This is a genomic window from Chitinophaga pinensis DSM 2588 (assembly GCF_000024005.1).
GTDB lineage: Bacteria > Bacteroidota > Bacteroidia > Chitinophagales > Chitinophagaceae > Chitinophaga > Chitinophaga pinensis.
Genome location: NC_013132.1, coordinates 3114115 through 3171785, shown reverse-complemented (window position 1 = coordinate 3171785; position 57671 = coordinate 3114115). Strand labels below are relative to the sequence as shown.

40 protein-coding genes, 1 tRNA gene and 1 pseudogene (1 of these 42 running past the window's edge) are annotated in these 57671 nt (G+C 42.8%); 22 read left to right on the top strand and 20 right to left on the bottom strand.

The features are described 5' to 3' along the window. The first annotated feature begins 12 nt into the window (after positions 1-12). The 6 genes from CPIN_RS12910 (at position 13) to CPIN_RS12885 (ending at position 10233) form a co-directional block, all read left to right on the top strand. Entirely contained in the window at positions 13-1971 is a 1959-nt protein-coding gene (locus CPIN_RS12910) for a T9SS type B sorting domain-containing protein (RefSeq protein ID WP_012790246.1), read from the top strand. Between the two features lie 476 nt (positions 1972-2447). Further along, positions 2448-3131, top strand: coding sequence for a response regulator transcription factor (locus CPIN_RS12905; protein WP_012790245.1), 684 nt, complete (start codon positions 2448-2450; stop codon positions 3129-3131). After that, positions 3128-4462 carry a sensor histidine kinase gene (locus tag CPIN_RS12900; protein WP_012790244.1) on the top strand — a complete coding sequence of 445 codons (1335 nt, stop codon included), beginning with the start codon at positions 3128-3130 and terminating at the stop codon, positions 4460-4462. The genes CPIN_RS12905 and CPIN_RS12900 overlap by 4 nt, the downstream gene beginning before the upstream one ends. Positions 4463-4492: 30 nt before the next feature. Continuing rightward, positions 4493-5893: a TolC family protein gene (locus CPIN_RS12895; protein ID WP_012790243.1), complete on the top strand. Its 1401-nt coding sequence runs from the start codon at positions 4493-4495 to the stop codon at positions 5891-5893. 4 nt (positions 5894-5897) lie between these two features. Then, a complete protein-coding gene (locus CPIN_RS12890) occupies positions 5898-9116 on the top strand; it encodes an efflux RND transporter permease subunit (protein WP_012790242.1) in 3219 nt (1072 codons plus the stop codon). Between the two features lies 1 nt (position 9117). Then, entirely contained in the window at positions 9118-10233 is a 1116-nt protein-coding gene (locus tag CPIN_RS12885; RefSeq protein ID WP_044218539.1) for an efflux RND transporter periplasmic adaptor subunit, read from the top strand. A 76-nt stretch (positions 10234-10309) separates the two neighbouring features. Here CPIN_RS12885 and CPIN_RS12880 read toward each other — a convergent pair whose 3' ends face one another. From CPIN_RS12880 to CPIN_RS12860, 4 genes are all read right to left on the bottom strand, one after another. Continuing rightward, positions 10310-11764, bottom strand: coding sequence for a T9SS type A sorting domain-containing protein (locus CPIN_RS12880; RefSeq protein ID WP_012790240.1), 1455 nt, complete (start codon positions 11762-11764; stop codon positions 10310-10312). 162 nt (positions 11765-11926) lie between these two features. Further along, a complete protein-coding gene (locus tag CPIN_RS38955) occupies positions 11927-15232 on the bottom strand; it encodes a glycosyl hydrolase family 18 protein (RefSeq protein WP_052306793.1) in 3306 nt (1101 codons plus the stop codon). 393 nt (positions 15233-15625) lie between these two features. Continuing rightward, positions 15626-16459 carry a CvfB family protein gene (locus CPIN_RS12865; RefSeq protein ID WP_012790238.1) on the bottom strand — a complete coding sequence of 278 codons (834 nt, stop codon included), beginning with the start codon at positions 16457-16459 and terminating at the stop codon, positions 15626-15628. A 28-nt stretch (positions 16460-16487) separates the two neighbouring features. After that, the gene (locus CPIN_RS12860) at positions 16488-16994 is read right to left on the bottom strand and encodes a YdeI/OmpD-associated family protein (RefSeq protein ID WP_012790237.1); all 507 of its coding nucleotides are present in this window, start codon (positions 16992-16994) and stop codon (positions 16488-16490) included. A gap of 63 nt (positions 16995-17057) precedes the next feature. Between CPIN_RS12860 and CPIN_RS12855 the strand changes: the two genes are divergently transcribed. Beyond that, positions 17058-17567 carry a GNAT family N-acetyltransferase gene (locus tag CPIN_RS12855; protein ID WP_012790236.1) on the top strand — a complete coding sequence of 170 codons (510 nt, stop codon included), beginning with the start codon at positions 17058-17060 and terminating at the stop codon, positions 17565-17567. Here CPIN_RS12855 and glgX read toward each other — a convergent pair. Both glgX and CPIN_RS12845 read right to left on the bottom strand, forming a co-directional pair. Beyond that, positions 17564-19696, bottom strand: coding sequence for a glycogen debranching protein GlgX (gene glgX, locus CPIN_RS12850; protein WP_012790235.1), 2133 nt, complete (start codon positions 19694-19696; stop codon positions 17564-17566). The two genes, CPIN_RS12855 and glgX, sit on opposite strands and share 4 nt — an antisense overlap. A gap of 77 nt (positions 19697-19773) precedes the next feature. Beyond that, a complete protein-coding gene (locus CPIN_RS12845) occupies positions 19774-21588 on the bottom strand; it encodes a glycoside hydrolase family 13 protein (RefSeq protein WP_012790234.1) in 1815 nt (604 codons plus the stop codon). Between the two features lie 208 nt (positions 21589-21796). Here CPIN_RS12845 and treZ point away from each other — a divergent pair, with 208 nt between their 5' ends. The 3 genes from treZ to CPIN_RS12830 all read left to right on the top strand — a co-directional run bounded on the left by treZ (position 21797) and on the right by CPIN_RS12830 (position 26389). Beyond that, positions 21797-23629, top strand: coding sequence for a malto-oligosyltrehalose trehalohydrolase (gene treZ, locus CPIN_RS12840; protein WP_012790233.1), 1833 nt, complete (start codon positions 21797-21799; stop codon positions 23627-23629). Then, entirely contained in the window at positions 23616-26243 is a 2628-nt protein-coding gene (gene treY / locus CPIN_RS12835) for a malto-oligosyltrehalose synthase (protein WP_012790232.1), read from the top strand. Before treZ ends, treY begins: the two co-directional genes overlap by 14 nt. Positions 26244-26305: 62 nt before the next feature. After that, positions 26306-26389 (top strand) — tRNA-Leu (locus tag CPIN_RS12830). Positions 26390-26927: 538 nt separating this feature from the next. Here the strand turns inward: CPIN_RS12830 and CPIN_RS39325 are convergent. From CPIN_RS39325 to CPIN_RS12810, 3 genes and pseudogenes are all read right to left on the bottom strand, one after another. Then, positions 26928-27917: pseudogene (locus CPIN_RS39325) on the bottom strand (recombinase family protein); the annotation flags it as partial. Further along, a complete protein-coding gene (locus CPIN_RS12825) occupies positions 27859-28116 on the bottom strand; it encodes a hypothetical protein (protein ID WP_012790230.1) in 258 nt (85 codons plus the stop codon). The pseudogene CPIN_RS39325 and the gene CPIN_RS12825, both read right to left, overlap by 59 nt. A gap of 1876 nt (positions 28117-29992) precedes the next feature. Next, positions 29993-30934, bottom strand: coding sequence for a histidine kinase (locus CPIN_RS12810; RefSeq protein ID WP_012790227.1), 942 nt, complete (start codon positions 30932-30934; stop codon positions 29993-29995). 470 nt (positions 30935-31404) lie between these two features. On the opposite strand from CPIN_RS12810, the gene CPIN_RS12805 reads away from it, so the two are divergent. Beyond that, positions 31405-31635 (top strand): hypothetical protein, encoded by a 231-nt coding sequence (locus CPIN_RS12805; RefSeq protein WP_012790226.1) that lies wholly within the window; start codon positions 31405-31407, stop codon positions 31633-31635. A gap of 322 nt (positions 31636-31957) precedes the next feature. Here CPIN_RS12805 and CPIN_RS12800 read toward each other — a convergent pair whose 3' ends face one another. The 7 genes from CPIN_RS12800 to CPIN_RS12770 all read right to left on the bottom strand — a co-directional run bounded on the left by CPIN_RS12800 (position 31958) and on the right by CPIN_RS12770 (position 42611). Then, a complete protein-coding gene (locus tag CPIN_RS12800; RefSeq protein WP_012790225.1) occupies positions 31958-33274 on the bottom strand; it encodes a hypothetical protein in 1317 nt (438 codons plus the stop codon). Between the two features lie 66 nt (positions 33275-33340). Then, positions 33341-35731, bottom strand: coding sequence for an ATP-binding protein (locus CPIN_RS12795; protein WP_012790224.1), 2391 nt, complete (start codon positions 35729-35731; stop codon positions 33341-33343). 10 nt (positions 35732-35741) lie between these two features. Next, a complete protein-coding gene (locus CPIN_RS12790) occupies positions 35742-39449 on the bottom strand; it encodes an ORC-CDC6 family AAA ATPase (protein ID WP_012790223.1) in 3708 nt (1235 codons plus the stop codon). After that, positions 39436-40650: a hypothetical protein gene (locus tag CPIN_RS12785; protein WP_044218532.1), complete on the bottom strand. Its 1215-nt coding sequence runs from the start codon at positions 40648-40650 to the stop codon at positions 39436-39438. Before CPIN_RS12785 ends, CPIN_RS12790 begins: the two co-directional genes overlap by 14 nt. Continuing rightward, positions 40647-41912 (bottom strand): DNA cytosine methyltransferase, encoded by a 1266-nt coding sequence (locus tag CPIN_RS12780; RefSeq protein WP_148230561.1) that lies wholly within the window; start codon positions 41910-41912, stop codon positions 40647-40649. Before CPIN_RS12780 ends, CPIN_RS12785 begins: the two co-directional genes overlap by 4 nt. Continuing rightward, positions 41905-42327 (bottom strand): very short patch repair endonuclease, encoded by a 423-nt coding sequence (locus CPIN_RS12775; RefSeq protein WP_012790220.1) that lies wholly within the window; start codon positions 42325-42327, stop codon positions 41905-41907. The genes CPIN_RS12780 and CPIN_RS12775 overlap by 8 nt, the downstream gene beginning before the upstream one ends. Beyond that, complete coding sequence (locus CPIN_RS12770; protein ID WP_245552109.1) at positions 42327-42611, bottom strand: helix-turn-helix transcriptional regulator; 285 nt, start codon at positions 42609-42611, stop codon at positions 42327-42329. The genes CPIN_RS12775 and CPIN_RS12770 overlap by 1 nt, the downstream gene beginning before the upstream one ends. 449 nt (positions 42612-43060) lie before the next feature. Here CPIN_RS12770 and CPIN_RS12765 point away from each other — a divergent pair, with 449 nt between their 5' ends. Beyond that, a complete protein-coding gene (locus CPIN_RS12765; RefSeq protein WP_012790217.1) occupies positions 43061-43714 on the top strand; it encodes a hypothetical protein in 654 nt (217 codons plus the stop codon). A gap of 696 nt (positions 43715-44410) precedes the next feature. Here CPIN_RS12765 and CPIN_RS12760 read toward each other — a convergent pair. Further along, a protein-coding gene (locus CPIN_RS12760; protein ID WP_411914121.1) for an IS3 family transposase occupies positions 44411-45585 on the bottom strand; the annotation gives its coding sequence in 2 pieces (ribosomal slippage) (positions 44411-45315 and positions 45315-45585; 1176 coding nt in all). Positions 45586-45813: 228 nt separating this feature from the next. Here CPIN_RS12760 and CPIN_RS12750 point away from each other — a divergent pair. Next, positions 45814-46602 (top strand): hypothetical protein, encoded by a 789-nt coding sequence (locus CPIN_RS12750; RefSeq protein ID WP_012790214.1) that lies wholly within the window; start codon positions 45814-45816, stop codon positions 46600-46602. Then, positions 46583-47080, top strand: coding sequence for a hypothetical protein (locus CPIN_RS12745; RefSeq protein WP_012790213.1), 498 nt, complete (start codon positions 46583-46585; stop codon positions 47078-47080). Before CPIN_RS12750 ends, CPIN_RS12745 begins: the two co-directional genes overlap by 20 nt. A 276-nt stretch (positions 47081-47356) precedes the next feature. Here the strand turns inward: CPIN_RS12745 and CPIN_RS12740 are convergent, their stop codons facing one another. Together CPIN_RS12740 and CPIN_RS39170 are read right to left on the bottom strand one after the other, a co-directional pair. Beyond that, positions 47357-48385 (bottom strand): reverse transcriptase domain-containing protein, encoded by a 1029-nt coding sequence (locus CPIN_RS12740; RefSeq protein ID WP_222838200.1) that lies wholly within the window; start codon positions 48383-48385, stop codon positions 47357-47359. Beyond that, a complete protein-coding gene (locus tag CPIN_RS39170) occupies positions 48342-48659 on the bottom strand; it encodes a hypothetical protein (protein WP_222838161.1) in 318 nt (105 codons plus the stop codon). Before CPIN_RS39170 ends, CPIN_RS12740 begins: the two co-directional genes overlap by 44 nt. An 828-nt stretch (positions 48660-49487) precedes the next feature. On the opposite strand from CPIN_RS39170, the gene CPIN_RS12735 reads away from it, so the two are divergent. The 7 genes from CPIN_RS12735 (at position 49488) to CPIN_RS12700 (ending at position 55727) form a co-directional block, all read left to right on the top strand. Continuing rightward, the gene (locus CPIN_RS12735; protein WP_012790212.1) at positions 49488-49961 is read left to right on the top strand and encodes a hypothetical protein; all 474 of its coding nucleotides are present in this window, start codon (positions 49488-49490) and stop codon (positions 49959-49961) included. A 1024-nt stretch (positions 49962-50985) separates the two neighbouring features. Further along, positions 50986-51696, top strand: coding sequence for a COG1470 family protein (locus tag CPIN_RS12725; protein ID WP_187294761.1), 711 nt, complete (start codon positions 50986-50988; stop codon positions 51694-51696). A gap of 45 nt (positions 51697-51741) precedes the next feature. Next, positions 51742-52764, top strand: a complete 1023-nt coding sequence (locus CPIN_RS12720) for an ABC transporter ATP-binding protein (RefSeq protein ID WP_012790209.1) — start codon at positions 51742-51744, stop codon at positions 52762-52764. Then, positions 52712-53743, top strand: a complete 1032-nt coding sequence (locus CPIN_RS12715) for an ABC transporter permease (RefSeq protein WP_148230558.1) — start codon at positions 52712-52714, stop codon at positions 53741-53743. The genes CPIN_RS12720 and CPIN_RS12715 overlap by 53 nt, the downstream gene beginning before the upstream one ends. Positions 53744-54056: 313 nt before the next feature. Beyond that, on the top strand, positions 54057-54374 hold the full coding sequence (locus CPIN_RS12710; RefSeq protein ID WP_012790207.1) for a transposase: 318 nt from the start codon (positions 54057-54059) through the stop codon (positions 54372-54374). Further along, positions 54359-55231, top strand: coding sequence for an IS3 family transposase (locus CPIN_RS12705; RefSeq protein WP_148230557.1), 873 nt, complete (start codon positions 54359-54361; stop codon positions 55229-55231). The genes CPIN_RS12710 and CPIN_RS12705 overlap by 16 nt, the downstream gene beginning before the upstream one ends. A 103-nt stretch (positions 55232-55334) precedes the next feature. Further along, positions 55335-55727, top strand: a complete 393-nt coding sequence (locus CPIN_RS12700; RefSeq protein ID WP_012790205.1) for an Imm1 family immunity protein — start codon at positions 55335-55337, stop codon at positions 55725-55727. Positions 55728-56104: 377 nt separating this feature from the next. Here CPIN_RS12700 and CPIN_RS12690 read toward each other — a convergent pair whose 3' ends face one another. Continuing rightward, the gene (locus CPIN_RS12690) at positions 56105-57196 is read right to left on the bottom strand and encodes a M78 family metallopeptidase domain-containing protein (protein WP_245552108.1); all 1092 of its coding nucleotides are present in this window, start codon (positions 57194-57196) and stop codon (positions 56105-56107) included. Between the two features lie 455 nt (positions 57197-57651). Here CPIN_RS12690 and CPIN_RS12685 point away from each other — a divergent pair, with 455 nt between their 5' ends. Beyond that, positions 57652-57671, top strand: partial view of a serine/threonine protein kinase gene (locus CPIN_RS12685; protein ID WP_012790202.1) — the beginning only. The gene runs 1324 nt beyond the window's last position; only the first 20 of its 1344 coding nucleotides appear in the window; it begins with the start codon at positions 57652-57654; its stop codon lies off the right edge, out of view.

Below are 57671 nucleotides of genomic sequence, written 5' to 3'. Positions count from 1 at the left end.
AATACCAATTGAATGAAACGTGTTCTAATTGTTGCCTCCATGCTGGTCATATGTGCCTGCCGGCTATATGCACAAACCTATACGCCTATAGCTGTAACGGGTTACAACAATGATGGTGTTGCAGAAGCAGGCATAAACGCTACCGCCGTGACCAGTACAGGTCTGGATATCCAGGAAAAGATCCTGTATACTTTTGATTTTGCCGCGCTTAATAACCTGGATGCGGGTATACCCAATGACGGTCTCTTCTCCACAGGCTTACGTACCTACCAGATGGCCGCTTACACCGGTAATAACGTATTGTACATGTCTAAAAACGGAAACGTTAACCTGACGACCGGTTTAGACACCCTGACATTTGTTACACCCGGCGCTTACAGTAAGATCAGTTTTCTCTGTTATTCTACAGAGCAAAGCAGTACAGTGTCTATTACGTTTAATTATACAGACGGTACGCATTCCGTTCCTGATACATCCACGATCCTCGACTGGTTTGGTGGTACCAATCCTGTTTTTGACAGCTATGGCCGTATCAAAAGACAGGCGGCTGGTCCTTACAGTGTGGAAGGTCTCAGCTCGAATGACCCGCGTATTTATTGTATCGATATAGCTCCTGCCTGTGCAAACCAGGCAAAGGACATTGCATCTGTTTCCATTAATTATGTGCAGAGCGGCGATCCCGGTAATACGTCAAGAGCCGTGTTCCTGGCAGTATCCGGACAGGCATATGTACCGATTGCTGTGACGACTGATGTAACCAAAGCCACCTGTGGCAATAGTGATGGTGTTGTGCAGGCAACAGCCAGCGGCGGTTCTTTCCCGCTGAGCTATTCCTGGAATACCACGCCGGTACAGACAACAGAAACCGCTACCGGTGTAGCAGCGGGTACCTATACCCTGACAGTGACCGATGCGAATGGTTGTCCGGCGGATTTCACCGCAGACGTAAGTGAAGAATCCATGATCCTCCTGAAGGCATTGGCTAAACCAGGTGATATCTGCACGGGTACTGACACGAAGATCTGGGCGATTCCAACAGGCGGACGGATGCAGTCCTATACATGGGAACCAGGGGCCAGGACAGACTCCAGTTTCACCATTTCACCAGATACCACGACGACTTTCAAACTGACGGGTGTTGATGAAAATGGATGTAAAGTGATAGACAGCATCAAGATAACCGTCACCCAAAAACCGGCTGCGCCGTTGGTAACACCGGTGACGCTTTGTCCGGATAGTACGGCCACATTAAATATCACCAATGCCAGCACACCATTTACTTACAACTGGTACACCTTCCCTTCAGGAGGCAGCGTACAAGGCACCGGCGCAACATATGAGACGCCGGCTATCACGACAGAAACAACTTTGTATGTGGAAGCGGTGAATGGCCCATGTGCCAGTGACAGAACAGCGGTGACAGTCACTCCGTTTGACAGGGCTCCTACACCCGTAGTAAAAGCAGGTACGATCACTGCCACTGGCGTGACCTTTACCTGGGATCCTGTACCAGGTGCTACAGGTTACCTGGTATCTGTGGATGGCGGCGCTTATAATGCTCCTAGCAGCGGTAATATGGGTACCACTCACCTGGTGAGCGGCATCACCAATCAGCAGTCTATCAACATTAAAGTAATTGCCCTGGGGCCGCTGGCTTGTCAGAATAGTTTGCCGGGACTGGCCAGTGCAAAACCTAAACCAGGCGAGATCTTTATTCCAAATGCCTTTACGCCGAACGGTGATGGTAAGAATGACTATTTCAAACCGGAGGGTACGTCTATCTCTGCCATTGAGATGAAAGTATTTAATCAGTGGGGAGAGCTGATCTATCAGACGAACCAGCTGACCGGATGGAATGGCACTTATAATGGTAAACTACAGCCGTCAGGCGTATATAGTTACACTGTAAGGATTACTATGACAGATAAGACCAGTGTGGTTAAAAAAGGAGCCATCAATTTGTTACGATAAACCTGCAACAGACCCGTTTTATTCAAGGGGGTGGACTTGTAAAAGTCCGCCCCCTTTTTTTATTGAATAATTAAGAATTAAAAATGAAGAATTAACAATTGGAAGGCGGTGGAAACAACAAGGAATAGTCGAGTGCGCCAGGAAACAACCAATTGTTTGATACGCCTGAAATAAAATGTCTTTTTAAAATTCGTTGATTATCAATTGTTATTTGAATTCTTAATTTCTAATTCCTAATTCTTAATTCCCTACAGGCCCCGGCCATTAAAAAACTTTGAATTTTACAACTATTCATTTGAATGGAACAATCTTAAGAACAGGATTCTTCCCAATTTTACAGTACAATTTTAAGGTACTCAACGGACATCAAGACAGTAAAAAAGAACCACGTATGACCGGTGGTTCTTTTTTTATAAACGTAAGGGTGACATTGCTTCAAGATTGCTTCAAATTTAAAAACGAATTATGCAGCTTATATGAAAGTTCTGCTCGTTGAAGATAACATGGAGCTGGCCGGCAGCATTAGTAACTTTCTCGAAAAGGAAGGTTATCTGTGCGAGGTAAGCTATACCAGCAGTGAAGCTTATGATAAGTTGTCAGGATTCCAGTATGACTGTGTGTTGCTGGATATCACCTTACCGGATGGAAACGGACTGGAATTATTACAGTTCATGCACCTTGAAAAGATTGACAGTTGTGTACTGATTATTTCCGCGAAAAACTCACTGGACGATAAGATAAGCGGACTGGAAGGCGGTGCGGATGATTATCTGACCAAACCTTTTCATCTTCCTGAATTACACGCCAGGCTAAGAGCCATCTTCAGAAGAAAGAAACTACAGGGGAGTAATATTGTGAGCTTTAATGAGATCACGTTGAACACAGATACGCTGGAAGCGAGTGTGAATGAGATCAGACTGGATGTAACGCCAAAGGAATTTGACCTGCTTTTGTATTTCCTTGTGAACAAGAACAGGGTCTTATCCCGTCAGTCGATTGCTGCGCATCTGTGGGGCGACTATACCGATAACCTGGCTAATTTTGACTTTGTATACCAGCATGTCAAGAATCTCCGGAAGAAAATACATGCTGCAGAGGGAGCCGATTATATCAATACCGTATACGGATTAGGTTACAAATTTAATACTGCTGTATCATGAAGCTGATCAACAAGTTCACCTTATGGTATCTGTGCATCACGCTGACCGCGATGCTGGTAGGATTTGTGATTGCTTATCACAAAGTAAAATCAGGTATCGACCAGGCAGAGATTGACCGTCTGAAGGTATGTAATGACCAGATGGCGATGCAGATGCGGCACGGCGTATCACCGGATACCTACATGAAAGGCAGGCCCGTAGAAATCAAACTGCTGGAATTTGAAATACCGGTGAATAAGTATGATGTATATGAGCATACCTTTTTCAATACGATGCTGCAGCACCGGGAGTGCAGGCTGACGGTTACTTCTTTTTATAATATCAATGGCCACTATTACAGTATTTCGTCGTACAACTACATCACCAAGGCGAAAGAGATATTAAAAGGTCTTTTCAGTTCTTTCATCTGGATTTTTGCGATTCTGCTGACGTTGACTGTATTGTCTGCCCGCTTCGTATCGAGACTGATACTGGCGCCTTTTCATCAGGCAATGAAAAAAGTGCGTTCATTCAACCTCAAAGACAGAAGGCCGCTACAATTACCTGCTGCCAATGCGGCTGAACTGAAAACGCTGAACTGTTTCCTGAACGGGATGGCAGACAAGGCGCTGGACGACTATCGTTCTCTGAAAGAGTTTACAGAGAATGCGTCTCATGAATTACAGACCCCATTGGCCGTACTGCGTAATAAGCTGGAACTGCTGACGGAGTCTTATCTGCAGGGCAAAGAACCAGATACCATCGTGCCGCTGATCGGGGATATGCAGAATGCGATCGACAAATTATCCAGGATCAACAGTTCACTGACACTACTTGCCAGACTCGAAAACAACGAGTTTGACACCCGGCAAAGTATCTCTATATCACAACTGATCACAGATGCATTGCAGAGTTTTTCAGAACTGATGGATATGAAATCCATTACACAGGAGACAATGATCACCACCGGCGTCAAGGTGCAGCTACACCCCGCGCTGACCGACATCCTGCTTGGCAATCTGCTGAGCAATGCCATCAGACACAACGTACAGGGAGGTCAGATCCGTGTAACATTAAACAGGTCAAGACTGGTCATCGCCAATACCGGTAACCCACCGGAGGTACCTACCAATCAGTTGTTCAGACGTTTCAAAAAAGGAAGCAGGAACAACGATTCAATCGGTATAGGTCTGGCGATCGTCAAACAGATCTGTGACGTCAACCATTTCAACATTCAATATGATTACGCCGAAGGCTGGCATATCATGCAAATTATTTTCGAGGAATCAACAGAGAACATAAAGCCGCTAAAGGAAGCATCCAGCACACGTTTTCCTGAGAAACAGTTTTAGGGTTCATGGTCTTAATGTTTAAGTATTATCATGCAAACAAAAAGAATCGTCGTAGTCCTTTTCCTGCTGTTATGGCACGGATCGATGGAGGCGCTACACGCACAGCAGGTACTGACGTTGAAAGAAGCAGTACAGACCGCGCTGGCCAACTATGGGACCGTCAAGGCTAAAGCCAATTACCTGAGCGCGTCCAAAGCTACAGCCACACAGGCAAAGCGGGATTATCTACCAAACCTGAACGTATCCGCCCAGCAGGATTACGGTACCGTCAACGGGCAATTCGGGCCGTCTTATGGTCTGAATGGTTTAGGGGTAGCCTCTTCGGGTCCTACCCTTCCTTCACAGAACTGGAACGCGGCATTCGGCGGACTTTATCTCGCCAACCTGAACTGGGATTTCTTTGCTTTCGGCCGTGCCAAGGAGAGGATCAAAGCAGCACAGGCAGCGGTAAACAGAGACCAGTCAGACTGGGAACAGGAACAGTTTCAGCATTCCGTAAGGGTGGCAGGTGCTTATCTGAACCTGCTGGCAGCACAACGTCTTACCCGTTCCTGGTGGAACAACCTGGAACGTGCGGATACTTTCCGCTCAGTGGTGGTAACAAGAGCACTGAATGGACTGATTCCAGGCGTAGACTCTACCCTGGCCAATGCAGAGGTATCCAATGCAAAGATCGCCTATACCAAGGCGAAAGATGCGGAGCAGACCTATTCCAATCAGCTGGCACAACTGATGGGCGTACCGCCGATCAATTTCGTACTGGACACCTTATTTATCGCACGTATACCAGGTGCACTGTCTGACAGCGTCAGCGCAAATATCCAGGGGCATCCGTTACTGAAGTTCTACGAGAACCGTATTAAGGTCAGCGACGAACAGGCCCGTTATATCCATACGCTGAACTATCCTGCTTTCTCTGTATTCAGCGCAATACAGACGAGAGGCTCCGGATTTGACGCGAACTATATTACTGACCAGACGGCTTATAATAAGGGCTACTGGGATGGTGTTAAACCTAACCGCAGTAACTATCTGGTAGGTATAGGCGTCACATGGAACCTGACCTCTCCGCTGAGAGTGAAACACCAGACGGCCTCTCAGAAATATGTATCTAAAGGTCTCCAGGATGAATATGAGCTGGTACGTCAGCAACTGACAGCACAGTTAATACTGTCAGACACCCGGATCAAAAATGCACTCGACAACTACGCCGAAGCGCCGATACAGGTGAATGCAGCAACAGAAGCTTACAACCAGAGAACAGTATTATACCGGAACGGACTGAATACCATTGTGGACGTAACACAGGTATTCTATACCCTGAACCGTGCAGAGACAGACCGTGATATTGCCTACACTAATGTATGGCAGGCACTGTTGCTGAAAGCAGCTGCGAGTGGCAATTTTTCTCTATTCATCAATGAATTCTAATTAAATGAACCTGATAAGATCAGCATTACGCAAACCAATATCCATACTGGTAATAGTGGCTGCCCTGTTCTTCTTCGGTATAGGCGCCGTAAGAACGATCAAGGTGGACATCTTCCCAAAACTGGACCTGCCGGTGATGTACATCGCGCACCCTTTTGGCGGATACACTCCTACCCAGATGGAAGCCTACTTCGGTAAACAGTACATCAACATATTACTTTATGTAAATGGTATCAAGGCGATTGAAACCAAAAACATACAGGGTCTGACCCTCATTAAGGTGAGTTTTTATCCGGGCACGAATATGGCGCAGGCACAGGCAGAGCTCAGTGCATTCTGTAACCGTATTCAGGCCATCTTCCCTCCCGGTTCACAGCCGCCTTTCATTATCCGTTTTGACGCTTCCACCCTGCCTGTGGGCGAACTGGTATTAAGCAGCGAAAAACGTGGTAATAACGAACTGCTGGACCTGGCCAACACTTATGTACGTGCGTCCTTTACACAGATCCCTGGTCTGGTATCAGCACCTCCATTCGGTGGTAACTTACGTACCGTGGTGATCAAAGCAGACCCTGAACTGCTGCGTTCCCACAATCTGACGCCTGACCAGCTGGTAGAAGCGCTGCGTATCAACAACCAGACTTCTCCTTCCGGTAACGTACGTATCGGCGATGTGAACTATATCACACCAGCCAACACCGCTATCAGAACAGTAAAAGATTTTGAAAATATCCCGCTCTTTAAAGGTGGCGTACAGAACCTCTATCTGCGCGATGTAGCGACTGTAGAAGACGGCGCTGACGTCACTGCCGGTTACGCACTGGTAAACGGACGCCGTTCCGTATACCTCAGCGTGGCAAAATCCGGTGATGCATCTACCTGGGAAGTAGTACAGAAACTGAAGGCTGCATTGCCGAAGTTCCAGTCCCTGCTGCCGGAAGATGTAAAACTGACTTATGAATTTGACCAGTCCGTATATGTGATCAACGCGGTAAAAAGTCTGATCACTGAAGGTACGATCGGTGCAGTACTGACAGGTCTAATGGTACTATTGTTCCTGGGTGACCCAAGAGGTGCGCTGATTGTGATACTGACCATTCCGACATCTATCATCGCGGCGGTATTGTGTCTGAAACTGGCGGGACAGACCATCAACATCATGACATTGAGTGGTCTGGCACTGGCGATCGGTATATTGGTCGATGAAAGTACGGTGACGATAGAAAATATACACCAGCACCTTGACATGGGTAAGCCGAAGGGACTGGCCATATGGGATGCGTGTAAGGAGATCGCTTTCCCGAAACTGCTGATCCTGTTTTGTATCCTGGCGGTATTTGCGCCAGCGTTCACAATGGGTGGTATCCCGGGTTCACTGTTCCTGCCGCTGGCATTGGCGATCGGATTTGCGATGATCATCTCCTACTTCCTGGCGCAGACCTTCGTACCTATCATGGCCAACTGGCTGATGAAAGACCACGTACATCACAAAGCAGGAGAACCAGTTGCACATCACGATAAAAAAGAACTGATAGAGAGAGCTGATTTTGATAATAATGGTAAGGTAACCGGCTTTGAACGTGTGCGTAACCGCTTTATGCGCTTTATGAACCGCGTAATGCCTGCACGTAAGCTGATTGTGACGGTTTACCTGGTAGCAGGTATTGCATTGGTGGTTGTGCTGATCAATAGTATCGGACGCGACGTATTACCACGTGGTAATGGCAGTCAGTTCCAGCTGCGTCTGCGTGCACCGGAAGGCACCAGGGCAGAGCGAACAGAGGAGATCACTATCAGGACGATCAATGCGATCAAGCGTATTGTAGGGCCGGAGCATGTATCTATCTCTTCTGCTTATGTGGGTCAGCACCCGGGACAGTTCTCCATCAGCCCGATCTATCTGTTTATGCCTGGTCCGCAGGAAGCAGTGATCCAGGTAGCACTGGAAGAGGATTACAAGGTGAATATGGATGAATTGAAAGATAAGATCAGGGCGGAAATGAAAAAAGAACTGCCTGGTGTGAAACCATCTTTCGAACCGATCGAACTGACAGACAAGATCCTGAGCCAGGGTTCTCCTACCCCTATAGAGGTAAGGTTTACCGGCAGAAACAAACAGCTGAATGAGCAGTTTGCAGCGAAGCTGATTACTAAACTGAACCGGATCTCTTACCTGAGAGACGTGCAGTTGGGACAGTCTACCAAATACCCTTCCCTGCGTGTGAACATCGACCGTATCCGTGCAGCACAACTGGGTGTGGATGTAAGTGATATTTCCCGTTCACTGACGGCTTCTACTTCTTCTTCCCGTTATACAGAGAAGAACATCTGGATTGATGAAAAATCCAACCTGAGTTATAGTGTACAGGTACAGGTACCGGAAAACAAAATGACGGATATACAGTCCATCAATGAGATTCCGCTGCTGAAAAATTCCAGCAGACCGGTACTGGGAGATGTGGCGACTATCGTACCCGATACGACTTACGGAGAGGCGGATAACCTTGGTGCTATTCCGAGTTTGTCTGTTACGGCCAATACGAACAACATTGACCTGGGTACAGCATCTGCGGATGTACAGAAAGCAATCAACTCACTGGGCGAACTGCCACGTGGTCTGAACGTGGAACTGATCGGTCTGAGTTCTACGCTGACTGATACGCTGGACAGCTTACAATCCGGGTTATTGGTTGCGATTGTGGTGATCTTCCTGATGCTGGCGGCTAACTTCCAGTCATTTAAAGTATCTGCGGTGGTACTGGCATCTGTACCGGCGGTACTGATCGGATCCCTGACATTGCTGCTGCTGACCGGCTCAACGCTGAACTTACAGTCTTACATGGGTATCATCATGTCTGTGGGGGTATCGATATCGAATGCGGTGTTACTGATCACGAATGCGGAGCAGTTACGACTGGAAAATGGTAACGCACTACTTTCCGCAAAAGAAGCAGTAGGTTTGCGTCTCCGTCCTATCCTGATGACGAGTCTTGCGATGGTGGCAGGTATGATTCCTATGGCCAGCGGCCTGGGTGAATCCGGCGACCAGACATCTCCGCTGGGACGTGCGGTAATCGGCGGCCTGATCGCCTCTACCTTCAGCACCCTGTTTATATTACCACTGGTATTTGCATGGGCGCAGGGTAAAGCGACTACCCAATCGGTATCACTCGATCCGGAAGATAAAGAAAGTAAAAACTATGTACCATCCTTACACGAATAATATGAACAGTCTTAAAGCACTTGCTATCACAATAAGTTTACCTGCCACACTGCTGTTCAGCAGCTGTAGTCACACAGAAGGTAAATCAGAAAATAAAGAAAACGCACAGGAGGAAGCTCCTGTTGCAGCAATATCCCTGCAAAAAGGTAAACTCGCCTCTTCTCTGCAACTGCCTGGTGAGCTGATTGCTTATCAGCAGGTAGATATCTATGCGAAGGTGAGCAGCTTTGTAAAAAAGCTGCATGTAGATGTGGGTACGGAAGTAAGTCAGGGACAACTGCTGGCTACAATGGAAGCACCAGAGATCAGTTCTCAGCTGGCCGGTGCAGAATCCAGGATCAAATCACAGGAGGCGGTATACCTGGCGAGCAAAGCTAATTATGACCGTTTGTATAATACCAGTCTGACACCAGGTACCGTTTCCAAAAACGACCTGGATATAGCGCAGGCGCGTATGAAATCAGACCTGGCACAATGGGATGCCGGTAAGGCTGCTTACAGGGAGATCTCTGACAACAGAAACTATCTGGAGATCAGAGCACCATTTTCCGGCGTTATCAGTGCAAGAAATGTGAGTGCGGGCGCTTATGTTGGTCCGACAGGAAAAGGCTCTGAATTGCCTTTATTTACCCTTCAGGAGCAAAAGAAACTGCGTCTGGTAATCTCCGTTCCGGAATCTTATACTGCTTACCTGAACAGCAGCAGCGAGGTGAAGTTCAATGTGAAAGCATTTACCGGTCAGCAGTTTACTGCGAAGGTAAACCGTCTTTCCGGTGCACTGGATGCCCGTCTGCGTTCACAGCGTATTGAAATGGATGTGATCAATAATGATAAAAAATTGTTACCGGGTATGATCGCGGAAGTGAATATTCCGATGGACGCGGCTGACAGTACCTTCCTGGTACCGAAAGCAGCGGTGGTGAATTCTACAGTAAATGTGTTCGTGGTAAGGGTAACAAACGGCAAAGCGGAAAGAGTACAGGTACAAACCGGCCGCGAAGCTGAAGGTAAAGTTGAAATCTATGGTAATCTCAACGAAGGCGACACCATTCTGGCTGCCGCTAACGAAGAAGTAAGAGATGGCGCTGAACTGAAGCACGTTAAAACAGGCAAGTAAGAAAGGATGAAATCACAAGAAAAAGGCGCCCGCCAAAAGCGGGACGCCTTTTTACATATATATAGGGAGCCGAATACTACTGAACGACTATTTTCTTTGTATAATACCTGCTACCGTTTGTAACCACCAGCACATATACGCCACCTGCTACATTTCCTGTATTCACGGATACAGTCGCCGCATTGGCCGTCTGATACACTACCGGCGTTTTATTCACATCTACCAGCGATACTTTCAATGGCGCTTTAGCGTCATATTCTGTTACCCTTACTGTCAGTGAACTACCTCTGCTGACAGGATTCGGGAAAACGACAAGTCCTTTGTCAGACGATACGGACAACCCGTCTTTTTCTTCAGGAGCTACGCTTACTGTGGCAGCAGCCAGTTTTTCTACTCTGATGGAAGATACCTGGTCATTCCAGCCTGCTTCCATAGAAGCTGCATCCGCAGTAAATACCTTGGAGGAACCGGTGAAGTTGTCATCCATGTAGAAAGTTACTCTGTAACCGGCAGCTACTTTCAGTGAGGTAACATCGTCATTCCGGGCGCCGTAGGCTCTCAGGGTTGTCAGGTTGTAATTACCTTCCGGCAGGTATACCCCGTAACCACCGTAATTGATATCCTGGAACAGGCTGGCAACAATTGGCTTAGGTGTGCTATAAGTAAAGGGATATTTCTGCTGTGCCTGTACGAATTGTGTTTCATATTCGCTGGTCCAGCCGAATGCTGTTGTTGCCAGTGACTTCAGATTTACACCTGCAGCTCCGCTCCAGAAATGTACAAATTCACCCATGTTCATGCCGCCGTTGTATTCGGAGCCGGAACGGGCAAAATAAAGCGCTACCTGTACGAAATAACGGTTTAATACCTGTGTACCACCGTACTGATTGTAGATGGGATAAAACCAGTCTCTGAACCATGCCGTATTAGCTCTCGGGAAGTTATCCCGGCCAGCAGTAAACTGTGTGTAGACTGAGTTCTGGTAGGTAGTCAGTCCCAGACCTTTGTAGACGTCATAAATGTAGATTTCGGCCCATTTACTGTCTCCCCAGATACCGAAGGCAGGAGAGCCATGTGTGTTTTTAGAGCCGATTTCCACAATATGCCCTACTTCGTGCGTCAGCAGATTATGGTCACCTTCTGTTGCACCTGTCCAGTTACCCGGACCAGCATCAATCACATTTCTGAAATCGTGGCTGGCGTCAAAGTAAGTAGAAGGATGGCCACCGCTGTACTTGTTGGTGTGCATAACGGCATACAGCTGCGGTTCTGTACCGAAGGAGCCGTATGTCTTTTTAGTGTACCGCCATACGTCTGACAGGAACTGATTGGGCCAGGTGACGGAGCGGCTTACATCATTGTCATAGTAGAGCGCCAGGTCATTATCCAGGTAGACACGCTGCAATAGCTGCACGTGTTCAAACCAATGTTCCTGCCAGGTTGCAGGAGTCGTCTGGGCCTGTACCTGTGACAGAGGAGATACGAGGCAGCTGGCGAACATCGCCAGTAAACAGTAGAAGTGTTTACGCATAATTAAACGGTTAATTTGAGGGAAAAGATCACCGGACTTTCAACCAGTGAAGGTTAATATAAAAACGTTTGATTACATCATGATTATTTACTGTTTCCTGCCTCGCACACATCTGCTTTAAAGGAAGGACTACCTGCAGACAGCCTTTCCCGTGTTATATGGTTACTGAATCAGTACCTTGCTGGTAAATATGTTATTACCATTGGTAACAGTCAATATATAGAAACCACCGGCCATATTGCCTGTAGATAATGTCACTACTGCGGCGTTGGCTTTCTTATAAGCTACTACCCGCTTATTCACATCTACTACCGATACGTGTACCGGAGCGGCTGCGTTGTATTTTTTCACGTTAACGGTCAGCGTACTACCTTTCATTACCGGGTTAGGATATATCAGCAGACTGCCATTCGCAGCAATACTCACAGCTGTTTTTTCCTGTTGTACGGCAGCGATTGAAGACGCAGTCAATGCTGTTGCTGCTGCCCAGTTAAATCTTTCCCATCCGTCAATAGCAGGTCTGTTACAAGTAATTGCCTGCTCACCATTTTCGGAGGAAACATACATTCCGTTGCTGCCACGCAGGGAAACGGAACCATCACTGTTGCTGATCCAGTCGAATACTTCCCATCCGTCAATAGCAGGTCTGTTGCAGGTCATTGCCTGTTCGCCATTTTCAGAAGAAACATACAGACCGTTGTTACCTCTCAGCGCGATCTTACCGTTACCCGCATCTATGACAGTAAAGAGTTCCCATGCCTGCGGAGTATCGGAATCACACCACATAGCACCCTGTCCGTTTCTTGAATTAACGTATTTGCTGTTAAAGCCCTGTAACCAGATCGTTTTACCGATCGGTACAGTCGTCGGATTCGGGTTTGTTACGGTCGTATCGCCTCTCTGCAGTACAACCTGGTTGATCGCGTTCAGGAGGGAGTTCGCACCGGTAACATCCTGTGACAGTTCCCAGATCATGATACCACCACCCTGGTCGAATGCCAGGTTAGTTTTCGCCTTGATAGTAGGTATACCATTGTAACCTACGCCCTGGTAAGTGTCCGCGTTTGGACTTGCACCTCTGGCCAGCAGCTGCGCGTAAGATTCCCAGCTGGGACGGCCATAGAATGGTACACCCAGGATGGCTTTTTCTTTTGGCAAACCACGACCTCTCCAGTAGTTCAGCGAACGCTGTGCATAACTATAGGTAGAGTGCTGATAATCGTTTTCATCATATGCCATCAGTGTCAGGTAATCCACCAGCGGGAATACGCTACTCAGGATACTTGCTCCGTTTTCACCGACTACAGCAGCTGTAAGCAGTTTACCACGGCCATGCAGCTGAGTGGAAAGTTCTGTCATCAGCAATACGTAGTTGTCAGCAGAAGCACCATTGTCAGGATATTCCCAGTCAATATCAGCGCCATCAAGGCTATACTGGTTTACGAATGCAATCACAGCGTTCACGAAAGTGGTACGGGTAGACGCATTACGTGCCAGGTTTTCAAAGCCCTGATCGTTACCATTGTTCCATCCGCCGATAGAGATCGATACTTTAACACCGGCAGCGTGTGACTGGGTTACCAGCGCGCGTAACGCGGTTGGATTGTCAAGTCCCTGCAGGGTACCATCGTTGTTTGGCAGGAGGAACGCATAGTTCACATTTGTCAGCTTGTTATAAGGCACTTTGCTGGTGCTGGGACTACCCGCCCATCCTGGCCAGTAACCTACAACTTTAAACTGACCTGGCGCCGCAGTCGGCCCCTCCTGGTCAGGAACATCCTGTGCATTACCGACTACGCTGTAACCGAATGCTTCCCAGCCACTGGCTGTAGGACGGGTGCAGGTCATTGCAGCAGCACCGTTCTCAGAAGAGATGAACAGACCGTTACTTCCTCTGAGAGACACTTTACCGTCAGCCGTTTCTAGCCAGTCAAATGCTTCCCAACCCTGAATAGCAGGTCTGTTACAGGTGATTGCCTGCTCACCGTTTTCAGAAGAAACATACATACCGTTGTTACCTCTCAGGGCGATCTTACCGTTACCTGCATCTACCACGGTAAAGAGTTCCCATGCCTGTGGAGCATCAGAATCGCACCACATAGCGCCCTGACCGTTCTTTGAGTTAACGTATTTGTTGTTAAAGCCCTGCAGCCAGATCGTTTTACCGACAGGCGCGTTAGCAGAACTTCTGCCTGGCGCTACGGCAGCGATGGTGTTTGTGTTCTTTACATTGTTGGCAAACCTGATGTTATTCAGTACAGCGCTCATATTGCCGGCACCATCCATCAGGTATGGCGGAGGAATCCGCAATAAAGCGGCATTTTCACCACCGTCAAAACGTTTGTAGGTCCAGTGGAACCAACCCACTCCGGCAGCATTCATCGCAGCGATATTGGCACGCAGCCAGTTGCTGTTGTTTTCTCCGGTCTCTCCCACTACTACCGGGACATTGTGTGTGTTACGGAAGTTGTTAATGTTACCCAGTTCATTGATCTGGTTAGCATCGCCATTGGTGGTTGTAGTCGATGTGGAAGTACCATAACGGTGCGCGTTGTACACCAGGTTACTTCTGTTGGTAAAAGTGAATGGTTCGAGGTAGTTGTACTGGTTACCCCAGCCATTTCCTTCTACCATTAACAGGTGTGTGTCACCCTGTGCACGAATAGCGTTGATCAGTCTTTCAAAGAGCGAGTGGATACTCTGATTAGCCGGAACGTTGTTTGGTTCGTTGATCAGATCATAAAAACCTACACGGTCATCATTGATGTAACGTGCAGAGATACGCTGCCATAAGCGTACGGTGATGTCCTGATAGATAGGTTTGTTCCAGAGGTCATTACCCATCAGTGCATCAGAGATGTTGGCATCTGTACCAGCAGCACCCGGAGCTGCGTGCAGGTCAAGTACCACATACATGTTGTTGGCAGCACACCATTTCAACAGGCTGTCTGTCAGGCGGAAACCTTCCAGGTTCTGATCGTTGAACAGCTGGTTGTTGTTGTACCAGGTGGTCAGCGAACTTACATAGCTGTTGTAAGTTGATGCGTTACGCGCTACACCATTTCTTACTGCCCGCTGTGCAGCTGTCAGAAAAAGGTCATAATGTAACGGCAGGCGGACACTGTTAAAACCCTGTGAAGCCAGGTAATCAATATCTGCTTTGGTGATAAAATTGTCACGCCAGCTCTGGTAGAATGCTTCTACCGCGGCGTCGCTCTGCCCCTGGTCATAGAGGCGCTTTTTAATGGACCATTGTGTACCGCCGCCAGAGAAGGAAGGTTTGATCATATATCCTTCCTGCAACAGCCAGCCACCGACATTGATCCCTTTAAAGATCACTTCCTGGTTACTGGCGTTGACGATACGTTTTCCATCTGCCCGCAGGCGGGACAGCTGGGAAAATGCCTGCTCCGCACCCAGACAGAGGAGCAGCAGCAAAAGTGTACAGAATAGTCTTAGTTGACGCATACTTTGTGGAATGCACAACCGGTTTGTGTAATGGATTTTCATTCGAGGGTGTTATTTAAGGTTTATCATAGACTAAAAGGTACGGTTCAACCAGGCTCCGTCGAGTCAGGCCAACATATTTGTCGTATAAGTACGGTAAGGGTACCACGCAAACGATTACTATTTTTTTGCAGTGTGATCAGCCGAAACACAGTAGACTGATATGCAACAGATAAACAGTGTGTGTTGTAACAGGAAAATGTATAATGAGGAAAGCTTTGCTGCCAGGGACTATCGGATATTCATATGATAAATATACATAGCGGACGGATTGCATTGCGTGTTTGTTGCTCTTCATCCGGATAGGGTTATACAAACAAAAAGAGGATGCAAATGCATCCTCTTTTGACTATTTTATTCTTCATCGATCAGTTTAATACCTGTCTGGGTGAAGATGATTTTATGTTGTTTATACAAAGCGCCTGTGGTCATTTTGAAGGTCTTCTTACTCATGCTGAAGAATTCATAGATCTCTTCAGGATCGGATTTATCATGGTAAGGCAGGTAGCCGTCATTTTCTTTCAGCAAACGCAGGATCTTATCCGCTTCACTTTCCACTCTGTCGTAGCCAGGTTTACCGACTACCACGTCGATCTTTTCTCTTTTGATGGACTTGATGAAGCCTTTAAGTTTATCGCCTATATCCAGGGTACCGAATACTTCGCTGTAATGCAGTACACCGGTATGTTGATTATTGATAATAACAATGAAACCTATTTCAGAACGGCGGTATACGATCATGTCTACCATATCCAGTTCTTTCACGGTCAGGTTTTCGTTGCTTAAATAAGGATCTATTTTTTCGGTAGCGGCTACGCGGTTGGTCAGTTCATCCAGGTAGATCTTTACCAGGTAATCCTGTCCGGGGTGCATTTTGCTGAGCTGTTTCGAAGCTGGTACGAACAGATCTTTCATGAGTCCCCAGTCCAGGAAAGCGCCCTGTTCTGTCACACCGGTTGCTTTCAGGTTCACTATATCGCCTACTATTCCATATGGCTCCTGGTTAGTGGCAGTCAACCGGTTTTCGGAATCGTGATAAATGAATACTTTGAGTTCATCTCCTTTTTGGGCGCCGGCAGGTACGAAACGTTTCGGCATCAGGATCTCCTGATCGCCCCCATCCAGGAACAGGCCGTATTCGCTTTCTTTCTTTACCCTTAACAGGTTGTATTCACCTACTTTATACATGTAATCGCTTTATTTTGCCGCGAAGGTACTATTTTCCTTTGTTTGATCGGATCATTGCCGGATAATCCTGTTTACGGGCCAGTCCGGTAAGGGACTGTGCAATGCGTTTTGCTTTGGTCGGTTCAGTTTTGGCTGACTCGATCCATTTCAGAAAATAGTTCTGGTGACCTTTGGTCAATGTGTTGAAAAAAGCCAGGGCTTCCGGATCGTCCTGGAGGCATTCCGTGAATTCAGGGGATGTAACAGGATCGGGGTTATCGTCTTCTTTCAGCTGTATTTCAACTTTAGCCCCCACCTTTTTGGCGATGCCTTTGCGCATTTCAGCGTTCAGGGGTAGTATAAAGGAACCATCTCCCATAGGCATCAGTGCGATTGCAGCTATGGCGTATTTATCCAGCTTTCCTTTTACCCGGAATATCTTCCTGTTACCGGGCTTTATTTCCTGTGCGATATCTTCCGGCACGGAAACATATGTCCATCCTGACTTCTCTCCCTGCTGCTCAAATTTCAATATGGTTGCGGTATACTTAACCATCTAGCATTTTTTTTGCTAACTTACTTAATAGCTGTCATTTTAAGAACTTATAGAAACAGTACTATGCTTATCTGCGAAACAGCACGCCTGCAACTCCGTCGATTTACCATTGATGACGCACCCTTTATATACCATTTACTGAACTCTCCTACCTGGCTGATTTATATCGGGGACAGGAATGTCAGGGGCATCCATGACGCCCGCAATTATCTGATCAATGGACCATTAGCCAGCTATGACCAGTATGGTTTCGGATTATACCTGGTGGCGCTGAAAGAGGAAAAAACACCTATCGGGATGACAGGGTTGATAAAAAGAGATGGATTGGAAGAGGTGGATATCGGGTTTGCATTTCTACCTGCTTACACTGGTAAAGGGTATGCTTATGAGGCAGCCAATGCAATAAAAGACTATGCCCTTACTACATTAAAACTGCCCCGGGTTGCTGCTATTACAACGGAAAAAAATGACCATGCCATTGCGCTGCTGAATAAGATCGGCCTGCACCATGAGAAAATGGTACAATTGCCGGGCAGCAGTATGGAATTCATGTATTTTTCAACTAATGGCTAGTGCATCAGTTTATGGCGAAGCACCATAACAGAGCGGGCATCCACATTAATCGTCTCTTCTGCTTTTAATACTTCTTCCCGTTCCGTGATCTGAAGATCACGGGTATCGAGGACCTTTGTCCAGGTATGACCATACTTTTCCAGCGGCAGGGTGAAGTCCAGCGGTTCATAATGTGCATTGAAAATGATATAAAAGCTATCATCCACGATCTGCTCTCCCTTTGGTCCGCTATTATGTAGTCCTTTACCGTTAAAAAAGACAGCCATCGACTTTGCAAAGTCGTGACTCCAGTGTTCATCTGACATTTCCGAGCCATCCGGCAGGAACCAGGCAATATCTTCCAGCCCTATTCCTTTGATTGGTTGTCCCTGGAACCAGCGTCTGCGACAGAAGGCAGGGTGTGCCCTCCTCAGTGCTATCAGTTGCCGGGTGAACTGCAGGAGCCCATTATCGATCTGCTGCCAATTCACCCACGATAACTCATTATCCTGGCAATAGCAGTTGTTGTTCCCTTTTTGCGTACGGCCCAGTTCATCCCCTGCGACTATCATCGGTACCCCTTGTGACAAGAGGAGTGTTGCAAAGAAATTACGTTGCTGGCGGCTTCTCAATGCCAGTACCCCCTCATCATCCGTAGCTCCTTCAGCGCCGCAATTCCAGGAACGGTTATGCTCATCCCCATCCCGGTTGTCGTCGAGATTGGCCTCGTTATGTTTGTCGTTGTAGGATACCAGATCCCGCAGGGTAAAACCATCGTGAGCTGTTACGAAGTTGATACTGGCCGTAGGACTACGATAGTCATTCTTATACAGATCAGAGCTACCGGTAAAACGTTCGGCAAATTCGCCCAGCATACTATCGGCCCCTCTCCAGTAGTCACGGATGCAATCACGGTATTTACCATTCCATTCTGCCCAGCCGGGTGGAAATTTTCCTACCTGGTAGCCACCTTCACCAATATCCCAGGGTTCTGCGATCAATTTCACCTGGGAGATTACCGGATCCTGGTAGACGATGTCAAAGAAGGCGCTCAGTGTATTTACTTCATGGAGTTCACGGGCTAATGTGGAGGCCAGGTCAAAGCGGAAGCCGTCTACGTGCATTTCCTGGATCCAGTAACGCAGACTGTCCATCATCAGGCGCAGTACGTTGGGCAGGTACGCGTTCAAGGTATTCCCGGTACCGGTATAGTCCATGTAGTAGCGTTTGTCTTCCGTCAGGCGATAGTAAGACGCGTTGTCTATTCCCCGGAAAGACAAAGTCGGCCCCATTTGGTTTCCTTCACCTGTATGATTGTACACCACATCCAGGATCACTTCGATACCTGCCTGGTGCAGCGTTTTAACCAATTGCTTGAATTCGGTGACCTGTTCTCCCAATACGCCGCCCGCTGCATAGCGGGCATCCGGTGCAAAAAAGCCTATGGTATTATAGCCCCAGTAGTTCGTCAGTCCTCGGTCTACCAGGTGTCTGTCCGCTACAAAGTGATGAACAGGCATTAATTCGATAGCCGTAATACCCAGTTCCTTCAGGTAATTAACAGTCACCGGATGGGCCATACCGGCATAAGTCCCCCGGATATCTTCCGGAACATCGGGATGCAGCTTTGTAAAGCCTTTGACATGTGCCTCGTAGATAATGGACTCATTATATGCGATCTTGGGAGCACGGTCGCCTTCCCAGTCAAAAGACTGATCAATCACTACACTTTTTGGAATAAAGGGTACGCTATCTACATCGCTGAAGCTGAGATCCTCTTCAGGATCACCCATTTTATATCCAAACAGGGCATCACTCCAGTCGATGGTGCCTGCGATTGCTTTGGCGTATGGATCTATCAATAATTTCTTTGCGTTGAAGCGATGACCGTTTTGTGGTTCATAAGGACCATGTACGCGGTAACCGTACAGCTGGCCGGGTTTTATGTCAGGTATGTAACAGTGCCATACCTGGTGAGAACGTTCCTTGATTTTTATCTTAACGGCTTCTGCCTCGTCAGCGGTTGTATTAAAGAGGCAGAGTTCAACACCGGTTGCATTATCTGCATAGAGGGCAAAATTTACTCCTTTTCCGTCCCAGGTGGCCCCTAACGGATAGGGACTTCCAGGATATACTACAGTCTGGTTCATAGCACATGATTGGCCTCCCACTATCCCTTCCCGCTTTGAGGAAGGGATAGCATGGAGTATGTTTAGTTAATCATTTGTCAAATAGCAAGCTCATTGGATTCGAGGCTTGAGTTTTCTTCTTTTATTTTCTCAAGCGGCAGGTCTTCAGCAAAAGCCTGTTCCTCGTCCTGCAAGGGCGGCAAGTCTGTTGGCAGTGGTCCGAAGACCAATGCCTGATAAGGAGCAAGTGTTACGGTATCATTCTCCAGTTTGAAGGAGAGCATATTATTCACGAGTGGTTCAGTACCGATGTCGAGTACAAACGGCAATGTATACAACACCTCTTCTTTTGAAAAGTTGAGAACGATCAGCATTTTCTCCTGGTCCAGTGTACGGGTGTAGGTGTACACCTGTGGATGATCGGCATCCAGCAATTCATATTTGCCATGGATCAGTACTGGTTTATGTTTACGCAACAGTACCAGTTGCTTGAAGTATTGTAAAACAGAGCGTTCATCCCTATCCTGTTGCGCGGCGTTGATCAACTTGTAATTTTCATTGATTTTCAGCCAGGGTTTACCGGTTGTAAAACCCGCATTAGGCGATTCATCCCATTGAAAGGGCGTACGACCATTATCTCTGCCAGTGAGAGCTGCATCTTTCAGAAAATGCGGTAAATCACCGCCCTGGCTTTGAATGTATTTATACATGTTGATGGTCTCGATGTCGCGGTAGTCTTCTATCTTCTCAAAACGGATATTTGTCATACCGAGTTCATCGCCATAATAGAAAATCGGCGTCGCTCTCATGGTAAGCAAAAAGGTGATCAGCATCTTGGAAGAGATTTCGCGGAATTGCTCATCGTCATTCCCCCAACGGGTTACCATACGCGGCTGATCGTGATTACCAAGGTAAATAGTGCCCCAGCCATCCAGTTCAAATATCCTGTCCCAGTCAGTGTATAACTGTTTCAGCTGGCGGAGATCAATACCCTTGGGATCGAGACGTTTATATCCTTCTTTTGTGAATCCCAGTTGTACGCCTTCGAAATGATATAGCATGTGCAGTTCTTTCCGGTCTTCCTTCACGAAATCCAGCGCTTCTTCTCTTGTAATACCGGAAGCTTCCGCCAATGTAGTGACATCTGGCCGGTTAAGCGTTTCACGGTGTAATTCCTGTAAGTATTCATGTAAGTGCGGACCGTGCGCGTAATAACCAGCCCAGTCATGCTGGTATTTTTCTGCTACTAATTTTTCCACATCCGGCCAGCTGGTATCTTTGGAGATATAACAGATGGCATCCATTCTAAAGCCGTCCACGCCTTTATCAAACCAGAAGTTCATAATGGCATAAATGTCTTTACGCGTTTGCGGATTTTCCCAATTGAGGTCGGGCATTTTTTCGGAGAAGTAATGCAGATAGTAAGAATCCGTTGCTTTATTATATGTCCATGCGCTGCCTGTAGCGTCGAAGTGACTATAGCGGCGGGGCGGTTTGCCTTTTTCGGCCGGCCACCAATGGTAATAGTTATAGTAAGGGCTTTGCCGGGACTGTTTTGCTTCCTGAAACCAGGGATGTTCGTCACTGGTATGGTTGACAACGATATCCATCATCAGACGGATGTTTCTGTCGTGCAGCCCTTTAAGCAAAGCGTCAAAATCTGCCATTGTACCCACCTCTTTCATGATATCATAATAGTCACTGATATCATATCCATTATCATCATTCGGAGATTTGTAAACGGGATTTAACCATACCATATCGATACCCAGACGCTGAATATAGTCGAGTTTGGATATGATACCCTGCAGATCTCCGATGCCGTCACCATTACTGTCTTTAAAACTCCATGGATATATCTGATAGATGATCGACTCTTTCCACCAGTTTGTGTCCTTTACTTTACTTGACATAGATAGATCTACTTTCGGGTTAATGACATATACTTAGCAAAAACCCTGCACAGTTCAATCTGTTGTGTGTAAGCTGGGACAAGACTTTTTTTTTGGCCCAGACTGTAGAAATTGTGCCGCATAATTTCCACATGATCAAGCTGATAAATAGCTATGATGCGAAGCAGATCACTGGCATATTATTTTCAGCTTCTCCCTCAAAAAAACTTTGGCAAATATTTATCCTTTTGCAGGGGCTGCTTTGCAGTCGGACAATACATGTAAGTTCAGTGTATGGGCTCCATTTCGTCAACAGGTCGCATTATCGGTGATACAGCCGGAGCCACAGATTTATCCTATGCAACGGGATGATAAAGGCTACTGGCATACGACGATAGAAGGTTTATCCGCAGGTGTACGATATAAATATATCCTGGATGAGGCCACTACCTTACCGGACCCGGCCTCCCGTTACCAGCCGGAAGGCGTACACGGGCCATCTGAAGTCATTAACCCGGATTTTGAATGGACTGATAACAGCTGGGCAGGACTTGAGTTGCGTGATCTGATTATTTATGAGTTACATACCGGTACCTTTTCTCAGACACACGATTTCCAGGGCATCATTGACAAACTGGGCTATCTCCGGTCATTGGGGATTACTGCTATAGAACTGATGCCGGTAGGACAATTTCCCGGTGATCGCAACTGGGGATATGATGGCGTTTATCCTTTTGCTGTACAAAATTCCTATGGAGGTGTAAACGGATTAAAGGCACTGGTGAATGCCGCCCACCAACATGGTATAGCGGTGATCCTGGATGTAGTGTATAATCACCTGGGACCGGAGGGGAATTATTTTGCGCAATATGGACCATGGTTTACCGACAAGTATAAAACGCCCTGGGGTCCTGCGCTCAATTTTGATGATGCCTGGTGTGATGCGGTCAGAGCTTATTATATTCAGAATGCGTTGATGTGGTTGGATGAATTCCATATCGACGGACTAAGAATGGATGCGGTGCATGCGATATGGGATTGTGGTGCGCATCACTTTACAGCGGAATTGTCTGCATTAGTAGATGCGCTACAAGCATCATCGGGAAAGAAGAAATTTCTGATTGCGGAGATTGATCTGAATAGTCCAAAGTACATTACACCAAGGGAAAAAGGTGGTTATGGGATGCATGGGCAGTGGATAGATGAATTTCATCATGCGTTGCATAGTCTGCTGACAGGTGAAGTGAATGGCTATTATGCGGATTTCGGCGGACTGGGGCCTATGGCAAAGTCTTACCAGGATTCATATGTATTTACCGGGGAATATTCCGGTGTGCGGAAAAGACATTTTGGTGTGGCGCCTTTAAGGAATGATTACCATCAGTTTGTTGTGTTTGCGCAAAACCATGATCAGATCGGCAACAGGATGTTAGGAGACAGGCTGACGACGCAATTGTCATTTGAGGCGCAGAAACTGGCAGCAGCGGTAGTGTTGTTATCGCCGCATATTCCGCTATTGTTCATGGGAGAAGAATATGGCGAGACCAGGCCTTTTCAGTTCTTTACCAGTCATAGTGACAAAGACCTTATTGCGGCTGTTACGAATGGACGCAGAGAGGAATTTGCCTCTTTTGCCTGGGAAGGAGAAGTACCCGATCCACAATCTGTTGAAACATTTAATAACTCCACGCTTAGCTGGCATACCAGAACCGATAATGCGGCAGCTTTGATGGAACTATACCGGTTTCTGATCGCATTCCGCAGAACGAGACAAGCGATGCTGAATACATCAAGAGAGGGGGTAAAAGTCCAGATCCCACAAGTGGAGGAACAATTGCTGCTAGTGGAACGATCAGGTAATGATGACCATCTGTTGTTGCTGTTTAATTTTAGTGATCATGCAGTGACTTATCAATATACAGGATCAGGAGAACTGTTGAAAAAGTTTGACTCCGCCGCTGCCATCTGGCATGGACCAGGCAGTACAACACCTGACCAGGCGACCACTTCTGAAGCTATCTCAATACAACCATTCTCAGCTATCGTTTATGAAATCATATAATCCACCTTCTTCTACTTATCGTCTGCAATTGCATGGCGGATTTACATTTGCCGATCTGAAAGATATCCTGGACTATCTCGATAAATTAGGGATTTCCACCGCGTACGCCTCTCCTATTTTCACGGCTTCACCGGGCAGTATGCATGGATATGACGTCACTGAGCCACATGCGATCAACCCTGCTATTGGCAACATTGAACAGCTGCGGGAGATAAAAAAAATACTGCAGGAAAAGGGAATGAACTGGCTACAGGACATCGTACCTAACCATATGGCTTTTCACATGAGCAATCATCGGTTGTATGATGTGATGGAACGGGGGCCTTTGTCGCCTTACTACGAATATTTTGATATCGATTGGCAGCACCCCTCCCCTGAACTGGCAGGTAAACTGATGACACCTTTTCTGGGGAAAAGTATGGAAGATTGTGTTGAGGAAGGGGAAATCAAACTGGCGTATACAGATAAGGGATTAGAGATCAATTACTTTGAACAGACTTTCCCTTTGTCTATCTCCGCATATGAAGTATTACAATCCGTATTAAAGGATAGTGATGCCCTGCCGGTACTTGGATTGTTTGATGATTTGTATCAACAGGCCACGAAAGGGATTGCCCTGAAAGATTGGGTACAGGTAAAGCGGGAATTGTATAATACGGCTAACCGGTCGGTGCTGGAAGGTATTGCAACGCGGATCAGTAATGATAAATCTGTCTTACTGCAGTTGATGCGGCAACAATATTATCATCTTTCCGGCTGGCAGGAGGCAGATCGCCAGATCAACTACCGACGTTTCTTTACGGTGAATGAGCTGATTACGCTAAGTATGGAATCACAGACTGTGTTTGATGAGTACCATACCTTTCTGCATAGTCTGTACCGGGAGGAACTGATACAGGGATTACGTATCGATCATATCGATGGTTTGCGCGACCCCGCGACTTATATACAACGCCTGCGGATGTTGTTTGGAAGTAGTTGTTACATTATTGCAGAGAAGATCCTGGAGCACGAAGAAGTCCTGCCTCCGGACTGGGCATTGCAGGGTACGAGTGGTTATGAGTTTCTTGCTTTTACTAATCATCTGCTGACGAGTAAGGATGGAGAAAAACAACTGACCACCTGGTATCAGGAGTTACTACCTGAGCAGTCAGCTTACCAGGACATCGTGTATGAGAAGAAAAGGCTGATTTTAGAGCGATACATGGGCGGAGAATGGGAGAATCTCATTCGCTACTGTTATGCGCTTAAACTGGCCGATGCGCGTACTAACCGCGAACAGCTGAAGGAAGCCATTGCGTTATTTATTATTTGTTTGCCGGTATACCGGCTCTATCCCGGACAGTTTCCCATCGATGATTACTCCCGGGAAATTATTCAAAGCACGTTTGTCCGCATACGGGCGATGAATCGCCGTGCAGAAACTGAGATTGGCTTGCTGGAAGCTTTATGGGAAGAAATTCCTGATGCGGAGAGAGCCCGTAACCGGTTGTTGTTCCTCCAGCGGCTGATGCAGTTTACCGGTCCGGTGACGGCTAAAGGAGTTGAAGACACTACTTTCTATATATACAATGCATTGCTTTCACATAATGAGGTGGGCGATAGTCCGGCGATAGCTGACTTTTCCATCAATACCTTCCACCAGCGTTTAGCCGCCCGTCAGCAACATACCCCTGCCTCTCTGAATACCACTTCCACCCATGATACTAAACGCGGAGAAGATGGTCGTATGCGACTGAATATGTTATCACTGCACCCTTCTCTATGGAAAGAACAGATAACGCAATGGCGGGAGCAATTTCAGCCTGGTGATCTGACACTGAATGATGAATATTTTATTTACCAGTCGGTCATTTCAGGTTTTCCTGTCGATGGGGTTGTCAATGCCGAATATATTGAACGTTTGCAACAGTATCTGATTAAAGCCCTGCGGGAGGCGAAAGTAAATACGGCGTGGTCAGCTCCAAAAGAAGCATACGAAAAACATGCTACTACCTTCGTACAACGCCTGCTGACAGATGAAGGTTTTCTAAGCAGTGTGCGCCGTTTTATTGACATCATCGATGAACAGGCATTTGCAGCAACGCTTGCGCAGGTGTTGATTAAAATCACTGCCCCGGGTATTCCGGATATTTACCAGGGCTGTGAGCTGTGGGATTATAGTTATGTGGATCCGGATAACCGTCGTCCTGTGAATTATAATATGCGGCGGCAGTACCTGGAAAATATTATTTCCCGGGAACAACAGCCTGACTTCTTTCAATATCTTTCTCAGAATAGGCGGATGGGGCTGGAAAAATTGTTTGTCACCTGGAAGACTTTAAATTTCCGGCGGAAGTATGCTGAGCTTTTCCTGGATGGTGATTATCTGCCTTTACAGACGAATAGCGAGCAGATTGTGGCATATGCCCGGGTATACAGACAGGATTGGGTAATTGTCATTGTGCCGCTGTTTGGCGAGATTGGTGTGGATGCAGCGGTATTATTGCCGGCAGGCGCACCGGGGAAATGGGAAAATATTTTTACGGGGGAAATGGTGAATGGTGGCGGACAGATAAGGGTTGCGGAGGTGTTTGAGAAGTTTAGGCTGGGGTTGTTGAAGGCAGATTTTTAAAAAAGATTTGTTGGTTTTAAAAAAGTTACTACATTTGCACTCCCTGACACGGAATCAAAGATGCCCAGATGGCGAAATTGGTAGACGCACTGTGTTCAGGTCGCAGCGCTCGCAAGGGTGTGCTGGTTCGAATCCAGTTCTGGGCACTAAAGCGGAAAGGTCGGAGTATTCTCCGACCTTTTGCTTTTTATAGTCGTCTGAGCCCGCTCTGGGCCTGCTTATCAGCTCGAGGATGACGTTTGGTTCTGTGGTTCGAAATTTGTTTTCTGAAAAAATCAGCTTTTCTGCGAAGATCGAACCAATGATTTGTTTTTTGACTATTGGGGAAGCGGAAATATAGCGAGTAGCAATGTTTTTCATGATTTCGCCACCTTGGGAAAGGTATTCCTGGTAGTTGTCGTTGGTGGATAATAGCTTCGTTTTCTTCTTTTCCAGTTCTTCTATCTTCCTGGTCAGGTCTGACTTAATCTCTTTAAACTCTTCTGCGGTAAATTCATCGTCCAGGCGTAAAGAACGGGCGTTTTGTATTCTTATATATAGCTTGTCTATTTCGGCCTGTGTTTCTTTTAGCTCCTGCTCCTTGCCTTGGTTATCCTTCTTTAATGACTGACTAATGATCTGGCAGTAATAGTCTATGATAGGTGCATTGACTGCTATCTGACCTAATTGCCATACAAAGGCCTCATTCGCTGTATCTGCCCGGAAACGCTCTTTACAAAGCTTTACGGATTGGCAATGATAGTAGTAATAGACACCGCCATTGCCTTTTGATCCGCTCCCACTTAATAATCTTCCACAGCGAGGGCAGATCAGGAAACCTCTTAGAGGAAGTTGCTGGTCAATTTCTGTGAAAGTGTTGACCCTGACATTCCGCTTCTTCCCTTTTAAGACATCCTGAACATCGTCGAACAGACTTTCGGAGATGATAGGCTCATGGATACCTTTTACGCAATGGGCTGATTCGTTCTTATAAGCAGCTATGAAAACCTTCCCGCAATAGACCGGGTTACGGACAAGGCTCCAAAACTGGCTACGGCCTATTTTTAGTCCCTTTCTGTTTGCCATACGTCTGAGTGTATCAATATCCCAGATGCTTCTGGATAGCTCTTCGAATGCCCAACGGACTATCTCAGCTTTTTCATTGGGGATTAGAAATGGCTTATTCTGAGCATCACGCCCGTTCTTGTAACCTATAGGGGCAATACCTAGGTATCTCCCCTCTTTCTTAGCTCTCCGCATACCATGAAGCGTGTTTAACGCCCGCCGGTCATTTTCCACCTCTGGTGTAGTAAGATAGATTGCCAGCATGATCTTGCTCTCTGGTATATCCATGTCCAAAGGCTGTTCGATGGACTGAGGTTCTACGGAAAGCCTTTTCAGCTTGCCAATCATTTCATAGGCAGCAGCAACATTTCGGGAGAAACGATCCCATTTAGAGAATAGTATTAGATCAACAATACCCTTGTTCTTACTGATGACATGTAGCATCTTTTGGAACTCTGGTCGGTCAAATGTCTTTGCGGAATGATCTTCTCTATAAATGCCAACTACCTGTATGTTCTCCTTCTCACAGTAACGTATTAATACGTCTTCCTGATGGGCTAAACTATAGCCGTCAACCTGTTCGTCTGTACTTACCCTTGGATATAGAAATGCTTTTCTTTGAGTGATCATTATTGTAGTCTTTAAGGTGATGGATTTGTGGATTCGATTGTTCATAGATATTCAGATCAATAGCAGCCAGACAATGTATAAAGTCTATTATTATTGTAACTTCCTCGTCTGTATAAGCGTATTGATCTGCCTGGAGGATTCTTCTTGCTTCCTCAATTGAGGGCTTTGCGGGTAACTGACGTTGGACTTCATGTTTCATATGATTCAATAAAAGACCAATATACAGCCGCCCAAAAATCTACTTTCGCGCTTTTCTTCGAAATGTCATGTATGGTAAAAAACTTGCTCGAATTTGCTCAGATTATTTTCCGTCATTCAATCGTAAACCAAATTCAGGGTCACTCAAACTGGTGCAAATCTGTTTCAAGACGAGATACACTTTGTCGACTAATAGTTGACTCCCATTTGACCGCAAGTTGAAATCCATTTGACTTTTAGTTGAACAAGATCGGAACAAGTTAAAAAGAGTCGGAAAGCGGTGAAACCCTAGCCCCACTAATAGGCTATCTCTACACTGTGGGCTCCCCATAACGCCGCTTTAATATTATACTACATGCCTCTACTAATCGAATAACGTCTTCACACAGAATAATATTAAATGACGCGTTACAATCTTGATCGCTACATGCCATTAATAGAAGTGATCTCAGATACTCCCTAAATTCCGGTAACGGATAGGAATGAAGGAAATCTGAAACAACCGACATCGGGTCAGACATCTCTTCAACTGTCAATTCCAATGGCTTCTCGTGCCATTCAGGTAAATTTCTCATATGGATATAGTTATTTTTTGGGTTGGTAATAAAGGCCGGTGGAGGAAGAATCCATTACCGGTGTTCCCTTCAAGATAAAACCCTATGTTTATTTCAGCTATGGATTATTCACGAACATTCGCATCAGTATTCTTTCATAACATAGATCTGATTGTAATACCTGCCGGGAAGCGTTACTGAGTCAGATTGTGTTTATCCCATTTGAACGCTCTATCATGTATCTGACACATAACAAGGGATTCATAGATTGGAATGATTATGCTAATTCGTTTTTTGTTAAAAACAGTATATGTATCATAATCCTTAGCTATAGGCGCAAGACGATATGAGTCAAATTTAGAAGGTTGCCACTTCAAATTGGAACAAACACATTCCCGGAATAAGGCCGGTGCATTCTCCAGCGTGGTGAACAAATCCTTTATCATGGTATTGGCACATGTGTCTGAAAACTTCAGCATGTTCTGAATAGGCTTTTGTGCAGTGTTCAGTCTTTTCTTCCAGTGGAGTGATCGTTTCAACAGTAACTGAAAGACGATGGAATGCTGATATACTCTTAAAACATGCTCGACCTCCCTCGATGAAATTGTATCAGCCTTGCCTAATATCTCAGTGTTTAAATTCGATTTGAACTTTGTTTTACTCCATCTAAGCCCTTTACAGATGGCGCTAGTGAATTCATCAGGTGCATTCTCTAGGCAAGTCATCAGGTCATTTAAAAAATTGTTAGAATAGTGCTTTATTTCAGTCATATTCTTCTACTTTTTATGCTTTATATAATCGGTTAACATTTCTTTGAGATTCTTTCTATTAACAGGTTTCCCGAGTGTACCAATGATTACCATCTCAGGCGGCGGTTTAACAGATTTTACCCTACTTGTATCCGTCAGTATAATTATCGGAATTGTAGCTAGTGGACTATGACTAAAAATGACCACGAAATCAGGATCAGAAAAGTCTTTGTACCATTCCGAGATAATAAAATTGGGCGGCCCTTTTAGTGTGTAACATAAATACTCATCTATCAACTCGTAGATATTGGAACAAACGATTGGTATGTAGGCGTTCATATTGTCTAGGACATTAGCCAAGTCGCACCTTGCTAATCGGTTATCATCAACCAAACAAATTGACAGTTTCTTTCTAGCTCGTACAGGAGTCATAGTGGGATTTTTATTCCTTGGCTGTACTACGGAATAATACCTAGGAATTATTAAACAATGGTTTGTCTTTGGCCAGTGCTAAGCTCTATTCACGCAGCACATTTAGTCTGTCTATTGCCTAGAGCGTCCATTATAGCCTTAACTATCTCAAAAGGCATGGTAAGCCTGCTTGAATGACTGTCTCATATTTCTCACTAAGTACTCGTATCACTCCACCTAATACGTCAGTGCATTTCTTTGCCATATATAAGTTCGCTCCCCAATTATTGGCCAGTGTTATCGAACCATTAAGCGGTTTAAATAGGTTTTCAACCTCGGCGTTGGACATTTGCTTTCCTTCACTTTTGACACTAAATGAAAGCCGTTCATTTGCCGCTTCGACTAATATGAATACTCTTGTCGATTTTCTACTGTGGGCATATGCAACGTGTATAAGACTGGACATTATTATGTCCAGCATGACCTTATCCGTTAGTAGGTTTTGACTAGATTCAACTGTGTTCCTTATTTCAATCACCCTGCCTGTCGCATCTTCGTATAATTTAAATGGAGCTGTAATCTCGTCAACAAAGATTGCCAGATTGAACTTGGCCATATTGAGATTTAACGTAAAGTCACCTCCATCAAACTTTACTTTATGATTAATATCCTGTAATAAATGTCTGCTCCGGGTCACAATCAGGCGAAATGTGCTTATGTGACAAGCTACTTCTGGTCGGATCGCAAATAGATGAAATTCATTTTCTTCCATCAGCCTATTCATTGAGGCTTCCGCAATAGCTAATTGAGAATCAATCACATCGATCATCACTAATAACAGCCTGGCGTATGTGCATTCCGTACATTCTTTAACTGTCCGAGACTCCTGTGAAGAACTTGCCAGAATATGCCCAGCCTCAATTATTCGCTGAAGATCGACATTGAATGATGCCGTAAAAATGCCCTTGATACTATGCAGAATAGATTCCAAGCTATACTTTGTGAAAACCTTACTGAATACCTGTAACGGATATTCTGTTTCACTTTTAGTAAGCAAAGACTGGCTAGTCCCACTCTTTTCAGAATAGGTAATTTGTTTCTTCATTTCTAAGATTTACAGCTTTGGGCAATAAGATCTTGGACCAAGATGAAAATCCTAGTAACCGTTCACATATTGTTTAACCCCTAAAAAAATTATAAGTAATTTCGCCGAGGAATAGGCATAGGTAGGTAAGACCTTCTGCAAAAGAAAAAGGCGCGAAACCAACCTGTCGCACGGGAGCCTGTCGAAGGGCTGTATGCTGACAAGAAGGCCCACGCCTATAACGTGAGCACTCTCCTTATCATCCTGGCATACATCAAAACTTCGACATTTCCCGTACCGGATAAAATAGAGTGAGCTGCAATCAATATTTTTTGAGATCGCAAATGTAATAAAACTATCCTGTATTTAAACCGGATAAACGCATGTTGGAACCCATATGATCAGTTCAATATATTCTGAATCGAAGATAAGAAAACGTTGGGATATATCCCAACGTTTTCTTAATAATTTTTTTACAAAAAAATAAAAGAATGAGTAAAAGACATTTAGATATTATTATAACAGAAAAAGTCAAAAAAATTAGGGAACAAAAAGATATTGGACCCAAGCAGTTGTCCTTGGGCTCGGGATATTATGGCGAACTAGTTAACCATGTGGAAAATCCTGAAAGAAAGGAGAAATATAACCTATATCATTTAAATGATTTTGCTAAATTCATGAAGTGCTCAATTAAAGACTTTTTACCAGATGAACCTTTCTAAAGTAGCAACTGATTGCTCATAAGATTTGGCCTGTTCCGCATATTTATATCCACGCATAGCAGTTTTCGAAAGAACATTCACTCAAACTGAGCATTTTCTCTTAGTAGTCAAATGCTTGAAAAAACCTGCCTATATTCTCAGCGGTCAACAAAATATTACACAAACTATTATTTTGACTATTGCTAGCCATTCTTGGAGAACATACACTGGCAAAACTCCATTTGATCCAAAAATAAGCTACCGTATAGAAACTAACAGCACAGTATTTCGTTTCCGCCTCATAATAGAACTCAAAAAACTCATCATCAAACTCAACTAACTACTACAGTTTCATATAATTTTTCGGTACTAATCGGGGAACACCCTTTCTGTTAATTATTGATGACAACTTATCTGAAATGTCCGTTATTACCGGTTCATTTACTCGAAGAAGTAAACTATACTTCTCGGCCGAAATATCGGAAATCCTTTTCACCGAGCGAAGATCAAAAATAATATGTCTGCTATTAGTACTTGCATGAAGCAATTGATAGTACCCAATGCCTTTGCCGTAAAAGTTTTCAATATCACTTTTCGATTTCCAATTTCCATCCGCTTTTTTTCCCGCCATTTCTACCATTACTGGTATAGTATCAACATCCTTATAATCCTCCGGTTTGTACCCATCCGGAAAGTCTGCTTCGAATCCTGTCACAACAGTATATCCCATGCCTTTACTTTGAGCTATATCACATTCAGGTGTGATTATCAACAAATATCTCTCACGTTTATCGGTGATCTCACTGTAGTATATATTTCCCGTCCATACAGGATGTTTATCAAGATACCCCGTTGTATTACTCAAATAGTTAAAACCTCTTATGATGTTCTGGTGCAATTCATTGTCGATCGGGACATTGTTATCGGCAGGAACGCTATAATTTGACCCTACAATCTGCTGCTTAAGGAGTCCGAACAGAAAGTTATTTAGGGTAAAATTAACATGCTCTTTTGAATCAATATCTTCACGTAAAATCTTATACAGTTGTTCCCAAGTACTAGACGTAAAGTCAAGAAATGGACTTAATGCCTTATCACGAGCTTCATTCAAATGACACTCAAATTGAGTGATTAATTCGTGAGAAAATTTGTCCGAAAGTAGACCAAGTAGCGCCTGTTCAATCTCGGTATTAGTTTTATTTAATGCAATACAAAAGTGCTCCAAAAAATGGATTTTCCTTCTATTCTTCAATTCGTCTTTCCTCAATTCTTCCAACATCCCCTCTCTTATTTCGTCCCATTTTTCTGCATATGATGAATTTATAGCCAAAAAATAATATCCAAATGTGTCCAAAGAAGCGTATATGATTTGCTTAACCATTTCCTCATCTGTTTCTTCAACTTCACCCGATTCATCTAAGTCCAAATCTAATATCAGCAAGCGAATGTTTTGATATTTTTGTAATTGTCTCCTTATATATTCGATATCTGTTGTTTCGGTAATAACTGAATAACAAAAACCATTCTCATCAAACAAATGTTTCAGTTTTCTGAAATTTTCCCATTGAGTTCTCCCAGAAAGTTCCTCTGGTTCGTTTGCTTGATACCCAATATTAAACTGGTCGTCTATGACTAGTACATTTCCTGGAAAAATACTCATAAAAGATTGATTCTACTTTACTGTAATTTAGTTTCGATTGACCTTGTCCATTTCATCCCTTTAAATCTACATGCTATTGGTAGTTTGAAAGGTCAGTTCAAATACAGCACCGTTTTTATTATAGCCATTTAGCCGCCCGCCAAGTCTAGTCATAATTTCATTTACTAAGAAAAGGCCTAAGCCTAAGCCGTCAGTCTTTCTACTGTAATAAGGCTCGATTAAAAGTTCAAATGGATCTTCAAAACCGTAACCGTTATCCTTAATCTGCATGACACCACGTCCATCCTCGCCTTTCAAAATAGTTATTGTGACAGTAGGATTAAATTCTCGTAATTCATTTCTAGATCTTAGCTTAGCGGAACGCAACCAATAAATAGCATTGTCAACAAGATTTAGGACTGCAGTATTTAATAATCCTGGCACTGCTTCCACCTGAATTTCTTTATCCCCTTTTATCTCAAAACTGACATTATATTTTTTAAGATCTGACTCTTTAAGTACATGAACATTTCTAGCGACTTTATATAGATTCACTTTTTGCCTTTTTTGCCTAGACATCATAGAGGTCACTGCCATAATTATATCTTCCGTTTCCTGCACGTAGCTAGACAATTGTTTCAAAAATTTATCTTGTAGGTTAGGGTTCTCATTCAGATCATCTATTACATTTTTTATAGAAGTAAGCCTTAACTTCATCTCATGAATTGGTACGCTATATGAAATACCAATAGCTGCGGCCATCATGTAACGTTCTAACACATCGTTAATTCGTTCCTTATAAGCATTCTCAATTTGATTAATATCATTCTCATAATATGCTAGATCTTGTCTCTTTTCAAGGTTTATTCTTAATTTATCGATACTCTCTGTAACTAGGTCTGTCATAGACTTCGTCCGACTGACTTTATCCATCTTCACCTTGTCGGATTTTCGTTCCTTCGCAAATACAGTCAACGCAGAATTTACAAGTTGATAAAAATTTTCATACTGCTCATTATTAATCAAACCTTCCCTGTTTGATTGATCTTTTAGCTGGGGATTGATAATAGAAGATATATGCACCACTCCAAATACTTGGTTTCTTGATACTGACCTTTCTTTGGGTGTGTTAAGACGTTTTAAGTCAAGGCCCAACCAATCGTCACCTGGTTCACCATAGGGCCATACCCTAAAATTGTCCCTATAGATTCTAATACCTGCATTAGGCTTTATTACATTACGATAATAATCAGCTAATCCGGCAATACGCAGTGTTGCAGTTTCTAAATCCCACGCATAAAAGCTTATTTCAAATTGTCCGGGATTATTCATCTCATTTAGGGGACGTTCATCAAACCATTCTGGGTTATTTGCAGGCAGGAATTCTTCCAGTAGCGTGGGACTTCTTTTAATATCTTGATAATCCGGACGATTAAATATATAGTCATAGATCAGATTTCCTTTTTCGTCTATAATGCCGTTGAATTTATAAAACGCAGTGTCAAGCAAATCGTTTAGCGACTTTATTTCCCAAAGAGCCTTTTCAATTTCTGTATTGGCTGACTTTATCTCTACAGTTAGACCAGGATCCGTATTATCATTCAATTCATGAAGCTGTATGCTCCTAGGCTTTATTGGACTCTCCAAACCTTTAATTTTGGTAGCCGCATCCTTCACTGATTTAATATTTTTCCATGGTTGTATTTTAGTAATCCTAATAATTGTGCCAGAAGTGTTTGTGAATGTGACTGGATTATTGATTCTAGTAACAGTAACTGGAATTTCCGACAAATATTTATCCTCCGAAAAGTCCGACCAATCAATAATTATTTTCGTTTCATAATCAAGCAATTGAGAACAATTAATTTTTGCGCGAGTGATGAGTTCAATGTTCTCTCCTAGCCGATGTACAGCAAATCTACCTATGCCCTTCTCTCCGAGAAATCGACGTTTAAAACAAGCGCTAAATGTTTGTGTAGTTTTTGCCTTTTTATCCGGAGTTGCTGGTTCCAACCATACATTAACGATCTTTTCATAGGTCATGCCTGTACCATCGTCTTTGATAATTATTTCTCCCTGATCGCTAAATATTTCATTTAAGTGGATATCGATATGTTCAGCATCAGCATCATAAGAATTCTTAATTAGTTCAACCAATGCGATAACATCATTTGAAATCAGTTCTTGTCCAATAATCTTGATTATTCTTGCTCTGGGCTTAAATATGTTTGCTACATTAATATACAAATTGACTAACCTATCCCTATCCTCATATCTATACTGAATGCCGATATTTATCGATCCCGTGTAATTTTTATCAGGTGTCAATATTATGTTTTCCAGATCTCCCCATTCTAATTTACCCGGTAATACCCCTTCAATTGAATACGCCGAATTATAATCCCGATTAAGAGGAAGTGTCAATTGTTCATTAGGTCTGATCTCATAACTAAGTACTTTTTGTTCTATATTATCCATACCTGAAATATTAGCTATTTGCAAATGTTGATTTAATCTGCATAATTCTAAAATCTTTAGCCCCTTGTGAGAATCTTCCAATATCCCATCTTTCAGGCTTTACGTACCAGCATTGCGACACTTTAAATAATGATGAAAAAATCGCCGCTGCTACTGTTTCAATTTTATTACCTGTCAATCCAAGTTCGAATGGAAAATTATTAACTACAAAATATCTATAGTAGTCTTTTGAAATTTGTTCAAGTATTGCTTTCAGATCTTGCTGGTCAAGATAATGAACTGTGGCAGAATGGAATTTGCGTAATGAAAACTCCGCAGATGTCCTTGCCAGCAAGTCACGAGGTGTATTACCGCTTGTAACTAGTACACTTATTTGTTCATAATCCCTCTCATCGAGCAAAGTATAAAGTCGTTCATGCTTAGCTGATGCAAAAGCAAAGAGAACTCGTGGTTCAGAAATATTATAATAATGTGGAAGAAGATTAATTAGAGAATATGGTCCTATTTCTCCTTTTAACATTGACGACATCTGCTGAAAAAGGACGGAAGGATCATTATTATTATTTAATTCAATAAACCTTTTAACATCTTCGTCTAGGGGATACTCTTTATCAGGAGACGCCAATGAAATAAAGAATCGCTTGTTCCTCATATAGGCGGTTCGCACAGCATCGAATATAACCCCTTTTGGAAGTCCGGTTACATCACATAAAACACAACTCTTCTCAAGTTCGTCAACAATAGTGTGGAATATGTCCGGAGTTATTATTATTTTTCTATCTTGCTCCCAATCTTCAAATTCTTTCAATATCTCTGCTGCTTGCCCTATCTCGTTGAACTGTATAAATATTACTTTATTCGGATTAAGCTTTTTAATCTCCCTTGCTGAATACAAAGTTGCATCCTCAAATCCTAACCCCACGATTGCAATGTCTATTGAGATATTGGTATATGAAGTGGGATCTATTAAAGTAATTTCAGGAAGTTTCTCCAAGATAAAACTAAAATCAGTGGTGTCTATATTCTCCTGAACAACAGGCTCCTCCGGAAATAGCTTAAGTTGCCCCTTATTGACTTCATGAGCGCTAATTGACATAGACGTTTTGCCTATATCTGTTTCCTCTAACAACTTGGAAATTTCGTTATCCGATATTGGATTGAGATTGCTTATTAGAATTTTTCTTCCAGTTTTGGGATTATTTAGCCATTCTTCTAAATGCTCTCCAGATAGCTCAAAGCGATCTGAACTGGACAAGCCGATGTGCTTATTGACACCATAAAGTTTCCTGAAAACAAGTTTGAATTGTTGTTGAGGTTTTAAGCCTTGACGATTAGTTCTGGAAGCCTCTGGCCCGCCTTGTAAATTAAAAATACCTGCATCTATTAGTTTTCGTACTTGCTTATATTGCTGTTCTTTATCGCCATGAGTTATATTAATAAATATCGACGTGTACTGTCTCAGCCTGTCCCCTTTACCTTGTGATTTTCTTATAGCAGATTGAATCAAAAGATGATGAGAAGCATCAGAGAATGATTCAACGAAGTCAAGATAACGTGTATCTCGCCTATTAAGGTCATATAACCTGGAGTTACATAATTTCAAATAACATGCGTTCTGAATTTTTGCGTCAATGGGATAATTACTATTTCCTAAAGATTCCTTAAGAATAAATTCATATAGTGTAATTACGTCTCCTAAATCTCCGACACAAACAGCTGTTAGCGCAGATATTCCATGGTACAAACCTTTCTTTTCAGATGCCTTTTTCTCTTTTACAATATTTTCAGCTATTGAGATCAATGTCTCGTCCCCCAATATTTGAGATGGTTTCACGTCTTTTGGGTGGAGCGGAAAATAGCGAGCCCTTTTTAATAAGATATCCTCTATAAATCTTTGTCCTTCATGATGGTCTTCATGAATAATTCTATTTACTTGCTCCCCAAGATCAAATATTGCGTAATCTCGTCCTATTTTTGCCTGAGATGTGCTCCCTGGCGCCATGATAACCATTTCAAGTGTCTGAGCTTCAGTTGTAAACTTAAAGGCACATATTTCATCTTGGAATAGTAATTCAGAAATAAGCTTTATAATATTGCTATCATTAAGATATCTCGTTGAAACATCATCTAGGAGAAAATAAATCTGAGATTGAGCAAAAACTTCTGATGCCTTTTTTATTGTTTCCGCTAGCTGTGGAAATGCGATCTTTGGATGAATGTTTATTTTATAGGTATCTTGGCCATCACTTAGTGAATTTAAATATTTTTTCAACCTATTTTCAAGATCATAATCACTTGTCGTATTAATTAACTCATCTCCTCCGTTAATAAGCGATGCCAATGTGTTGGCAATAGGTGCGTGATAGTCCTTTCGCACGATTTCAGGTTTTAAATCTTTAAGATGTCTTATTGAATGTATTGCCTGAATTGCGAATCCCAAAAGAAGTTTTGAATATGGCTCAAATATCTCTTTATACTCCGATCCTTTGAGCGCGTTGAAATCCAAAAGCTTAACACATGATATATATAGGCCGACGTATCTTTCTGATGGACCTGTAATTCTTCCAATGATTTTACTAGGATCAGCTTTTTCCTCGGAGTTTTGCGGCATTAGTCGCGCATGGAATTCCAATGCTCTGAGTAACATTGTCTTCCCACATCCCCTCATACCTGTAATAACTTGAGGTCCTTTGATACTAATGGTTTTAGTCCATGCGTTATCCTTATCGACAAATAAGGATGATACATGCCATGGACTCAAAGATTGAGCGTTTACAGCATCGTCGAAGCTTTTTAATGTTAACTCCTGTTGCCATGGATTTGTATGTTGATGATATGTATCTCTAATCTGATTTATAAAATCCTTATAGGTGATCTGTCGCTGATGAATAACATCAGGCTTCAAAAAATCAGCTTTCTCCTCAAGAAGAAAAGCTAATCTCCAGTCTTTTTCACCGTATTTATCAGCATTATCTGTGATTTTTCTACTTAACAAGCTTAAGCATCTGCCTATCCAGTGGAGATCTCCTACACGGTCATTGGGGTCATTGCTTTTAGTTTTTTGATGCAACGATCCTAAGTCAATTGCCACACCTTTTATATTTTCATCAATTTCGTTAAATCTTTTCCTAGTAGAGGGAAGTTCCTCGATAATAATATTACCGGGATGTAGATCGTTATGATAGGTTTCATTAGTTCTTAATTCTTGTAATAATGCTACAAGATCTATCGCAATTTGTGCAATTTGTCTTGCGGGTATGATTTGATCTCCAGAAAGATAATTTTTCAGTGTTATTCCCTCAAGAAAATCCATTCCTACAACATGACAGTTAATAGTCACACCGTTGGCAAACTCAACGGCAATGTTATCAAAGTATATCGAAGGGTCAATTTGAACAATGTGGGTCGAATTTTGAGATAGTTTAAAATGATTATAGCATTCTTCCTGGAAATTTTTATTTTGTATGCGATATAATTCAACAGGAATTATTTTAATAACCTTCTTCATTTTCGCCCCAAAAGCTGGAATTTCTCCAATGAAGGTTGCTCCATAAAATCCGCGCGCGAGTGGCTTGATTATATCTATTGTCCCTATTTTGAACGGGGAAAATTCCAAAGGAAACCCATAGGGCAGATTGCAACACGGACAAAGATCTTCCAGTTCTTTGTCCGTGTAATCATTTATCGTCGGACACTGAAAACAACTATACTTTTCCATTAGTTATTATTTCTAAATCTTTATAATTTATGGGTTGTGGCACAAAATAAAAGGCAGCTTTTAGACTTTCAGCAAATTCCTTCTTATATTTCTCTACGCAACGAATTGTACATAAGTCATCGTTCTTGCTAACATAAGAGTTTGCAGCCTTCCTCAAGATTATTCCGCAAGGGTCAGGAAATGCACCGGAACATCTATTCTGAACAGCGACAATTGCATCTCGAACTGTCTTGAGATCAATTTTAAGAACCCCATTTTGGGCAGCTTTAATAGTATCCTTATGTCCATCAATTGTTAATGATGCTATTTGGTCAAATGACTTTTTTGAACCGGCTTGTAATACAACATTTTTGAAGAAATAATCTGCTAACTCCGATATTGAGTACTTATTCATTCTACCGTCAGTTAACATCGCGGACATTTTGAAACAAGTGTCAACGTGGCCCTCTAACCAAGGGTCTGCTTGACCCATAAATAGCTTTTGCAAGGCGAGTATCGACTCACCTCGTCCGATATAAGGTTGTTGCGGAGCATTTCCATCAGTAAGGAAGCACTGAGAATATATACCCGCTAAGGCAGAAATTCGGTTAAACCTAGTGGCATTTCGAATTGCTTCATTCCAATTCTTTCCAAAGTTACCAAAATCGGAGACCCTCACATCAAGGCCAACATGGCTTAGCCCCACCGCAATTTTTTTTGAAAGCAAAGAGGCTATTGCCAAAGATGGAATATCGATAGCATCATTTTCTCTGCGAAATCTAAACAGCTTTCCGTCAAGAGAAGCAATATTCTCAGCCACTATAAAATGAACATAATTATAATTTTGGAGCCACCTACTAATAAGATTGGTATTGGGAGCAATATTATAGCCTTCAATCTGAGCCAACACATCAATCCCCCCGGCAGGCCTTCCAGGCACGCCTAGTTTCAATACCTTGCGGCCAGTTAAAGCTAAAAATAGCGGACATAAGAGAGTACTTAATGATGTTGGCCCCCCTGTTGATGGGATGTCATAAAGGCTTGTTCCTTCCAATATATTTATGACTTCACCTGATTGTGAAAGTCCTACTGCAAGTGATAAAACTTCGGAGTCTGTTAGTTCATTTTGTCTTGCGTAACTTATCAGATTGCGCATACTACGTTCATCTTGGACATCGAGGAAAACATCAATAATTGATGAGCCTTTCTTTTGATGGATCACGCTCTAGTATTAAGAGTTTTAAATATTTCTTTTGCAATTTTCTCTGCCATTAAGGGTGGTACTGCATTTCCTATTTGTTTAAATGCTGGTGTGCGATTTGCTCCTTCCTTAATTCCTTCAAAATAATAGTCATCGGGAAAGGACTGTAGTCGAGCCGCCTCACGAACAGTAAGAGATCGGTTTTGTTTAATATCAGGATGAATATAGTAGTGGCCGTCTTTTGCTATGTGCGCAACTACTGTTTGTGAAAATAGCTGATCTGCCGCCACTACCTTAAACCGATCAAAAAAAGAACTACGATTTTGGTGCGTTTTCAACCGTTCGGGCAGATCATTATAATTGAGCCTAGCCCCTTCTATATTCCATTTTCTTACAGCTATGCGATAAATTTCTTTATCTTGCTCAGTATGTGGACGGGCATCGTGTTGAGTGACAATGTTTATACCATTCCGAATGCCACTTTCCAAATGGTATAAAGCAGCATCTGCACGGTATTGTTGATACCTTCCATTCTTTATGCCTGCCTGTACAGCTGGCAGATCATTTAATAACAATTTTACAGTATGGACGGCATCAGTTTTTATCGAATTTAGATCAGGGATTCTCAGCTTCATCTCCTGACGCCAACCTATAATTATAATTCGCCTTCTATTCTGCAGTACTCCAAAATTATTAGCATCTACTTGGAATATCTTCATATTATACCCTTTTTTCCAGAACAACTTCTTCATATTCTCAAGGTAAATACCATTTCCAGCTGACTGAAGACCTAGTACATTCTCAAAAACAAACAGCTTAGGCTCATAACGCTCAAGAAATTTAGCATAATGTACATATAAGTAATTTCGTCTGTCTCCTTTCATTCCATTCTCTGACCTTGCGCGACCCACAACGGAATATGCCTGACAGGGTGGACCTCCGATAATCAAATCTACTTTACTACCAAGTAGTTGCTTTTCGATTGCCTTGTGGATAGCAGAATTATGCTCCGCACCTATTGGTAAATTAATAATTGCATCCATTAACTCAGAGGGAACAGCCTTATAAAGTTCTGCTCTGCTTATCTCGCCTTTAAGATAGGATACATATGTATCGTATTCGCCCTTATTCTTAAGATAATGATAAGCAGTTCTTGTTTTAAGTGTAAAACAGGCCGCTTCTTCAATTTCAACGTGGGCAACTGGCTCGAAGCCTGCCCTAATGAAACCCTCAGATAGTCCACCGGCGCCAGCAAATAAATCAATATATTTGAGATTATTCATTAGCATTCAATTCTTTCAATAATAATTCCAGTCTATGCTCTTTTTTATCTGGTTTTAAATCACATTCCCATAAAATAAGTATACGCCAGCCCATAGATTTTAGCAAATTAATGCTTTCAATATCCTTCCTCACATTGCCATTGATCTTGTTAAGCCACCATTCTGTCCTAGTCTTTGGAATAACAAAATAACGACATCCTTCATGTCGATGCCAAAAACATCCATGAATAAAAATAACCGTTTTGTATTTTGGAAGAACTAAATCAGGAGTACCTGGAAGCTTTTTATTGTGTAACCTATACCTATAGCCTTGTGCAAAAAGAAACTTTCTCACTAATATCTCGGGCTTAGTATTTTTACCCTTTATTTGGCTCATATTATAGCTCCTCGTCTCTTTTGAATGCACGTCTACCATTATATAGGATTGGGTTTTGAAGGTTCTAATAATTCTCTTACGTCTACACCTACTACATCAGCGATTTTTTTTAGTATCTCGATGCTGGGTTGGCTGTTATTATTACAATAATTTGTAACAACAACGTAACTCTTGCCGATTTTCTCAGCGAGCCATGTTTGAGTTCTTCCTTGTTGTCTCAAAACATCTTTTATTCTATTCAATTTCTTTTTTTCAGACATCTTGTTTACCAAATAATCAAATCCTATTATCCTCTTTTCATACAAAAATATATTATTTTCCAATACTAATCATTAATGAAATCTAACATATAGTAAGATTTTGCCTTTATATAACAAATCTGTAACCAAAAAGGAATTAGCGCTTTTTTGCATTCTTTATCCTCTGTATCGGTCGATAATAACGATACTGTTATAATCTTGCCAACAAATAAATAAACAAGGCACATGGTAGATATTTAACAGTTGGTAACCCGATGCCTGTTCCCAAATTCAAATTTGCTAAGACTTGATATTCATAATATAAAAGTCTTAATTCTCAACTCTGGCGATTTCTCAAAGCAAAGCTTCCATATTAGGACATCATCGATATTAAGTTAACTACTCACCAAAACTGCATTTGGAAAAATGATGTCTTCCTAAACCTTGGTATACAATAACTGCCATATTTCTTTTAACTTCCGACTTTTATGACGTCGATACCTTTCAAAATGATAAGCTAAACCCCAAATATTATGAAAAACTTAGAACTACTTAAAAAACTAGTCTTTATCGCAGACCGGTTGGATTTTATAGGCCATATTGAATTTGAGAAAATTGCAATCGGCGTTAATCCTCTTCTTAATAAAAATGATTTAATTCAATATTCATTAACAACACTAGAGATCCCCTTTGAGTCATATAGAAATGAATACACAGAAATACCTCCTAAAGAAGTGAACGCCTATTTTAGAGAAAATATAGACTCGAAAGCTATTTATTACATAACATATATTCTTAAAGAGATATATGGAGAGAAAATCTATATATATATTCTTTACGCAACAGAGTTTAGGTCAAAACAACTTGACATATATTGTGGCTCTTACATCGAAAAAAACAAGCCTTTTACAAATATTTCACGTCCTATTGAGCCCAGTGAGATTTTGCGGCTAAATATAGGAGACTTAAATTGGGAGAAGTTAAGTTCTTTATTTCCTAATAACAATTACTCTGAAGATGGCTATTGTCGTTATACTCCAGAAGATGACTACAAAGATGAAGGTTACGACAATTATGACTCATACAGACCAAGTTATTCTAAATATGATGGCGCATATGGTTATGATGATGATACAATAGATAGTGCTTTTGAAGGCGACCCGGAAAACTATTGGAATGTTGACTAACTCTTGAAATTAATACGATTTAGATTTTTCGAGACTATAAGATTTCCTGTGTTTTGGGCCTATGTAAGAAAGTTGCTCAAACAGGCCTGGAAACCGGGGAAGGCGCTGCTGCCGCGCCATTCCCCCTTCCCAATCCCGGCAGGGTTTCAAACAAATAGGGAAGCGTTTACACAAAAATTTTATACTCCCGATTTTTCACAATGATTGTGAGCCAACTCCTTATTCAAATTATTCCGTATAATAATAGGGGTACCATTATGATTCTTCGAGCAAGGCTTATTTGTTCCTTCTGTAGTAGATTAGACGTAACTGTTCTTAATTAATTTACTGATAACCAACATTACTTGGTTCGAGAACGTTCCGCTACTGGGCACAAAAAACGACAAACCTGCTCGATGAGCGGGTTTGTCGTTTTTTGTGATTTTCACTCTCACTCTAACTTCCTCTTATTCATTGTGGTTGAATGCAATCCTCATGCTATTGATTATACCTAATACAATCTTACCCACCTGTTAACTTTAAAAGATTAAACATACATACTTTTATCACGAAAGCTAGATACCGCACTCGTTGCTGGCAATTAGCAGCGTTTAAATGTGAGAGCTACCATATTCGCTCTAATAAACTTATCAAGCTTAAAATCACACCGGTATAAAATGTATCGTCTGGATTTGCAACAAAAAAATGGACAAATTATTAAGCTGCTTGTTTTAGAATAGATTTCCCAAATTCTTCAGGGGTTAAAAATCCTAGAATTGAATGTATACGCTGCCTGTTGTACCATATTTCGATGAACTCAAATAACTCTTTTTTTGCGATCTCGACAGAAGAATATACTGTGTTATACCCCGTCTCTGATTTGAGGATCTTAAAGAAATTCTCCATTACAGCGTTATCCCAACAATTTCCTTTCCTGCTCATACTTTGTTGTACTGGCTTGTCTTTAAGCAATTCTCGGAACTCCTGACTAGCATACTGTACACCTCTATCGGAGTGAAAGAGAATGTTTCGAACCACCGATCTATTCCGGACTGCCATCTTCCAGGCCGCAACAACCGTTTCTCTTGCTGTCATACCGGTACTCATTGACCAGCCAACGATTCTTCTATCAAACAGATCCATAATAGCGGTAAGATAAAGCCAGCCTTCCTGGGTCCGGATATAAGTGATATCAGACACCCACTTCTCTGAAGGCTCCTTTGCATTAAATTCCCGTTTAAGGACATTATCAGATACCTCAAGGCTATGATTGGATTCAGTTGTACAGACTTTAAATTTACCCGTAATAACGCTGCGAAGGCCCTTCCCTTTCATTATTCTGGCTACTCTTGGCCTGGATGCGTCCATACCCATAGAGGCTAACTTCTTTGTTATCTTCGGACTGCCGTATCGTCCTTTGCTGCTGTGGTATATCTCTTCGATCTTTTTAGATATTAGTTCATTGTTTATGGCAAGTTGCGATGGCCTCCTGGTTAGCCAGGCATAATACCCACTATGGCTCACTCTGAATACCCTACACATCTTCTCAACACCAAATTCTGCCCGATGATCCTTTATGAACCTGAATATTTGTTGTCGTCCCTGGAGAAGATGCTGACTGCCTTTTTTAAGATCCGGTTCTCTAATTCTGATTCTTGAAGGGCTTTCCTCAGCATCTGGATTTCCTTCTGTTCTGGGGTCAAATCCTGTTTCCCATTCCCGGGAAAGCTACGGTTTCCGGTTTCACTGTGCTCTCTGGCCCAGCGACGAAGCATGTCAACGCCGATACCTAATTCTTTAGCTACTGTCCCGGCTGGCTTGCCTGTCCGGTACAATTCTACTGCCATCAATTTGAAGGCCTTATCGTAGCTCTTTCTTTCTCGTTTACTCATTATATCCAAAGTTAAGAAAAGAGCTTAACTGTATGTCCACTCAAATGTAGCAGTTCCAGTCAGTTGTTTATATAGAGTCGCTAGAGACTGTTGCATTTAAAATATCATTTATGGGTTAACCAATTTTAATCACCCGATGACTCAATAAACATTATTAACAAAATTGACCAAAGCTTAGTACCTCAATTTATTATGACCACCTATATTATTAACTTACAAACGCTAATTATGAAACAATCATTCATGGTAGGCTTATTCTCTGCCATTATCATTATGACAGCTTGTCAAAAAGATGAGAAAATCCCTCAACCTCTTAACTCAAATTCATTGGCAAGCACAAGCATTAGCGCTGGTACACTGGCAGAAGGCGTAGATGAGGCCAGTGGTTTTATGTCCGACAGTTACCTTGCAAACAATGACCTTGACCACGGAGGTCCGGGTTTGTATTGGAGTCCTATGGAACCTCTACCGGTAGGACACGTCAACTACTACTATGGAAAGATCGAAATTACGGCGAAGTATAGGACACGTAACCTTCGGCCAATAGTTACAATCTTTTACCAATATGATTACGACAGGACTAAAGGCCGTATTTACAAGATTGGTGCACCAGAGCAAGGTGAGGGAGAGGGCCAATTAAGCTTTATTGGAACTTCTGGAGAAATAGATGGTGCATATGTAAATGGCGGCATAAATGCTGTAACAGCCAGAAATCCTAGTGAAACACTAATAGCTGATGGAAATGCAGTCTATGGTGCCAATGAAAAGAGAACTATTGTTGTTTCCGTCAACGGCGGTATTAAAGTATTATTTGGCTTTAAAGCTGCAGAATTGGAGATTGGATCAGAACTTGAACAAGGATTTACCATCCAAAGGGCGACCAATGAAACGGGCTTTCACTCAGGAGATGTGGCGTACACGATTAAGGTACCTGTCAGCGGCTGGACACAATTTTACCCGGTTTTTCAAAGATCAGTAAACATAAAAGGCGCTTTTTATGGCACAATTCGAGATTAAATTCCGTTTTCCAGTGGTACTTTCAATGCTTGTCTTCATTAGTTGCAAAACGAACAGGCAATATCAAAATGGTTTCACTGTTGAAATATCTCATTCCGCTTTTCTTCACTATAAAGAGAACTGGAGTAAGGTATACAGCTTTCAACCTATCAGTATGGTCTACAAGCCTGAAAAAAAGTTGATTGTCATAAGCAGGACGAGAGTACCGGACTCTCTGCACATGCTCACACTGTCAAAGGCTGAAGAGAATAGAATTGTCAAGAAATACGGAGCGTTTGAATTCTTGGGCATATTTGAGGATCACAATTTACCACCGGAATTTTCACATCTCTTTTATGTAAATCCTGGTAACATGGACGTTTTGCAGATAGATCGGATAACAGCTGATGCCAAAGGAACGGAAAACCTCACTGGTGCCATTCTTTATATGAAAGATTCTATTAACTACATGAGTGGCAGCAGGCTTTTTTTCAAATAGTAACCCGTCAAGGGCATAAAATAAAAAAGGTGGATAACAGAAATTCTTAGAAGAATATAAATACTTCTTGGTTTTTTTATGAATAAGAGATCTAATTATAGCATTCAACAAAAGCATGTTGTAATTCGATTTACCTTAAAATTAGAATGACAAGGAATGACGTTTTAAATAACTTGTTTATTATCAATATAATTTGGTTCCGGGTAGAGCGGATCGTTACCTCCCCGCTCCCCCACAGATCCGTGCGAGCAGCTTTCCTGCACACGGTTCCTCTGTTTACGGCTTCGCTAATTGATAACTGTGATAGACCTTCGGTCTTATAAGGGGTATCCATTCCATAGTTAGCTTTGTTATCTTAGCCCATGTCCAGACACGTTTGCCTCCTCGATGGTTTAGCCATTTATAGAGCAGGCATTTAGTCCGGTTATAGTACGTATGCAGCTTCCTGATATTGAATGTTATACCGTAATAGGCATAATGGCCACGTAGCTTCTGGTTCAGTGCTTCTATAAGTTCAGCTATGGGTAGCTTATGTCGATAGAACTTGATCCAGTCACTTAGCCGTTTCAAAGCTGCATTCAGTTTCTTACTACTTGTTTTACGCTTAAGGATACGCTTTCCATTTCGGCTTTTACTTATATAATGAGTAAAACCTAAGAAGTCAAACGTGGTACGGGGATGACCTTCTCCATCATCGTCCAGGTCTATTATTCTGGTCTTGTCTGGATGCAGGGTCAGCCCATATTTACTTAATCGTTTGGGTAGAACTTCCATCACTCGCAATGCATCTTCCTTGTTGGTAAATCCCAACAAAAAGTCATCTGCATAACGGATCATAAAGCTGTCATCCTTTAGTAATCGCTGGATTTGCTCTTTGAACCAGGTATCTAGTACATAGTGCAGGTAAATGTTACTCAGTAATGGAGATATACTACCTCCCTGAGGAGTACCTTCCGTGGGATACACTACCTGACCGTTCTCAAGTATACCTGCCTTCAGCCACTTGTCTATCATTTTCCTTATCACACCATCTTTTATCTTCAGGTCAAGGAACTCTCGCAGGCAGCCATGGTTGATGCTACCAAAGTAGTTTTGCATGTCTGCGTCTATAATATAACGCATCCGGTTCATGCTCACTTCTCTGGACAGTGCTTCTACTGCCTGGTGTTGGGATTTGCCGGGCCTAAATCCATACGATTCATGATAGAATATCCCTTCATATATTGGTGTCAGTACACGCGATACAGCCGTCTGCAACAGCTTATCTTCCACTGTTGGAAGACCTACGCGGACGTAGCTTTCCATCTCCTTTAGGTATAAATACCCGCCGGATGTTGGGTGCACGGTAGTTACCGCTTCTAAAGGCCGTCAATAACTTTGGGATTCTCTCATTCCTTTGTTTATTGTAGTCAGTCCATTTCTCTGCATCTACTCCGCTTGATCCCTTCTTATTCAGGGAATCGAAGCAGTCATGCAATAGCCCGATGTCAATAAACTCGTGCAGGTTTGTCAGCGCTTCTCCCGGATACTTCCTTGCCCGGGCCGCTATCTGCATCTCTACTGTTAACACTTCTTTCATGTCTCTGGTACATTTAGTGTTGCTAAGATGCTAGTTCCGTAAACAGACATCCCCCTTCCCTACTGAGTGGCTTTCATAGAGCTGATTTCCCACCCTTCTAACGGTACTATGAGGATGCTAAGACTGCCTTCGTCCTTCTCCTTACCTTCGATCTCTCTCGGCGCGGATACCTCCCGATATCGCCTTTTCTTGGCGCTTAACAAGGTGACGATATAAACCTTGGAAGCCTGGATTATTCTTGCTCGGTCAATCCATTAACAACCGACTTTCGTTTGGAGACGTTAGGCTCTCCTGTGTTCCCGTATTACCCCTGTCTGCCTTTGATATGTTCTTAGACCCCGGTCGAATCACCCCCACTCGTCTATAACGCAGGTTTGATGTTGCCTTAGCTTTTCGAACAACTAAAGCTTCAACGTCCAGGACAGTTTCGAGGCTCAATAGCATACCTTCAGCAGTCGCTGTCTACGCTTCGTGCCATCATCTCTAATGACTACGCAAGACTCGCTTCCGGTGGTTGACTAGACCTTGTCGGACAGGATTAAATACCTGCCGGGTAATTTCGAGGTGTTTCATTTATAAATCCCCACCTCACGGACTTTGCACAGCGCAATCGATAATCTACCGCTACTGGGCACAAAAAATAGAAATCTGCTCTAGTAGCGGATTTTCTGTTTTAAGCATAACCCCTTTTTTCCCTAATCCACTCTTAATCAATCTATAATAGGTTCGATTCCTGAAATGGCGTTATATCAAACAACTCATTCACCTACAAATACCACCCATGTGCAAATACGGATTTAGACTAACTTAGCTGAAGTATTATCCTCTATGAATTATATTGAAGAAATAAGAGCTGGTCTCAAAGAAACTTTTGATCAAAGAATAAAAGAAGTCGATGGTGAAACGTTTATCTCTCCATCAGGGAATTTCAGATTAGAAGCAAACGAGTTGTACGATCAGAAATATGCCATAACAAGAGCTCAGATTTACCAGCAATCAACCAATGAAAAAATATTTGACTTCCTGGTTAGTGAAGACAGGATCCTTTACTCTTGGCTGGAAACAAACAACACAGAATACATGGTCTGCGCAGAAGATCTGTTTGGAGGACAGACCATCATTGATCTGACTAATAAAAAGATGGCAAGCTATTCTCCCAAGGCGAACGGTTACATCTGGACGAATTTCCATCTGTCGCCTAACGGAACCCTATTAACCACAATAGGCTGTATATGGGGCGGGCCATACCTTATGAAATATTTGACTTTACAACTCCATGATACTGCCATTACCAGAATTTAAGGAAATTGACCTTCTGGACAATGACGAAGAAATCATTCGCTGGATTGATAATGACACGCTGCAGATGAAAGGGTTTCAAAGAGAATACGAACGTGAATATAACGATAAAGGTTGGATGAGAGTTAAACCAGTAAGGGAAACTCCCATCGAACGCACTGTCAGTATACGTTAAGATGTGGATTTGCCTTTTTTGTATTATCAGGGTCTGCTCGTTACATAGTTATCCAAACTAGTAGAGGTAGATTCACAACATTCTATCACTCTATCTTGCGGGGATCAGCTAAAAGTGAAACAAAAATTTGTGTGAATCTGAAACTTACTAAAAGGCTAAGCACGAAGAGAAATACATAGAACACATTGGGGATGTTTATGCAATGATGACTAATTGTCCAGTTTGAATGAGGTACAAACTTAAATAAACGAGGCGGCTAATAACATTATATTATACTGAATAGCATCTCTCAAATATTTTAGCAGTCTTGGATAATATCCCGCATCTTTCACAAACTGCATCCTTCTGCTACCAATCGAATTAATAATTGTTAAAATCGTCAAGAAAAGACCAATAAGTGTAACAGTGAGTGAAAAAAGGAGTTTCGCACATCAATAACGACAAGCTATTAATATCCAATCGGTTAGGGAGAAATATCATAAATAAAACAAGGAAAAGAGAAATTATCCACGGATATAGAATTTTACACTACCCCTGGACACCCACACCTTAAAAACTTGTTAAATTTTTTTTACCCTGTTCTATATTTTTCTCTATGTTTTTAAATTGTCACCCGTTCTATTCAATTATATTGGTAACGATATTACACTGACATTTTTTGAAAACTATCATTTTATAAATTTTAGTTATTGGATCATGTTTACAAAATCACCCTCTATTCGCTTGCGCAAGCCGCTAGGAACGCGTTTTTCCTATTTATTATGCCTCGCCTTCTTCACAGGGCCAACACTTTTAAATGCACAAAAAACTACCTCTGCTACGGGTGCTAATGACAATTTCACGGTAAGGTTAATGAACATCGAAGCTCCGGCAAATGAAACCTTCCGCTATAGTGCCACCCTGAAAAATCCTGGCACTACAGCCTTAATCTATGAGCTCTCTGCGGATGCACCCGCCGGCTGGATCGTAAGCTTTCGCGCCCAGGGTACGTTAGTAACCTCACTCAATATGTCCGGTGCAAAGTCAGAGGAGCTCTCCGTGGAAGTGAATACTTCTCCGAATGTAAAACCGGGAAAGTACACGATTCCCATCCGGGCAGTATCTCTCCACGACACTCTTTCCCTGGAGGTTGAAGCTGTAGTGAAAGGCAGCTACAACATCATGCTCACAACGCCTACCGGCCGCCTGAGTGATGAGGTTACGTCAGGTGTCCACCATGATATCCACCTCACGGTAAAGAATACCGGTACCCTTCCACTGAAGCAGCTCGAGCTTTCTGCTCAGCTCCCACCCCAGTGGGAATGCACCTTTGAGCCGGCAAAGATTCAGCAATTGGACCCGGATGCCTCACAGGAGGTCATTGCAAAAATAAACGTGCCTGACAAGACTATTGCCGGCGATTACGTCGCTACGTTCACTGCAAGGAGCCAGGAAAACAACACGCAGGCTATTTTCCGCATCACCGTAAAAACGTCCTTACTGGCAGGATGGATCGGCATCCTGGTCATACTCGCGGCTATAGGCATCGTCTGGTATCTCATACGTAAGTATGGCCGGCGATAACGGCATCTCCATTAAATATACCTTTCCACAACAACAAAACACATCATGTTACAGATGAACGATCCTATCATACAACTGAAAGGGTTGACAAAATGCTATGGGAAGAAAAAAGCAGTGGATGGTCTTGACCTCGCAATCCGCAGAGGAGAAATATTCGGTTTATTAGGACCTAACGGTGCCGGTAAAACCACCACCATCCTTATGATGCTAGGCCTCACAGAGCCCACAGAAGGCACCGCGTACGTGTGCGGATTTAATGCTACCCGAGAGCCAATTGCCGTAAAGCGTACCGTAGGTTACATGCCGGACAGTGTAGGATTCTACGATAGCATGACCGCCCTGGAGAATCTGCTTTACATTGGCCGTTTAAATGGTCTTCCGGAGCACGAAGTAAAGACAAGAGCCACAGAAACGCTGGCATTGGTAGGCCTTGCAGGTGACATGAATAGAAGTACATATACCTTTTCCCGGGGAATGAAGCAGCGCCTGGGGCTAGCAGACGTACTAATCAAAAAACCAGCCGTCATTATCCTCGATGAGCCGACGCTCGGCATTGATCCCGCTGGGGTGAGGGAATTTCTCACACTAATCAGACAACTCAGCAGGCAACACGGAATCACCGTATTGATCTCCTCCCATCACCTGCACCATGTACAGCAGGTATGTGACAGGGTAGGCATTTTCGTAAATGGCAAACTGGAAGTGGAAGGCAACATTGATACCCTTTCCGGAAACTTACTGGACCGCGAAGGATACTCTACCACCGTCACACTTGTCAGGCCCATTATACAACCATGGCCGCTTATGCCAATCTTTTCAGAACTGGATGCCGTGAAAGAAGTGTCAGTGCAGAACAACTGCCTTACCTTCTTCTGCACCCGCGATATCACACCTTCCATTGTACGCCTGCTGGTGGACAATGGATGCGACATAACCGGCGTACATCAAAAAGATTACGGCCTGGATGATATCTATCAAAAGTATTTTGAAAACAATGCAGCTGAAAATACAACTCATGAAAAGTCTGCCAGTTTCCTTCAAAGGACTTTCCTTAAAGAACAACCGTAGCAGTAACAGGTACACCGCCTGCCAAGCTCCTTCTCCCTTTCGCGTGATGGTGCGTAAAGAGATTGCAGACCATATACGTAGTTGGCGCCTCATCGTTATGATGTCACTCGTCTTACTCACTTTCGTGGTTGCCATGTACGTATCGCTCTCCGGCATCAGGAATGCTACCGGCAATCTGAGCGATCCTGATCACACTTTTCTCTACTTAAAACTGCTCACGGTTACCGACAAAGTAGTGCCGCCCTTCCATGTATTTGTAAGTTTCCTGGGGCCACTGCTTGGCATCAGCCTTGGTTTTGATGCCATCAATGCAGAGCAGAGCAATGGAACGCTGGCCAGGATCATGGCACAGCCGGTATACCGGGACAACCTTTTGCTTTCCAAGTTTGTGAGCGCGGGTATGGTCGTGACAGTTTTCTTCACTTCCCTGGTATTGCTCATGGTAGGTGGTGGTCTGCTCTTTACCGGCGTACGTATAGAACCACAGGAGGTATTAAGAATCTTCACTTTTACCTTCTTCAGCATTATATATGTTGCTTTTTGGCTGTCGCTTTCCATCCTGCTGTCTGTGCGCCTCAAACAAGGTGCTGCAGCAGCATTAGCCGCTATTGGAATATGGATCTTCCTTACCGTATTTTACCAACTCCTGGTAAAACTACTGATAAGGGCCATACTCCCCGCAGATCCGGGTATGTTGTCGCAGGAGCAGATCATAGGATATAACAATATGATTCTTGATCTGTTACGGATAGCCCCCAGCCAGCTATATACAGATGCCACTACCACCTTACTCATGCCATCCGTACGCAGCCTGGGTCCGGTAACTATGGAGGACATGGCAGGTGCTGTGCCGGCGCCGCTACCCTTTAAAGAAAGCCTTATGATCGTATGGCCGCAGGTAAGCGGATTGCTCGCAGCTACTACCGTTTGCTTTGCATGGTGCTATTACCTGTTCATGAGGAGAGAGATCAGGAGCTAACTTTCCTGAGCCGATCACTTCAAATGGTTTACTCAGGCGTCAATCTGGCTTTTGTGATTTAACTTATTAATCATCACAATTAATTGGTTCGAATTTATACCAGCATTGGGCACCATAAATGACAAACCTGCTCATAGAGCGGGTTTGTCATTTATGCATATATCGTCTACTTTATAATTAGTTGATATTGAATCCCCAAAAGTTCGATTCCATCTAAGCTTTTTATTGCCAATGCTATATCATCGCTTACCATTTTGGAACCGCTACATTTGTGAGGACACAGAGTTAAGCTCGTTTTCTTAACTTTGAAGTAATGAGTAAACAACAAAGACGTAGCTACGATAAGGCCTTCAAGCAGATGGCAGTAGAACTTTATCTGAAGGGCAAAGCTGCTTCAGATGTTGCTAAAGACCTTGGTATAGGAGTAGATATGGTTCGTCGTTGGACCAGAGAGCATAATGAGAGTGGCACACGCAGTTTTCCTGGCAATGGGAAGCAGGATCTGACACCGGAGCAAAAGGAGATCCAGGCTTTGAAGAAAGCACTCAAGGAGGCGGAAATGGAAAATCAAATCCTAAAAAAGGCGGTAACCATCTTCTCCAAGGAAGGCAACAAATATTCAGGTTCATAAAGAATCATAGTGGCAAATTTGATGTCGGGAAGATGTGTAAAGTGTTTAAAGTAAGCCGCAGTGGCTATTATGCCTGGTTAATTAGAAAACCTTCAAAACAGGCGATTGAGAATCACGCTCTAAGCGATAGAATTGAAGCAATATACCGTTCTGGCAAAGGCCGGTATGGAAGTCCTAAAGTAACCAGGGTATTCAAATCAGATGGAATACATGTATCACAACGGAGAGTAGCCCGGATCATGAGGTCAAAAGGGCTCCGTAGTGTAATTGTAGGTAAGTTTAAAGTCTGTACTACGGATTCTAATCATGACAAAGAGGTATCTTCTAACATATTAAACAGAGAATTCACTGCAACGTCACCATCAGAAAAATGGGTCTCAGACATTACATATATCCGTACAAAATCCGGGTGGCTCTATCTCACTGTCATTATGGATCTGTTTGACAGGAAGATACTGGGATGGGCGATGAGTAAAGGGATGACAGCAGCAGAAACAGTAGTAGCAGCGTGGAAAATGGCTATCAGGAACAGGTCTGTAAAAGAGCATATGATCATCCATTCAGACAGAGGCGTACAATATGCCAGTCATGAATTTCGGATATTGCTCAAATCAGGTCAAATAAGGCAAAGCATGAGCCGTAAAGGAAATTGCTGGGATAATAGTGTATGTGAAAACTTTTTCAAAATTCTCAAGTCAGAAACAGGGTTTAACAGCATTTACGATTCCTTTGAGGTTGCCAGAAGAGAAATATTTGAGTTCATAGAAATCTGGTATAATCGAAGGAGAATACACTCCCGACTGGGATATATGACACCTGAACAATTTGGAAATTCTTTAATCAAACAAGCGGCTTAACCTGGTGTCTATTTTTTTGCTGCAAATCCGCACTGTCAGCATACGTTAAAACAGTCACATCTCCGATCATTTTTTATTTTTTAAGTCTTATCGGTTTATACATATGAAACTTAGCATTGATAGCTGGATAGAAAATCGTAATTATAGCAACGACAAAGATATCAAGGAAAGCTATGAAGCCGTTACCGCCCTCCAGACTCTGAACGGGAAAAACGTAACACAGCTAATTGTTGGTGATATTAATGGATTTATCCTGATAGGCGGTGGCCCTGAACTGTTTGTTGTCACCCAAGTGGTTGGCGAGGATGAAGCATTCTTCAACCTGATTAACCCGGAGTGTGTTTCTGATGAAGAAGAAATCAGCCTCGTAACGGGTGGTCAAGCAGGCGGCTTCCCAAAAAAAAACTGTGTGCCACTGGCACTTGCAGAACAGGCATTGACATACTACGTTAAGCACGGCGACCGCTCACCATCACTGAGATGGGAAGAAGAATAACTGATGTCAATATTGAAATCTATTTTCGTAATTTATGTATTATCAATATAATTTGGTTAGAAAACACGCCGCTACTGGGCACAAAAGCAAAAGGTCGGAATCTCCGACCTTTTGCTTTTAAGGTGGTCAAGATCTTTTCTGGCCCTGCTTATCAGTTCGAGGATGATGTCGTAATAACGCTGAGCTATCACATGTACGATTTTTACTTCATCCAGAATTCCAATGAATTAAGGTTCTTACTTGACTATACTGCGAATAGATGATCTTAGTTTCGCTTCTTATCTGGATTCGTACCCCCCGCAACAACGAAAGCTACAGAGAAATACTATTTCCTTATATTATCTATTATATAATGAAAATTGGATAAATTAGATCTATTAACGATTCACCTGTTGGAATACCAAGTCCTTATTATCCATAATAAATTGTTGTCCCTGCAAGAAGTCACTTTTTATATTAGGGGTTAAATAATTTATCCACGCTGGTGATACTTCATTACGTATGTAAGCAAATAATGCCAACGAATATCCCCATTGTACTTGTGACAAATATCCTTGCGACTGCCATTCATAATAGTTTGAACCCCTAAATGATCTAAATGCATTGTTTGCATTAAAAATGCCAAGTCCAAAAATTACTGTTGTTAAATCTGTTAAGTGTTCATTGTTTTCATCTATGCGATTTTCTCCAAGTAATTTTATATGGGCAATTTCATGAGCCAGTGTAGCAACTAAACTCTCAGGATCCAACAATTGTCTAGTATTCAAGAATATTTCATACTTACCATTTTCATTCATCCCGTAATAAAGGCCCGCAGCATTCTTATCATCTTTGTCAGCTTCCAGGAAAAGATGGCCGGCGCCTGATATTTGATTAGCCTCTTCATCGTAGAAATCTAGCTCAATACTATCAGACGATACCTCCATTTGCGTCGCCACAATTTTCATGGTATCATAAGCAGATTGCTTTGTTCCGTCATATTTAATAGGAAAGGTGTTATAATCAGGAATCAACACTTTCCGTAGTTGTATATTTTCTATAAAAAAGTCTTGTAACAAAAGAAAAGCCTCTTCCAGCCATAGCCTATTTTGTTCAGTAACAGGACATCCCTCCCGTTTCTCATCCATAGGAAAGGAACTCCCCCAGTTATTATAGTCATCCTTTTCTGCTGGTTTCTCAGTTTGATAGGTTCCTTCTTCAGGTGCTTTTCCCAACATATCTATTCCAATACTGCCAGAACCACTGCAATAAAGACAGACGCCAGGACTCCATGTCCCGTTCTGCTTTAGCCTGACTATATCATCATTATCCATGTTTCCTTTACCTAAACACCTTGGGCAGGTTAATTGCTTTGACGGTTCATTTATTCTAAATAGCCGGCTAAAAAAACTCATTCTTTTTAGTTTAATTAAATCAGGGATTCGTATGCCAAATTTAAGCAAAACACTTATAGTAATATATTTATTCATATGAAAATTCGACTGCCGTTTATATTTGCTTCCAAGGCAGGTTGCGTCGCCAGCAAATGCGAATAGTTCTCCTACACGAAATACAGGAAAAAAACTTTTATCGGTTTAACAACACAGTTGACCAATGACTCCCCTTATACGCTAGAATAAACTTTACTTTTCAATAGCACTATCATTAATAACCTAACTCATTAGTAATCTTCCCCAACTGGTTCGAAAGAGCTCCGGCTACTGGGCACCAAAGCGAAAGGTCGGAGATGTCTCCGACTTTTTGCTTTTATAGTCGTCTGAGCCCGCTCTGGGCCTCTGACTATGCACTGAAAAAAGATTGCATCACGTGCCAATAAGTTATGAAAATAGCGTGCAGACAAATTGCAGCAGATAATAGTAATTTAGGGATACGTTAACCTGCACGTACTAATAATTACCCTATTGAAAATGAAAACCCCAAAGAGATGCTGCAATATCCAAGCCT

Coding starts and splice junctions, on each gene's coding strand:
- CPIN_RS12910 (WP_012790246.1), top strand. CDS start 13: ATGAAACGTGTTCTAATTGTTGCCTCCATGCTGGTCATATGTGCCTGC.
- CPIN_RS12905 (WP_012790245.1), top strand. CDS start 2,448: ATGAAAGTTCTGCTCGTTGAAGATAACATGGAGCTGGCCGGCAGCATT.
- CPIN_RS12900 (WP_012790244.1), top strand. CDS start 3,128: ATGAAGCTGATCAACAAGTTCACCTTATGGTATCTGTGCATCACGCTG.
- CPIN_RS12895 (WP_012790243.1), top strand. CDS start 4,493: ATGCAAACAAAAAGAATCGTCGTAGTCCTTTTCCTGCTGTTATGGCAC.
- CPIN_RS12890 (WP_012790242.1), top strand. CDS start 5,898: ATGAACCTGATAAGATCAGCATTACGCAAACCAATATCCATACTGGTA.
- CPIN_RS12885 (WP_044218539.1), top strand. CDS start 9,118: ATGAACAGTCTTAAAGCACTTGCTATCACAATAAGTTTACCTGCCACA.
- CPIN_RS12880 (WP_012790240.1), bottom strand. CDS start 11,764: ATGCGTAAACACTTCTACTGTTTACTGGCGATGTTCGCCAGCTGCCTC.
- CPIN_RS38955 (WP_052306793.1), bottom strand. CDS start 15,232: ATGCGTCAACTAAGACTATTCTGTACACTTTTGCTGCTGCTCCTCTGT.
- CPIN_RS12865 (WP_012790238.1), bottom strand. CDS start 16,459: ATGTATAAAGTAGGTGAATACAACCTGTTAAGGGTAAAGAAAGAAAGC.
- CPIN_RS12860 (WP_012790237.1), bottom strand. CDS start 16,994: ATGGTTAAGTATACCGCAACCATATTGAAATTTGAGCAGCAGGGAGAG.
- CPIN_RS12855 (WP_012790236.1), top strand. CDS start 17,058: ATGCTTATCTGCGAAACAGCACGCCTGCAACTCCGTCGATTTACCATT.
- glgX (WP_012790235.1), bottom strand. CDS start 19,696: ATGAACCAGACTGTAGTATATCCTGGAAGTCCCTATCCGTTAGGGGCC.
- CPIN_RS12845 (WP_012790234.1), bottom strand. CDS start 21,588: ATGTCAAGTAAAGTAAAGGACACAAACTGGTGGAAAGAGTCGATCATC.
- treY (WP_012790232.1), top strand. CDS start 23,616: ATGAAATCATATAATCCACCTTCTTCTACTTATCGTCTGCAATTGCAT.
- CPIN_RS12825 (WP_012790230.1), bottom strand. CDS start 28,116: ATGAAACATGAAGTCCAACGTCAGTTACCCGCAAAGCCCTCAATTGAG.
- CPIN_RS12810 (WP_012790227.1), bottom strand. CDS start 30,934: ATGAAGAAACAAATTACCTATTCTGAAAAGAGTGGGACTAGCCAGTCT.
- CPIN_RS12805 (WP_012790226.1), top strand. CDS start 31,405: ATGAGTAAAAGACATTTAGATATTATTATAACAGAAAAAGTCAAAAAA.
- CPIN_RS12800 (WP_012790225.1), bottom strand. CDS start 33,274: ATGAGTATTTTTCCAGGAAATGTACTAGTCATAGACGACCAGTTTAAT.
- CPIN_RS12795 (WP_012790224.1), bottom strand. CDS start 35,731: ATGGATAATATAGAACAAAAAGTACTTAGTTATGAGATCAGACCTAAT.
- CPIN_RS12790 (WP_012790223.1), bottom strand. CDS start 39,449: ATGGAAAAGTATAGTTGTTTTCAGTGTCCGACGATAAATGATTACACG.
- CPIN_RS12780 (WP_148230561.1), bottom strand. CDS start 41,912: ATGAATAATCTCAAATATATTGATTTATTTGCTGGCGCCGGTGGACTA.
- CPIN_RS12775 (WP_012790220.1), bottom strand. CDS start 42,327: ATGGTAGACGTGCATTCAAAAGAGACGAGGAGCTATAATATGAGCCAA.
- CPIN_RS12765 (WP_012790217.1), top strand. CDS start 43,061: ATGAAAAACTTAGAACTACTTAAAAAACTAGTCTTTATCGCAGACCGG.
- CPIN_RS12750 (WP_012790214.1), top strand. CDS start 45,814: ATGAAACAATCATTCATGGTAGGCTTATTCTCTGCCATTATCATTATG.
- CPIN_RS12745 (WP_012790213.1), top strand. CDS start 46,583: ATGGCACAATTCGAGATTAAATTCCGTTTTCCAGTGGTACTTTCAATG.
- CPIN_RS12740 (WP_222838200.1), bottom strand. CDS start 48,385: ATGGAAAGCTACGTCCGCGTAGGTCTTCCAACAGTGGAAGATAAGCTG.
- CPIN_RS39170 (WP_222838161.1), bottom strand. CDS start 48,659: ATGAAAGAAGTGTTAACAGTAGAGATGCAGATAGCGGCCCGGGCAAGG.
- CPIN_RS12735 (WP_012790212.1), top strand. CDS start 49,488: ATGAATTATATTGAAGAAATAAGAGCTGGTCTCAAAGAAACTTTTGAT.
- CPIN_RS12725 (WP_187294761.1), top strand. CDS start 50,986: ATGAACATCGAAGCTCCGGCAAATGAAACCTTCCGCTATAGTGCCACC.
- CPIN_RS12720 (WP_012790209.1), top strand. CDS start 51,742: ATGTTACAGATGAACGATCCTATCATACAACTGAAAGGGTTGACAAAA.
- CPIN_RS12715 (WP_148230558.1), top strand. CDS start 52,712: ATGAAAAGTCTGCCAGTTTCCTTCAAAGGACTTTCCTTAAAGAACAAC.
- CPIN_RS12710 (WP_012790207.1), top strand. CDS start 54,057: ATGAGTAAACAACAAAGACGTAGCTACGATAAGGCCTTCAAGCAGATG.
- CPIN_RS12700 (WP_012790205.1), top strand. CDS start 55,335: ATGAAACTTAGCATTGATAGCTGGATAGAAAATCGTAATTATAGCAAC.
- CPIN_RS12690 (WP_245552108.1), bottom strand. CDS start 57,196: ATGAATAAATATATTACTATAAGTGTTTTGCTTAAATTTGGCATACGA.